The following is a 57,671-nucleotide window of genomic DNA, read 5'->3' as shown; positions in this document are numbered from 1 at the left end:
TCCGGGGGTGGGGGCGGTGTGCCGGACGGTCGACTGCACCTCCCAGTCCTGGCGCTGCGCGTTGGGCTTGCCCATGGACGGCGGTTCCCGGTCGTCCTGCGGCGCCCGCGCGGCGAAGTCCGCCGGGAGTTCCACCAGATGCCGCCCCATGATGTTCCCGACCCACTTCAGCTCGCCCTCGTCGACGGCGAGTTCGAGGTCGGGCAGCCGCATCAGCAGGGCGTCGACACCGACGTCGGCGATGGCGCGGCCGATGTCCTGTCCCGGGCATTCGTGCGGGCCGCCGCTGAACGCCAGGTGAGCGCGGTTGCCCGCCATGTCGGCGTTCAGGTCGGGCCGTACGATCGGGTCGGTGTTGGCCGGGGCGATGCCGACGATCAGGGCGTCGCCCGCCTTGATCTGCTTGCCGCCCAGTTCGGTGTCGCCGACCGCCCAGCGGCCGAAGACCGCGGTGAACGGCGGCTCGTCCCACAGCGTCTGCTCGACCGCCTCGGGCACCGTCATGTGACCGCCGCTGAGCCGGGCCCGGAAGCGCGGGTCGGTGAGGACCATCCGCAGGACGTTGGCGATCAGGTTGGCGGTCGCCTCGTAGGAGGCGATGAGGATCAGGCGGAGGTGTTCGCTGACCTCCTGGTCGTTCATCCTCGCGGGGTGCTCGATGAGCCAGGTGGCGAAGTCGTCCGCGGGTTCGCGGCGGCGGCGCTGGACGAGCCGGGTCAGCGCCTCCAGGACGTAGGCGTTGCTCGCGACGGCGGTCGCCGTGCCCCGGGTCATGTCGCGGGCGGCCTGGACCATCCGGTCGTTGTACTCCTCGGGCATGCCGATGATCGCGCACATCACCATCATCGGCAGCCGCTCGGCGAACTGGCTGACCAGGTCGACGCGGCCTTCCTGGCAGAAGTCGTTGACCAGCCGGTTGCTGTAGCGGTTGACGTGCCGGCGGACGCCGCGGGTGTCGATGCGGCCCATGCTGTCGGTGACCGCGCCGCGCTGGCGCTCGTGGGTGGCACCGTCGGCGAAGACGCAGATCGGCTGCCAGGTGAAGATCGGGGCGAGCGGGTGGTCCGGGGCCACGCTGCCGTCCTGCAGGGCCCGCCACCGCCGGGAGTCGCGGGAGAACTGCGAGGGGGTACGGGTCATGTGCAGGTTCTCGCTGTGGCCGAGGACCAGCCAGGCGGGCACGTCCCCGTGCAGCAGCACGGGGGCCACGGTGCCGTGTTCGGCGCGCAGTTTCTGGTAGAGCCCGTGGGGGTCCCGCTCGGCCTCCGGGCCGTAGAACCGGCGCAGTCCGCCGGGCCCGATGCCGAGGCCGTGGGCCGGGCACTCGGGGGGCGGAAACGACCCCTGGGCCGCTCCGGACTCGTAGGGAAATGGGGTTGTCACGATCGCTCCAGGGATCAGGATTCCAAGGACCAGACGGGTGGGGATGCGTGAGGGGGGGTGGGGACTGCGGTCAGGCGAGCGGGAGCGCCAGACTGTGCAGGTAGCGCATCAGGGTCATCAGCACGTCGCGGCTGGAGCCGCGCAGCCGGGCGTCGCAGTCGATCATCGGGACCTCCTCGGGGAGGTCCAGGGCGCTGCGCAGTGCCTCGACGGGGTGCTTCGGGGCGTCGGGGAAGGTGTTGATGGCGACGACGAACGGTACGCCGCGCTCCTCCAGCCGTCCGATGACGTCGAAGCTGACTTCGAGTCGGCGGGTGTCGATGAGGACCACCGCGCCGAGGGCTCCCTCGAACAGCCCGTTCCACAGGAACCAGAAACGTTCCTGGCCCGGCGTTCCGAACAGATAGAGGATCAGCTCCTCGCTGATGGAGATCCGGCCGAAGTCCATGGCGACGGTGGTGGCGGTCTTGCTCTCCACCCCGTAGTTGTCGTCCACGCCGACACCGGCCTGGGTCATGGTCTCCTCGGTGGTCAGCGGCCGGATCTCGCTGACCGATCCGACCATGGTCGTCTTGCCGACCCCGAACCCGCCGACGACCACGACCTTCACCGCGGCGGTCGCCGTGGTGGGGAGGACGTCCTCGCGCCGGGGGCCGGTGATCGTGTCAGAGTTTCTGAAGTCCATGCATCACCGCTTCGAGGAGGGACCTGTCCGGGAGTGTGGCGCGCACGATGGGTGCGCGCGATTCGATGAGTTCGGCGGCGAGGAGCTCGGTGAGGAGCGACGTGACGACGCTGAAGGGCAGTCCGAGGTACGCGGAGAGCTCCGCGACGGATAACGGTGCCTGACAGAGCCGCAGGATCACCGCCTGCTCGGGCTGGACCGTCGGCGTCGGCTGTGCCTTCGCGACGATCATCGTGACCAGGTCGAGAGCCGCTCGCTCGCTGCCGTCGGGATCGCCGGTGATCACGTACAGCCGTTCCGGATCGCTCAGGGCGGGATCGGCTTTTCGGCGCTCTCGTCGGGGAGAACTCATCCGGACAACCCGTCGTGGCGCGGCGGGCTCGTCAGATGGGCTCCGATCCTGACGACCATGTCGCGCATCCGTGATCCGACGAGGCCGGCGTCGACCGTCTCGCCGGCCAGGACCGCGAGGTACGCGCCGGTCCCGGCGGCCATCAGGTAGAAGAAGCCGCCGGTGACCTCGATGACGACCAGGCGCATGAGCCCGTCGCTGTACGGGATCTCGGAGGCGACGGCGGCGGCCAGGCTCTGCAGTCCGGCGCAGGCCGCCGCGAGACGGTCGGCGACATCGGGGTCGCCGCCGTGCTGGGCGATGCGCAGACCGTCCGCGGAGAGCACCACGATCTGGTGGATGTCCGGTACGTCGTCGGCCAGCTGCTTGAGCATCCAGTCCATGTTTCCCCGCTGCTGGATCACTTCAGGTCTCCCCTGTCCCACGCGTCATCGGAGTCTTCGTCGGTGTTCGGGTCCTGCGGCACGCCGTTGACGGCGTTGGTGAATGCCTCCAGCCAGAGTCCGGGCGGCTGCTCCTTGCCGTTGTCGCCACCCGGTCCGTGGCCGTTGGCATGGCCGTTGCGCCGGCCGGCGGTGGGGTCGACGGGCTGGGCGGGGAGGTTGTGCGAACCGAGGGGTGCGCGGCCGCGGCTGCGGCGTTGCGGAAGCCCTCCGGCGGTCCACTCGGTCACCACGGGGACGTCGTCCTCCATGGCGGCCGCGGGGACGACCGGCCTGGTGACGGGGGCCACCGGTCCGGTGGCGGGGCGCTGGGCCACGGGGGTGCGGGGCTTGCGGCGGGCCGGCACGACGTGCTTCATGGCCTCCTGGTCGATGTCGCTGGTGGGCCTCGACGTGGCACCGATGCCGTGGGCGATGCCGGGAGCGGGTCCGGTGGTGATCATGGCGCGGGGCACGATGAGCACGGCACGGACGCCGCCGTACGCGGACTGACGCAGGGATACCTGGAGGTCGTACATCCGGGCGAGGCGTCCGACGACGGCCATGCCGAGTCGCGGGGACTCGCCGAGGTCGTTCATGTTGGAGCCGGCCTGGGCCCTGGCGAGCATGTTCTCGGCCCGCGAGCGGGCCTCCTCGCTGAGCGAGACGCCGCCGTCCTCGATCTCGATGGCGATGCCGGTCTGCACCTCGACGGCGGTGACGTGCACCCGGGTCTGCGGGGGCGAGTAGCGGGTGGCGTTGTCGAGGAGCTCGGCACAGGCGTGGATGAGCGGTTCGACGGCCGTGCCGATGATGGCTACCTTGGCGATCGAGTGCAGATCGACGCGGGGGTACTCCAGGATCCGCGACATGGCGCCGCGCAGCACGCTGAACAGCGGTACGGGCTTGGGCCACTGTCGGCTGGGCCGGGCCCCGCCGAGTACCGCGATGGAGTCGGCGAGTCGGCCGATCAGCGCGGTGCCGTGGTCGATGCGGAGCAGGTCGTCGAAGACGTCGGGGTTGCGCCCGTGGTGCTCCTCCATCTCGCGCAGTTCGCTCGCCTGGCGGTGGACGATCGCCTGGACGCGCCGGGCGACGTTGACGAAGGCGCGCTGCGCGGAGTCGCGCATGGCTTCTTCGTTGTCGATGATGTTGAGCACCGTGTAGACGAGGGTGCGCTGGGCGTCGGGCAGGTCGCGGTACGACTCGTCCGCGTCCACGACGTCGCGGAGCACCTCCTCGGGCGAATTCCCCACGCGCAGACGGTGGATGGCGGCCGGCAGGAGCACCTTGCTGATCCGCACGGTCTCGTCGTCGTGGGTGGCGATGCGCCGTTCCAGGTCGGCGAAGCGGCGTTCGTACACCGCGCGCTGGGTGCGCAGGTCACGGGCCCTGCGGGCGAGTTGGACGGTGAGCGCGGCAATCACGACGGTGGCGAGCACGCCGCACCAGACGACTGGTATCCGCGCGGGCTCGGAGACCAGCGCCGCCGCGGCGGCGGTGGCGCCGCCGACCAGGAGCACGGGCAGCAACACGGCGCGAAAGACCGGGGTTTCCCGGCCGTTCGGCGGTGATTCAACACGGACCATCTAAAACCTCTGGCGGTTGATTCGGGAGGTACACGCGCTTGCAGGACAGTCGGGAACAAGCGCTCGAATTCATATCAACTCGACTTCACTGCGCGTGAGCTTAGTCAGATCGAATCAGGGCTTCGGCACATTCACCCAACCCCCTGCGCGAGCGCTCCGGCGGTAATACACTCACGAGTTTTTGCACGCACCGCCGTCACGCGTGCGCGGGGAGTGACGGTCGCCGACATCGGACGCTCCTCGGCACTGTTCGTACCGCAGGCAGGGACGGAGCCGAGTGGATCGGAGAGATGAACCAAGGCTATTCGGCATGGAGTTCATCCATGAAGAAGCAACAACTCCCGTTCCTTCCCTTCGCATCACCCCCATTTCGTCCCGCACAGAGGGGCAGTCGCACACATGGTCGAGAGAGGTCGAAAGGAACATGTTCGTGGCCCGGGGAAGGGTGACCTTCCGGGGCGCCGGGGTGACGGCCGGTGCGGGCGGCGTCGGAGCGGACGGTCGTCGCGCACCCCCGCACTCCCCGGAACGGCCCCCGGAACGGGACCGGTTGGGCCGCGCATCGGGCCCCGTACCGGACCGTCGTCCCGGATCATGTCCGGGTACGTCGCGTCACGAGACGCACCGGAACCGACGAGGAACGGACGCACCATGGGGCCGACGCGGAGCTACACCATCGAATCGCTCGACACCGGACTCCGGTTGATGCGGCTGTTCCTCACCCACGACACCCTGACCGTCTCCCGGGCGGCCGAACTGCTCTCCGTGGGCAGGTCCACCGCGCACCGGGTGCTCAGCACCCTGGAGGGGCGGGGCTTCGCGGTCCGGGACTCCTCCGGACGCGGTTACGCGCCGGGGCCCGAGCTGGTCCGGCTCGGGCTCCCGGCCGGATTCGGCACGGCGATCCGCGAACGGCTCGGCACCGTGCTGGAGGACGCGGTGCTGCGCACCGGCGAGACGGTGCAGAGCGCGGCGTTGATCGGTGACCGGATCGTCATCACCGACGGCCGCGAGTCCCCGCACCCGGTACGGGTGATGTCCGGGGTCGGCCGCACCTGCCCCGCCCACACCACGGCGGGCGGCAGGATGCTGCTCTCCCGGATGGCGCCGGAACAGGTCTGCGCCCTCTACCCGCGGGAGGAGCTGCCGGCGACCGCGTCGAACGCCCTCACCTCGCGTTCCGCCCTGCTCGCCGAGCTCGACGAGGTCCGCGGGCGGGGGTACGCGGTCAGCCGCGGGGAGTCGGTCCGGGGCGTGTACGCCGTGGCCGTCCTCCTGACCGGGGCGAGCTGGCGCGACCGGCTCGCCCTGACCGCGTCGGCCCCCGCCGACCGGGGCGACGACGCGACGCTCGCCCGCCGCGCCGGGGAACTCCGCCGCTCCGCCGCGCTGCTGGACGGACCCGGCCCGGAGCGCGAGGCGGACCCGCAGCGGTGACGCGCCGGTTCCCCGCACCGCGCGGGCACGTGGCACCGGGCGTACGCCGGAGCGGTGGGGCGGGGCGGGCGACCGGTCCCGCGTCGCGCGGGTGCGGGCCGTGCGGCGACGGCAGCCCGGGGCCCGGGGTCAGCGGCGGGTGCCGCCGATCCGTCCCTCCAGCTGGACGAGCAGCTCGCCGAGCTGGGCGCTGAGCTGGGCGTGGGTGCGCTCGTCGAGGCCCGACAGGACCGTGCGCTCGTACGCCAGTTGCCTCGGCAGCAGCGTGTCCACCAGCGCGCGTCCCTCCTCGGTGAGGCGGACGTGGTTGACGCGGCGGTCGCGGTCGTCGCCCCGGCGGTCGACGAGGCCGCGCTCCTGGAGGACCCGCAGCCGCTTGGTGACGGCGGCGCCGGAGGAGAACGTCTCCCTGGCCAGCTCGCCGGGGGTCAGTTCGCGGTCGGTGCGGCGCACGGCCCCGAGCAGGTCGAACTCGGCGCGGGTCAGTCCGGCGGCGCGCAGCGGGGCGTCCTCCGCCTGCTGGAGCAGGGCGGCGCAGCGGTTGATGCGGCCGATGAGTTCCATCGGTCCGGTGTCCAGCTCCGGGTTGACGGCCTGCCACTGCCGTACCACCGAGGCGACGATGTCGTCGGTCACACCGCTCCGTTCTCCGGGGCGGGGGCGAGCAGCCCCCGCCGTGTCGCTGTAGCGGCGAGCGTACGGTGTCCGGCCCGTTCGGCCGCGAGGACCTGCTCCTGGGGCAGGGCGCGCTGCCACCATTCGCCCGCGGCAGTGTCGTCGGCGTCGCGCAGTTCGACGAGCGAACCGGTCAGTCCGCGGCGGGCGGCGTCCAGGGCTGCGGGATCGGTCCGCGGCTCGGCCAGCGCGCTCACGGCCCGGGCGCGGGCGAGTTCGGTGGCGGCCAGGGCCTTCTCCAGGCGCCCGCCCGCCCGGCGGTTGGTCACCAGGACGGCGGCGAGCAGGCCCGTACCGGCGCCGATGACGGTGTCCAGGACCCGGTCGCCGATGAGTTCGCCGGCCGGATGGGTGCCGCCGAATTCCAGGACCAGCAGCGCCATCGGGGTGACGGCGACGGAGCCGAGCCAGTAGTTGCGGGTGATCAGGGCCTCGGCCGCGAAGCCGAAGAACAGGCAGAAGCCGATGAGGGCCAGAGGTCCGGTGCGGCTGACGGGGAGGACGGCGGCGAAGACGAGGACGCCGATCAGATTGCCCAGGGTGCGTTGCAGGGCCCGGTTCCAGGACAGCGTCACATTGGCCTGGTAGAGGGAGGCGGCGGTCACGATGGCCCAGTAGGGGCGGCCGACGCCGGCCGCCTGGGAGACATATCCGGCCAGGGCGCAGCCGATGAGCGCGCGGACGCCGATCGGCAGCAGAGGGGAGCCGGGGGCGAGGCTGCGCAGCAGCGCGCGGCGGGCGTCGCGCCGGCCCGCGGCGCGCCGGGCGGCCCGCTCGGAGTCGATGCCGAACAGTTCGTCCGAGGTGCCCGGGGCGGGCGGCGGGGTGGGGACGGGGCCGCGGGCACGGGTCTGCCGGGCCCAGGACCGGAGCCGGTCGGGGTCCGGTGCGAGGACGGGCGCGGCCGGAAGGTCGCCGGGGAAGGTGTCGGGGACGGCTCCGGCGGTCGCCGTCTCGGCGTGGACGACGAGGCGTTCGAGCGCCCGGCGCGTGGGGGTGGGGCGGCCGGCGGCGAGCAGGGACTGCCAGGCCGCGTGCACGGCGGCGGCCGCCGCGTGCCGGGTGCGGGGGCCGGGGTCGGCCAGATGGGCGGCGGCCGCGTCGAGGGCGCGGGCCGTCGCCCGGCGCTCCGGGCCCTCCCGGCGGATGAGCACGGGGCCGACCGCGACCAGCCAGGCGATCGCTCCGGCGGCCAGGGTCAGCGCGAGATGGCCCGGCACCTGGCCGAGTCGCTGCGGGGCGAAGAGCGCGGCCGAGGTGACGAACGTGAAGATCACCGGTCCGGGCGGGCCGATGCGGGTGGCGTCGCAGAGCGTCTTCTGCCCGGCCGCGAGGACGGCCCCCACCGCGATCAGCACGGCGGTCGAGGAGGTGAGGGAGGCCGTGACCAGCGATATCGCCATGCCGATGACCATGGAGACGACGACTCCGGCGACGGCTCGGGCGCGGCGCGCGTAGGGCAGGTTGTGGCCGTACAGGGCGCAGAGCGAACCGGCCATCGTGTACATCACGAGGTCGATCCGGTCGACGGCGAGCAGCACCAGGTCCGGTACGGCGGTGGCGACGACGACGCTGAGCGCCGGTTTGAACCACATGTCCGAGGGCCGGGCGAGACGCAGCGGGGCCGCCAGCGGGAGTCTGCGGACGGAGGGCTGCCGGGACCAGGTGGTTGTATCGCTCACTCAAATACTTTAGCAGGTATTACACCCGTAAAATATTTCCTTCCGGGTCGCCGGCCGACGGGCCCCGGGCCACACTGATCGCAAGCACCCACGCACCCGCTCCCCACCCCGGTCCGGCATCCGTTCGCGGCGCGCGCCGATGCGGGCCCTCTGGAGTCCAGCCGATGTACGAGAGCGATGCCGGACTGCTCGCCCCCGGGCGGGCCGGCTCCCCCGCCGAGACGGCCACCGGCGACAGCGCCTTCCTGCGGGCGATGCTCGACGCCGAGGCCGCGCTCACCCGCGCCCAGTCCGACTGCGGGCTGGCCCCGGCCGGCGCGGGGCAGGCGGTGACCGCGGCGGCGGCCGACATGAGCCGGTTCGACGTGCGGGACCTCGCGCTGCGCGCCCGCGCGGGCGGCGATCCCGTCGTCCCCCTGGCCCTGGACCTGGTGGCGAGGGTGGCCAAGGACTTCCGGCCGTACGTGCACCGGGGCGCGACCAGCCAGGACATCCTCGACACGGCCGCCATGCTGGTCGCCGCGCGCACCCTGGCACCGGTGCTCGACGACCTGGCGCGCACCGCGGACGCGGTGGCCCGGATCGCCACCGCGCACCGCAACACCCCGATGGCCGGCCGCGCGCTCACCCAGCACGCCGCGCCGATCACCTTCGGGCTGAAGGCGGCCGGGTGGCGTGCGCTGATCCTCGACGCGCGGGACCGGCTCTCGGCCGTACGGGAGTCGCTGCCCGCCCAGCTGGGCGGCGCGGCGGGAACCCTGGCCTCGTTCGGGGCCTACGCGCCCGACGCCGACACCGACGGGATCGATCCGGGGCTGCCGCTGCTCCAGATGTTCGCGAACGAACTCGGTCTGGCCGAACCGCTGCTGCCCTGGCACACCCTGCGCACCCCGATCGCCGACCTGGCGGGCGCGCTGGCCTTCACGGCGGGCGCGCTCGGCAAGACGGCGGCCGATGTGCTGACCCTGTCCCGTACCGAGATCGGCGAGGTCGCCGAGGCGCAGGGCGAGAACCCGTCCGTCCTGGCGCACCGGGCCGATCCGGTGCGCGCCACGCTGATCGCGGCGGCGGCCCGCCGCGCCCCCGGTCTGGCCGCGACCCTGTACGGCTCGCTCACGGCCGAGGACGAGCGGCCGGCCGGGGCCTGGCACGCCGAGTGGGAGCCGCTGCGCGAACTGCTGCGGCTGGTCGGCGGCGCCGCGCGGGACGCCGCCGAACTGACCGGGGGTCTGCGCGTCGTCCCCTACGCCATGCGGGAGAACCTCCAGCTCACCGACGGGCTGATCGTCTCTGAGCGGCTGGCCGCCGCGTTCGCGGAACGGATCGGCCGCAGACGGGCCGCCGAGGTGCTGGCGGGCGCCGCCGTCCGGGCCCGCGCGGAGACCACGGACCTGTCCGACGTCCTCACCGACGTCCTCGACGAGGAGCCCGAGCTGGCGGGGATCGACCTGGCGGAACTGACCGAGCCCGCCCGGTACACCGGCTGCGCGGGCGCGCTCACCGACCGTGCGCTGGACCGCGGCTGACCACTCCCCCGAACGCCCTCCACGCCCGGGTCAGACCAGTTCGCCCCCGCGGGCGACGACCCGCCCGGCACGCACCACCAGGGACGGGACCGGGCGGTCCACGACGGCCTCGGGCAGCGAACCGGCGGCGACGAGGACGAAGTCGGCCGGGTCGCCGGGCTCCAGCCGGGAGGCGGGCAGCCCGAGCAGCGCGGCACCGCCCTGGGCCACCGCCTCGTAGCAGGCGGCGAGTTCGGCGTCGGTGCGGGCGTCCGTGCGGTAGGCGAGCAGATGGGCGCGGGCGAGCATGTCGCCGTCGCCGAAAGGTGACCAGGCGTCGCGCACCCCGTCGGAGCCGACGGCGATCCGCACCCCGTGCGGGGCGAGCAGTGCGGGGTCCAGGACCGGGTCGTCGCCCAGGGCGCAGGTGACCAGGGCGACGCCCGCCTCGGCCAGCCGCGCGGCCATGGCGTCGCGTTCGTCGCCCCCGAGCCCGGCGACGGCGAACGCGTGGCCGATCGTGACGCGCCCCCGCATCCCGGCGGCGACGGTGCGCCGGGCGATCTCGGCGGTCTGGCGCAGCCCGGCGGGCCCGCCGTCGTGCAGGTGGATGTCAAGGGGGACGTCCTTGCGGCCGGCCAGTTCGAACACGAAGTCCAGCTGACCCTCCATGTCGCCGTCGATGCCGACGGGGTCGAGGCCGCCCACGACGTCGGCCCCCTCGGACAGGGCCTGCTCCATGAGCTCGGCGGTGCCGGGCTCGCTCAACAGGCCGAGCTGGGGGAAGGCGACGACCTGGACGTCGATGAGGTCCTTGCGGGCGTCGGCCGCGGCGCGCACCCCGTGCACCCCGAGCAGGCCGTGCGCGGGGGCGACGTCCACGTGGGCCCGCATGGCTCGGGTGCCCCGGGCGATGGCCCGGTCCATCAACGCCCCGGCCCGCTCCTCCACCGGGGAGGTGAATCCGGCCCTGGCCCGTACGTCGCCGTCGATCAGGTCACGGAGCGTCCCGGCGGGCTCCCGGCTGAGCCAGGGCCCGCCCCAGGTGGTCTTGTCGGGGTGGATGTGCGCGTCCACGGGCGAGGGCAGGACGAGGGCGCCCGCGGCGTCCACGGTCCCGCAGCCGTCGGGCACTTCCGCCGGGTCGTACCCGGCGATCCGGCCGTCGGAGACCAGCAGGTCGCGGACGCTTCCGTCGGCGGTGCGGACGGCGGTGAACAGGATGTGGGGAAGGACGGGGGCGGATGTCGCCATGGGGCCGGGGTCTCCTTCTGGTGCGGGATGGTGCGCGAGGGACGTGACGCGGTGCGCGCGGACGGAAAGCGCCGCGAGGAGGTGCGCGGGAGCACGACGGGCGCGGATGCCGCGGCCCTCGCGGATTCCGGGAAGCTCCCGCGGCCCCTTGCCCAATATTTGGTATACCAGATGGTCGGAGTGTCGGCCCGCACCGGCATCCACCCCTCTTTGAAATTTCACACACCACGTACGATGACGGAATGAACGAACCTGGCGGGCAGCGGCCCCGGGGAAGGCGGGGCATCGGCGCCCCCGTCGCCCTCGGCTGGCTCTTCATGCTGTTCGCCATGGTCACGTGCTGCTCGGTCCCGGCTCCGTCCTCGCACGGTTCCGGCGCCCACAGCACCTCCGCCGTCCGGGCCTTCACCCCGGCGCACGCCGCGCCCGCGCCGTCCGTGGTGGCCGACGCCTCCGCGGACCGGGGCATGGGCAGCTCCTGCCACGGCACGGTCGAGCACGCGACACCCGTCGTGCTGCCCGGCCAGAGCGCGCCCGCGGCCCTTCCCGGTGCCACCGTCGCGGCCCCCGCCGCCCCGCTCACCGGGGCCGCCGCGATCCGCGGCCCCTCCAACGACGCCGTGCGCGCGGTCGACCATCTTCGTCTGCAGGTTCAACGGGTCTAGAGGCAGGCCCCCGTTTTCCGGAGAACCGGAGAGCGGGCTCCCCCATGCCCCGATACCACCCGTCTCGTCGAACCGAAGGACCCCCATGGCTTCCGCCAAGAACCAGAACGCCTCCGCCGCGCGCCGCGCCAAGCTGGAGGAGGCCCGCCGCAAGGAACGGGCCCGCGAGCGGCGCAGCCGCATCATCACCATCACCGCGTCCGTCGCCGTGGTGGCCGCGCTCGTCGCGGGCGGCGGATATCTGATGTCCGCGGCCGACGACCAGGAGAAGGCCGAGGCCCAGGCCAAGTCCTCGCCCGTGAAGGGCGAGCGGACCTGGGACAAGCTCACCCAGAACCACGTGGAGAAGCAGGTCTCCTACCCGATGAACCCGCCGGTCGGCGGCGACCACAACCCGGTCTGGATGAACTGCAACGCCGACGTCTACACCAAGGCGATACCGAAGGAGAACGCCGTGCACTCCCTGGAGCACGGCGCGGTCTGGGTGACGTACACGGACAAGGCGAAGCCCGCCGACGTCGAGAAGCTCAGCACTCGGGTCAAGGCGACGCCCTACTCGCTGATGAGCCCGGTCGAGGACCAGGCCGCACCGATCATGCTCAGCGCCTGGGGCAAGCAGGTGACGGTGACGAGCGCCACCGACGCGCGCGTCGAGCAGTTCTTCACCAAGTACGTGCAGGGCCCGCAGACGCCCGAGCCCGGCGCCGCCTGCACCGGCGGGGTCGCCGGATGACGCCCGCCCTCCGCTCCTCGCGCCCGATGGTGCTGGCGGGCGGCACGGTGCTGCTGCTCGCGCTGGGCCTGATCGCGCTGATGCTCGTACGGCCGTCCCCGTCCGCGGGCTCCGACTCCGTCGCGGCCGCCCCCTCGGACTCCTCGGTCGACGTCGGCTTCGCCCGCGACATGTCGGTCCACCACCAGCAGGCGGTCGAGATGTCGTTCATCGTCCGGGACCGCACCTCCGACGAGGCGGTGCGCCTGCTGGCGTACGACATCATCAACACGCAGGCCAATCAGCGCGGCATGATGCTCGGCTGGCTGGACGGCTGGGGCCGGGCGAAGTCGTCCGCCGCCGAGCCGATGGCCTGGATGGGGCACGCCTTCACCCCCAGGGGCGACGGTTCGCTGATGCCCGGCATGGCGACCGACAGCGAGCTGGACGAACTGCGGGCGGCGAAGGGGAAGAAGGCCGAGGTGCTGTTCCTGAAGCTGATGACCGTGCACCACCGGGCGGGCGCGGAGATGGCCCAGGCCGCGGCCACCTCGGCGGACACCGAACTGATCAGGAACCTGGCGGCGGGCATGGTCAGGGGCCAGCAGTCGGAGATCGAGCTCATGGCGGACATGCTCGAGAAGCGCGGCGCGAAGGCCTGATCCGATACCGGTGCACGGGCCCGGGTCCACTGCCGGCGCACCGGACCGGATCCAGCACCGGGGCACGGGACCGTTCCGGCTTCCGTCGGCGGCCCGTCCGCGGGGGTTCCTCCCCTGCGGACGGGCCGTTCCCGTACGCGGCACGGCCCGTGGGAGGTGCCCGATGCCCCGCACGACGGCCGGGCACCGGACACCAGGGGTTCGCACAGGGGATCGCATAGGCTCGTCCCCGACATGAAGAGCAACCTCGCACCGCTGGGGCCCAAGGCCGACAAGGACACCGTGCGCCGCAGCAACCTCAGTCTGGTGCTGCGCGCCGTCCGCGAGGAGGGTGCGGGCGGGGCGACCAGGGCAGGGGTCGCCGCGCGGGTGGGGCTGACCCGGGCGGCGGTTTCCTCGCTCGTCGAGCAGTTGCTCGGCATCGGGTTCCTCACCGAGTCCGGCAAAACCTTCAGCGGGCAGGCGGGGCGGCCCGGCACCACGCTCGAAGTGGCGCGCTCCGGGCCCGCCGGCCTCGGCGTGGAGGTCAACATCGACTACGTGTCGGTGTGTGTCGTCGATCTGGCGGGCACCGACCGGGTACGGCGCACCGAACACCTCGACAACCGCGGCGCACCGCCCGCGCAGGTCCTGGCACGGGCCGCCGGCATCGCGGCGCGCACCCTGGAGTCGGCGCGCGAGCAGCGGCTCCGCCCGGTCGCGGCGGCGTTGGCACTGCCCGGTCTGGTGTCCGGCGGCACGGTGCGCCAGGCCCCCAATCTGGGCTGGAACCGGGTGCCGGCCGAGGAGTTGTTCGCCGCCGCGTTCGCCGCCGCACGCCCGGGGCACGAGGCGCTGACGGTGCGTTCGGAGAACGAGGCCAACCTGGCGGCGCTCGCCGAGCTGTGGTTCGGCGGGCTCGACCCGATCCGCAGCTTCCTCCATCTGACGGGCGAGATCGGTGTCGGTGGCGCGCTGGTCGTCGACGGCGAGCTGCTGCGCGGGGCGCACGGTTTCGCCGGGGAGATCGGGCACGTGGTGGTGGAGGCCGGGGGGCCACGGTGCCGGTGCGGTTCGCGCGGCTGTCTGGAGCAGTACGCCGGTCAGGCCGCGCTCCTGCGGGCGGCCGGGATCGACGGGTCCGACAGCGGCGCGGTGGCCGAACTGGAGCGGCGCGCCCGGTCCGGGGACGAGCGGGCGGTGGCCGCCCTCGCGCGGGCGGGCCGGATGCTGGGACGGGTGCTGTCCGGAGCGGTGAACCTGCTCGACCCGGACGCGGTGGTGCTCGGCGGGATCTACCGGAACCTGATGCCGTGGCTGTCGCCGGCCATCGACGAGGAGCTGACCGGCCGGGTGGTGTCGGGGCTCTGGTCCCCGGGCAACGGCCGGCTGCGCGCCTCGTCCGCCGCCGGCGACGCGGCCCGGGGCGCCGCGGCGCTGGTGATGACCGAGGTGCTGGCCGACCCGGTGGCGTACGCGGGCCGCACGACGGGCCGGCCCGCACGGACCGCCGGACCGGACCGCTGACGTACAGGCACCGGACCGCCGGACCGGACCGCTGACGCACGAGGACCGGACCGCCGGCCTGCCCGGAGCGCTCGGTCAGCGCACGCCGAGCAGGTGGTCCATGGCCAGCTGGTCCAGGACCTCGAACGCCATGCCCCGTTCCGCCGCCGCCGTGACGTCGAACTCCTCGTACGCCGACCGGTCGGCCAGCAGTGCGGCCACACCGTCCTCGGCGGTGGGGCGGGCCAGTTCGTCGAGCCGGGACGCGCGCAGCGCCTCCCGCACGGCGGGGTCGGCGCGGAAGGCAGCGGCGCGCTCCTTGAGGATCAGGTAGTTGCGCATGCAGCCGGCGGCCGAGGCCCGGACGCCGTCGTGGTCCTCGGTGCGCGGCGGCTTGAAGTCGAAGTGCCTCGGGCCCGTGTAACCGGCCGTCTCCAGCAGGTCCACGAGCCAGAACGCCTGGCGCAGGTCACCGGCGCCGAAGCGCAGGTCCTGGTCGTACTTGATGCCCGACTGGCCGTTCAGGTCGATGTGGAAGAGCTTGCCCGCCCACAGTGCCTGCGCGATGCCGTGCGGGAAGTTCAGCCCGGCCATCTGCTCGTGCCCGGTCTCCGGGTTGACGCCGACCAGCTCCGGGCGTTCCAGACGCTCGATGAAGGCGAGGGCGTGGCCGATGGTCGGCAGCAGGATGTCCCCGCGCGGCTCGTTCGGCTTGGGCTCGATGGCGAACCTCAGGTCGTAGCCCTGCTCGGTCACGTAGTCGCCGAGCAGGTCGAAGGCCTCCTTCATCCGGTCGAGGGCGACCCGGACGTCCTTGGCGGCCCCGGACTCGGAGCCCTCGCGTCCGCCCCAGGCCACATAGGTGGTGGCGCCCAGCTCGACGGCGAGGTCGATGTTGCGCAGGGTCTTGCGCAGTGCGTAGCGACGTACGTCGCGGTCGTTGGCGGTGAACGCGCCGTCCTTGAACACCGGGTGCGTGAAGAGGTTGGTCGTCGCCATGGGGACGACGAGCCCGGCCGCGTCCAGTGCCTGCCGGAACCGCTTCACGATCCCCTCGCGCTCGGTGTCCGTCGCGCCGAACGGGATCAGGTCGTCGTCGTGGAAGGTCACGCCGTACGCGCCCAGTTCGGCGAGCCACCGCACGGTGTCGACCGGGTCGGCCGCCGCGCGGGTCGCGTCGCCGAACGGGTCGCGTCCCTGCCAGCCCACCGTCCAGAGCCCGAAGGTGAACCTGTCCTCGGGGGTGGGCGTGAAGCGTTCCGTCATCGTCTGCCGCCTTCGGTACGGGCCGGGCCTTATTTGTTAAGCGTCATGACTAATCATGCACGACCACCTCGGGGCACGTAACCCCTCACCATCGGCCGCGAAGTCCGGTACCCTGCCCCACCGGCCCGGTACCGGCGTGATCGGGGAGCGGCGCCACCGCTGTGCGGAGCGGGGTCGGTCACGTAATTTGTTTTGCGCACGATCAAATATGCCGGACCCGCGACAGAGGAATGAGGGCGCCATGCCGCCGCGCACCGTCGTCATCGGTGTGGACAGCTCCACCCAGTCCACCAAGGCGGCCTTCGTCGACGCCGGGAGCGGTCGGCTGCTGGCCGTCGGCCGTGCCCCGCACCGCGTCGACGGGGAGGCGGGGGCCCGGGAGAGCGACCCGGAGGGGTGGTGGCGGGCGCTGTGCGACGCCGTCGCCGCCGGGCTGGCGGAGTCGGGGGCCGCGGGATCCGAGGTGACCGGCATCGCGGTCGCCGGGCAGCAGCACGGGCTGGTCGTCCTCGACCGCTCGGGCCGCCCGTCGCGTCCCGCGATGCTGTGGAACGACACCCGCTCCGCCCCGCAGGCCGCCGCGCTCACCGCGGCGCTGGGCGGCCCGGACGCCTGGACCGCCCGGACCGGATCGGTGCCGGTGGCCTCCGTCACCGCGTCGAAGTGGCAGTGGCTGCGGGAGAACGAGCCGGAGCACGCCGCTTCTGCCGCCGCCGTGCGCCTTCCCCACGACTTCCTGACCGAGCGTCTCGCGGGCGTCGCCGTCACCGACCCCGGCGACGCCTCGGGCTCCGGCTGGTACTCCACCGCGACCGGCGCCTACGATCCCGAGATCCTGGAACTCCTGGGCCTGGACGCAGGGTTGCTGCCGGAGTCGGCCGACTCCGGGGCGACGCGCGTCGGTTCGCTGACCGCGCGGGCGGCCGAGGCGCTGGGCCTGCCCGCCGGGATCGCCGTGGCCGCGGGGACCGGGGACAACATGAGCGCCGCGGTCGGGCTCGGGCTGGGCGGCGCCGGGCTGCTCGACCACCCGGTGCTCAGTCTCGGCACCTCGGGCACGGTCTTCGCCTCCTCCCGGACCCGGCCCGCCTCACCGGCCCTGTCCGGCTTCGCCGGGACGGACGGCACGTACCTCCCGCTGGCCTGCACCCTCAACTGCACGCTCGCCGTGGACAAGGTGGCCGCGCTGCTCGGCCTGGACCGCGACGACGCGGCGCCCGGCGGCGACGCGGTGCTCCTGCCCTACCTCGACGGCGAACGCACCCCCGACCTGCCCACCGCCGCCGGTCTGCTCACCGGGCTCCGGCACGACACCACGTCCCGGCAACTGCTCGGCGCCGCCTACGAGGGCGCCGTCTTCACCGTGCTGCGCGCCCTGGACGAACTGCTGCGGGCCTGCGGTCTCGACCCGGCCGCCCCCGAGGTGGCCGCCCGGCCGCTGCGTCTGATCGGCGGCGGGGCCCGGGGGCGTGTCTGGGTGGAGACGGTGCGGCGGCTGTCCGGGCGGCCGGTGATCGTGCCGGGCGGCGGCGAACTGGTGGCGACCGGGGCCGCGGCGCTGGCGGCGTCGGCGGCCGGTGGTGCGGATCCGGTCACGATCGCCACCGGCTGGGGCACCGGCGAGGACACCGAACTGCCCGCCGTCCCGCGGGACTCGGCCACCTGGGACCGGATCGGTTCGGTACTGGAACGGGCCGCGGGCCCCCTGCTGGGCGGCCGCTGACCCCACGTTCCCCGGATTCCCCGGGCGTCCCGTGCGTCCCGCCTCCGGGTGCCCGTGCGCCCCGGCGCGCGCCGCGTCGTACGCCCCGCGGGCAGTTCTGAGCTGCCGTCACGCCGGTCCGGCCGGTACCCGTCGGTGCTCCCCCGTCGCCCCCGGGACCGGTTTGGGGAAGCGAAGCGGTCTTCACTAGTATCCGGCGATGATCATAAGAAAAAGGCTGACGGCCGGGGTGGGCATCCTGCTCGCGACCCTGACCGCCGGGCTCGGTTCGGCGATCCCCGCCGCTGCCGACGAAGCCCCCGCCAAAGCCTCCCCCAAGGTCGAGCTGGTGCTCGACGTCAGCGGTTCCATGAGGACCCGCGACATCGACGGCCAGTCCCGGATGACCGCGGCGAAGCAGGCGTTCAACGAGGTCCTGGACGCGGTTCCCGAGCAGGTGCAGCTCGGCATCCGGACGCTCGGCGCCGACTACCCCGGCGACGACCGGAAGGTGGGCTGCAAGGACACCAGGCAGCTCTACCCGGTCGGCCCGCTCGACCGCACCGAGGCGAAGACGGCCGTCGCCACCCTCGCCCCCACCGGCTGGACCCCGATCGGTCCGGCCCTGCTGGGCGCAGCCGACGACCTGGAGGGCGGCGACTCCACCCGCCGGATCGTCCTGATCAGCGACGGCGAGGACACCTGCGGCCCGCTCGACCCGTGCGAGGTGGCCCGGGACATCGCGGCCCGCGGCATCCACCTCGTCATCGACACCCTGGGCCTGGTGCCGAACGCGAAGATCCGCGAGCAGCTGACCTGCATCGCCGAGGCCACCGGCGGCACCTACACCGCCGTCCAGCACACCGACGAGCTCTCCGGCCGCGTCAAGCAGTTGGTCGACCGGGCCGCCGAGCCCGTCGTCACGCCGGTGGCGACCGAGGGCACCGACCGGTGCTCGACCGCGCCGCAGCTCAAGCCCGGCCTGTACACCGACCGCCAGAAGTTCGGCCAGCACCGCTGGTACCGGGTGGACGTACTGCCCGGCCAGGAACTGCGCACCTCGGTCAGCGTGTTCGCCGACCGGGCCGTGAACAACGACTACGGCGTGCTGCTGCGGGCGCTGACCGTGCACGGCCGGGAGATCGTGCGGGGTTCGGAGTCGGGCACCGGCCGCACCGACGCGATCTCCTCCGGTCTGCGCTATCCGAGGGCCGGTTCGGCCGAGACGGACAGCGACGACAAGCCGGCTGCCGAGACCGTGTGCCTCCAGGTCAGCAACTCCTTCTCGGCACCGGCCTCGGTGAAGACCTCGCCGGGCATGCCGGTCGAGCTGACCGTGGACCTGGTGGACGACCCGGACGAAGCGGCCGACGTGGCCGCCTTCGGTCTCGGCCGCGGCTGGTGGCTGCTGGGCGTGCTGGTCCTCACCGGACTGGTCGTGGGCCTGGTGTTCGGCTGGATCTCGCGCTGGCGCATCGCCGTCTGGAGGACCAACTGATGAAGCGAACGACACGCGCGTTCACAGCCGCGCTGCTGACCGGGCTCGCCCTGCTGACCCCGGCGGGTGCCGCGGTGGCCGACGACCCGTCGGCGAGCCCGAGCCCGAGCGCCTCCGACGAATCGGCCGGCCCCACCGAGGCCGGCACCACCTTCCGTACGGCGACGGCGATCCAGCAGGGCCTGACCGCCACCGCCGATGCGTCCACGGGTGACTACCTGTACTGGGTCTTCCCCGCCGACGCGGGCCAGCGGGCCACCGTGAAGGCGAGGATCACCCTGCCCGAGAGCGCCACCCGGCACGGCGCCTCGACGTGGCAGGTCGACGTGTACGACGGGCTGCGGCGCCGTCAGGCGTGCATGTACGGCCGCCAGACCGGAAAGGCGGCGGCCGACGCGTCGACGGTCGAGCTGGCCTGCGTCCTGCGGACCGTCCGCGCCTGGGCCGAGCCGTGGGCCGACGACCCGCTGCCGGGCAGTTACTACGTACGCCTCACGGTCGTCGGGCTGCCCCCGTCCGACCTGGGGCTGCCGGTACGGACCGAGGTCGAGGTCAACTCGGTCGACAAGGGCGGTGCCGGTGACGTGGACGGCACACTCGCCGAGCCGCTGGTGCCCGGCGTCTCCTCCGTCGCGCAGGCGTCCGACGACTCGGCCGCCGGTGACGACGCGTCGGACGAGGCGTCGTCCGGCGACGGGCCCGAGGACGGCTGGTCCTCCGGCTGGTGGACCGACCGCTGGCTGTGGACGGTGGGCGGCGGCGTCCTCGGGGCGCTCGCGGCGGTCTTCGGGTACTCCCTCACCCGTGGCGGCGGCCGCCCGTCCAGGGTTCCGCCGGGCGCCTGACCCGCGCCCCCGTACGGCGTCCCGACCCGGTGGACGGGCCCGGCCCCGCAGGGCCCGTCCACCGGGAACGGCACGCCGGCCCGCCGCCCCTCCCGCTCTCCCCGTCTCCCCTCTCCCCGCCTCGTCTCCCCGTCCCCGTCGACCGTCCGCCCACGGGGCGCCCGACCCGGCTACTCTCGTCAACTCACGTACCGTGCAGGGCCGATGACATGTGCCACCGGTGCGGGAGCCCTGAAGTCAGGTCGCTGCGCACCCCCTCGGGTGCGCCACAAGGGAGCGGAGACCTTCATGTCCACGGAGACCGGCCCGGCCATCGACGCCGAGCCGCGGAGCCACACGATCGTGCCGGGCCCGAAGGGGCTGCCGTTCCTCGGGAGCATGCCGCAGTTCGCGAAGAATCCCCTCGCCTTCTTCGAGCGGCTGCGCGACCACGGGGACATGGTCGGCTGGCGCTTCGGCCCCAACCCGTGCGTGTACATAGCCGATCCGGACTGCATCGGCGAACTGCTCACCGAGACCGAACGCACCTTCGACCAGCCCGCACTGGGCATCGCCTTCCGTACCGTGATGGGCAACGGCGTGGTGGTCGCCCGCGGCACCGACTGGCGGCGGAAGCGCTCCCTGGTGCAGCCCTCCGTGCGCCCCAAGCAGGTGCGGTCGTACGCGGCGACGATGGCGGGCAGCACGGTGGAGCTGGCCGACACCTGGTCGGACGGCCAACGCGTCGACGTCAAGCGGGAGATGGCCGCCCTGACCCAGCGGATCGCCGTCCGCACGATCTTCGGCGTGGACACCCCGGCCGACACCGAGGCGATGGGCCGGGCGATGGACGTGGCACAGCAGGAGATCGGCAAGGAGTTCGCCGGGATCGGCGCGCTGCTGCCGGACTGGGTGCCGACGCCGGGCCGGGCCCGGATCAAGAAGGCCGCGGCGGTCATCGACGCCGAGGTGGCCCGGGTCGTCGCCCGCCACCGCGACGGCGGGGACGAGCGCCCCGACCTGCTGAGCCGACTGCTGACCGCGATCGACGAGACGGGCGCGCACCTCACGGACCGGGAGATCCGGGACGAGACGGTCACCCTGTACATCGGCGGGCACGAGACGACCAGCTCCACACTGGTGTGGGCCTGGTACCTGCTGTCCCGCAACCCGCGGGCGCGCGCCGCGCTCACCGAGGAACTGGACCGGGTCCTCGGCGACCGGGAGCCGGGGTTCGACGACTACTCCCGGCTGACGTACACCCAGTCCGTGGTCAAGGAGACGCTGCGGCTCTATCCGACGATCTGGCTGGTCACCGGCGTCGCCAAGGAGGGGGCGCGGATCGGCGGCGTCCCGGTGCCGCAGGGCACCCGGGTGTGGAGCAGCCAGTGGGTGACGCACCGCGACGCGCGGTGGTTCCCCGGGCCGGAGGAGTTCCGCCCCGAGCGCTGGGACCCCGAGGAGGGCGACGACATCGCGGAGTACGCCTGGTTCCCCTTCGGCGGCGGCCCCCGGGTCTGCCTGGGCACCCGGTTCGCGATGGTCGAGGCGGTGCTGATCCTGGCCGTGCTGGCACGCCGCTTCGAACTGGACGTGGACCCGGGCACCATCGACCCCGTACCGAGCCTGACCCTGCAGCCGGACCGGGAGGTGCTGGCGACGCTCCGGGCACGGTGACGGCACGGGGCGGCCCTCGGGACCCGGGACCGGGCCCCGCGAGGGCCGCCCCGACGCGAGGGCGCCGTCCGTCATCGGCGCCGGGCCGCATGGATCCCCCCGAAGTGGCCCCGGCCCGAAACGGGCCGGAAGGAATCGGCCGGCCGTCCCGCGCACCGCCCCGGACGCAGCCCGGGAACCATCCGCGCGTCATCCGCACACCGCCCGCGCACCATCCGCGCACCGGATATACCGAACCGATATGTCCGATCTGTCGCGGGGATCATGTCATTCGGTCCACACTGTCCATGTCGGCCGTACCGGCCCACATGGCCGTCAGGCCGTATCCGCAGGCTGTCGATCCAACGGGAGAAACACCATGCGCCTCCGCTCCGCCCTCACCCCCGTCCTCTCCGTCGCGGCAGCCCTGGCGCTGACCGGCACCGCGATGTCGGTGACGGCCGGCACCGCGTCCGCCGGAACGATGAGCCGTCTCGCGACATGCCAGGAGAAGGCCCTCGACGTGCACGCCGCACCCGGCGGACAGCGGAACGTCGCCCGTGTCGACGTCACCAACCACGGCAACCGGGCATGTGTGGTGGACCGGATCCCGACGATCACCTTCAGGGGGCTGGACGGCTCCGCCCAGACCGTGCCGCCCGCGGAGAGCGGTCCCTACACGCTCTCCGCGGGCGAGCGGGCCTACGCCGCCGTCCGCACCGCGGACCCGGCGACCTCCGAGGGCCGTGTCGTCGACAGTCTCTCCGTGGCGGCCGACCCCTCCCACCTGGGCGTCACCTTCAGCGGGGCCACCGTGGGCATGCCCGGGGGCGTCCATGTGTGGGAGCCGATCACCACCCTGTGGCAGGAGTCGAGCGCCGCCGCGGACCGCGCCCTCGCGGACGCGGTGGGCTGACGGACGGCCATGGGCACGGCGGGCCGACCTGCGGCTACAGGCCGTAGGTCGTGCCGCCGACGGTCCGCCGCGGGTCGGGGGTACTCGTCGCGCACAGCGGGCCGCCCTCGAAACCCACGTTGACCAGCGCCGTGGCACGGCCTGCGGAGTCCACCAGCTTCAGGGCGTGCCACCTCGGCAGCCAGAACACGCGGCCGCGGTGCCCGGCGAGCAGTTCCGTCAGGGTCACCGGGGCGTGCGTCCACACCTTCGGCAGTTCCCCGGAGTGGTCGAAGGCGGGGCGCAGCCCGATCCAGCCGTCGGCGGCGACGTCGCCCGAGGTGAGCAGGAGCTCCACGGCCTGGCCGGGCTCCTGGTGGCACTTCTTGGCGTGGATCCAGTGGACGTGGTGACCGGGACCGTGGCCGGAGCAGCCGTCGTCGGGGATGAGGTGGGGGAGCATGGGTTCTCGCCTTCCCGAGATCATGGACCTCAGGTGCTCTGCCCCGACGGTCCGCTGTTCCCCGCACGCCGCGCACGGGGCAGGTCCTCACCCGGAGCACCCGCAGCGGAGCGGGGTGCCGTCCAGTCAGCCGGGGCTGCGCACTGGAACTCATGACCCACCAGGACTGTATCCCACGGACGGTGCCGCCCGACGGGTGGTCAGGGCCCGTACCGGCGAGGGCACCGGCCTCCTCGCGCCACCCGCCGTCCACCCACCCGTCGGCCGTCGGCCGTCAGCCGTGCAGCAGGACCGGGAAGGCCGCCATGTCGTTCTGCGTCATCACCGGCAGTTTGCTGATCTCCTCGTCCGGGACGGCCGCCCGCAGTGCGGGAAAACGCTCGAACAGCGCGGGCAGGGCGATGCCGGCCTCGACGCGGGAGAGCGCCGCGCCGGGGCAGATGTGCGGCCCGTGGCCGAAGGTCATGTGCCGGATCGGCGTCGGCCGGGTGACGTCGAACGCGTCGGCGTCCGCCCCGTGCTGCTCGGTGTCGCGGCCGATGGCGCGGTAGGAGATCACCACGCCCTCGCCCTTCGGGATCACGTCGTCGCCCACCTGGATGTCCTCGGTGGCGAACCGCATCAGCAGATGGGTGGTGGGGGTGTCCCAGCGCAGGGTCTCCTCGATCACCGTCTCCCACGGGATCTCGCCGTCGAGCACCTTGCGCAGCTGGTCGGGGTGGGTGAGCAGGGCCCGCACGGCGTTCAGGATCAGTCCGATGGTGGTCTCGTGACCGGCCGCCACCATCGCCTTGAGGTTGCCCACCACCTCCTCCTCGGTGAGCGGTTCGCCGCCCTCCTCGGCCAGGATGAGCGCGCTGGTGAGGTCGTCGGTCGGCCGCACGGTCTTCTCGCGCACGAGGTCGGTGTAAAAAACGTCCAGTTCGGCCAGCAGCGCCAGGCGCTCCTCCTGCGGCGTGAGCATGGAGAAGAACGCCTTGTACCGCTTCATCAGCATGGGGTGTTCGGCCTCGTCCACGCCCATCAGCATGCCGACGACCCGCATGGGCAGCGGCTGTGCGAACACGGACTTGAGGTCGACCACCCCGTCCTCGCTGCGCTCGCCGTGCTCGGCGAGGGCGTCGAGCAGTTCCTCGGTGAACTTCTCTATCTCCGGGCGTATCTCCTCCAGCCGGCGCGGGGTGAGCGCCTGGGAGGTCTTGGTCCGCAGCCGCCGGTGTTCCGCGCCGTCCACGGTGAACATGGAGCGCCCGGCGTCGATCATGCCGATCAGCGGCCAGTCGTGCGTGACCTCCCCGCGCTGCCAGAGGCCCCAGACATCGATGTCCTTCACCAGCCGTGGGTCGACGAGCAGTTGGCGGGCCAGGGAGTGCCGGGTGACGGTCAGGGCCGGTACGCCGAGCAGTTCGATCCTGGCGAGCGGACCGGCGTCGCGCAGGCGTGCCGTCTCGCCGTCGAGGTCCTTCACCAGCGGGTCGACGACCAGGACCGGGCCGTTCGAAGCGTCTTCTCGGGCGGCGTGCGGACAGTTCAAAGGAAGTCTCCTGTCGATCGTACGGGGGAGAACCGGACGGGCAGCGCGGTCATCCCCCGCAGGAAGGCGGACTGTCGTCGGACCAATTCCCGTGCGGGAACGGACAGTTCCAGGTCGGGCAGCCGGTCGAGCAGCACCTCGATCCCGGTGCGGGCGATGATCTCGGCTATCTCCTGCGCGGGGAAGGGGCAGCGGTACTCGCCGTGGCTGAACGCCATGTGCGCGGCGTTGCCGCCGCGGCCCGACGGTCCTCCCGCGGTCGAGAGGTGCTGCCGGATGTGCGGGTCGGTGTTGGCGGCGCCCAGCCCGAGGAGCAGCATGTCCCCGGCGCGGATGCTCCGCTCCCCCAGCCTGGTGTCGCGCGCCGCCCAGCGGCCGGCGAGGATCTGCGTCGGGCACTCCTCCCAGAGCACCTCGTTCATGGCTTCGGCGACGCTGTGCCGCCCGCCGGAGAGCGCCACGGCGAACTCGTCGTCGGTGAGCATCAGGCGCAGCGAGTTGCCGATCCAGTCGGCGGTGGTGAGGTGTCCGGCGGCCGTGATGGCCATCAGGTCGAGCACGTACTCCTCGTCGGTGAACTCGCCGGGGTACGCGAGCATCCGGGAGGCCACGTCCTTGCCGGGCACGGCACGGCGGGCCGCGAGCAGGCGCCCCATGTGCTCCCCGAACCGCAGATGGGCCTCCTGCGCGCCCGGTCCGCCGTCGGCCAGGTCCCTGAGCACCTCGGCGATCTGCGCCCCGTCCTCGTCGGGGAAGCCGACCAGCCGGGCGAGGACGAGTACCGGGAGCGGTACGGCGAAGTCGGTGATCAGGTCCGCCGTGCCGCGTTCGCAGAAGCCGTCGACGAGACGGTCCGCCAGTTCCTCGCAGTCCTGGCGGAGTTCGAAGTGCTCGACCTCCTCCAGCGCGTGTCCCACCATCGCGGCGTGGCGCCGGTGTTCGGCCCCGGCGGTGAAGTAGATGGACGGCATCGGCCGGCCGACCATGGGTAACAGCGGCCAGTCGTCCGGGACGTTCCCCCACTGGTTCCACAGCCCGACGTCCCGGGGGAACAACTCGCCGTCGCTGGTGACCTGGTGGAGTTCGCGATAGCCGACGACGAGCCAGGCCGGGAACCCGCCGGGCAGTTCCACGGGCACGACGGGCCCGTGCTCGTTCCGCATGGCGCGGTAGACGACGTGGGGTTCCGTGTGGAATTCGGGTCCGCTGAGCGGGACGGCGGACCCGCCGGGGCGCACCGGGCAGCCACCGCCGGTGGTCTCGCCGGTCGCGGCCGGGTGTTCGGGCACGGCGGATGCGGGCGGCGTCATCGTACGGGTTCTCCTGTGACGAGGGCTTCGCTCGTTACGACGATCGGTTGATCAACGCGGCTTCACTATAGGGAAGTTTGGTAAGTCTTTAGGGGGTAATCGAGAGCATTGCCATCACATATTCGATCAGCAATGACCGTTTTTGACATCTTCCCGTTGTGCTCCGCAGCGCCGCACGCGCCCGCTCCTCGTACGCCCCCTCCCCGCCCTCGCACGTCCCTGCTCCTCCACCCCGTGCGCACCCGCTCCCGGTGCATGCGTGCCCGGCGGCCGCCACGACTCACGGGCGACCGCCACCGTTCACGGGCCTGCTGCTACGGCTTGCGGGCGACCGCGCCGTAGATGGGCACGGGCCGGGTCTCCACCGGGAGTTCGCCGACGTTGAGCTCCGGGTGCCAGTCGACGACCTGGACGACCCCGGGTTCCACCACGTCCAGCCCGTCGAAGAACCGGCTGACGCCCCGGTGCGACCTCGGTACGAGCGTCACACCGCCCGCCGCGTACGAGGCCACCCCCTTCTCCACGCTCTCGGGGTCGAAGTCACCGGTGAGCTGGGACAGGACGAGACAACTCCCGGCGGGGAGGCGCTCCATGAGCCGTTCCACCAGCTCGTACGCCCCGGCACCCGGCCCGTTCCCCTCGCTCCCGCCGTCCTCGACGAAGTGCAGCAGGGCGATCAGGGACAGCGCGACGGGCCGGTCGAGGTCGAGCACGTCGGCGGCGAGTTCCAGGATCCGGTCCGGCTCCCGCGCATCGGCGTCGAGATATGCCGTCACCCCTTCGCCCGTGCCGCTCAGCAGGGCTTCGGCGTGGGCCAGGACGATCGGGTCGTTGTCCACGTACACGACCCGGGCGGCGGGCGCCGCGCCCTGGACGATCTGGTGCAGGTTGGGCTCGGTCGGGATGCCGGAACCGATGTCCAGGAACTGCCGGATCCCTTCCTCCCCCGCGAGCCAGCGCATCGCACGGTGCATGAACCAGCGGTTGTGGCGTGCGATCCGCTTCGTGTCCGGCGACAGTGCGGCGATCTGCCTGCCGAGCTCCTCGTCGACGGGATAGTTGTCCTTCCCGCCGAGGAACCAGTCGTACACCCGTGCGGAATGCGGCCTGGTGGTGTCGATGCGGTGCGCACCGGTCGGTCGCGCACCGGACTCGTTCCCTGTCATACGGCGTTCCCCCTGTTGTCGTGGTCGGTCCCGGTCCTGTTGCTGCTCCTGCTGCTGGTGCTGGTGCTGGTGGTGATGCCGTCGGCGGCCGGTTCCCCTGCCGGCCACCTCGATGAGCGGTCACCCGGACGACCGCGCGGCACCGCCGGGGCAGGTGGCCCCCGGCGGTGCCGTACGGGTCACTCCTTGACGCCGATCCCACCGAAGGCGTCGACGTCCGCGGGGACGGTCGCGCTGTCGGCGTCGGGCCGCCACTCGCTGAGCCGGACGAATCCGGGGTCGAGGATCCGCAGCCCGTCGAAGAGCCTGACGATCTCGTCGGGTTCGCGGACGTAATACGGAACGGCGCCGCTCTCCATGTACGCCTTCTCGGCGGCGATCATGCCCTCGCTGGTCCGCGTCCCGTCGTACACCACGAGGTGGCTGCCGGACGGCAGTCCCGCCATCAGCCGGCCGACCACCTCGCGGGCCCGGTCGAAGTCGCCCGCGTGACCGAGGATGCCGAGCAGCATCAGGGCGACGGGCCGGTCGAAGTCGAGCGTCTTCTCGGCCTCGGCGAGGATGGTGTCCGGCTCGTAGAAGTCCGCGTCGATGTAGTCGGTGACGCCTTCGGGCGAGCTGGTCAGCAGCGCACGGGCGTGCGTCAGCACGAGCGGGTCGTTGTCCACGTACACGATGCGCGCCTCGGGCACGATGCCCTGGGCCACCTGGTGGGTGTTGTCCGCGGTGGGCAGCCCCGTACCGATGTCCAGGAACTGCCGGATGCCCCGCTCCTCCACCAGGTGGCTGACCGAACGCCGCAGGAACTGCCGCCCCGCCACCGCCACGTCGACGAGCCCCGGGAAGAACGCCTTGATCTGGTCGCCTATCTCGCGGTCGACCTCGTAGTTGTCCTTGCCGCCCACGAAGTAGTTCCAGAAGCGGGCCGAATGAGGCCGGGTGGTGTCGATCCGCTCCGACACCGGAGTGACGGGAGGGGTGACGGACGGCTGCTGCTCACTCATGGGGGACCTCCGGACGCGAAAGCGATCAAGCTATGCCCTCAACCTACCTGGGTGTCGCGGGAGTCATGCGTCGCAGGTCCCACCGGATGCGCACCCGGCCACCGCCGGCCGACAGGGTTCTCCCGCTTTTCACCGACCGGTTGGGGCGCGTCCCCCTCCGCTCCCCCTCCGCTCCGCATCCGCACGGCGACAGCAAGTGTGTTTACATCGCAAACGAGCTGTGCATGTCCTTCCCGATGCCATCCGTGTACCTTGGATTCATGAAGAGCGATGGTGTGTCGCCCACCGCGGATTCCCTCGTCACCGCCGCCGAGATCGGGCGCCTGGCGGGAGTCACCCGCGCCGCCGTGTCGAACTGGCGCAGACGGCACGACGACTTCCCCGCACCCGCGACGGACAGCACCAGCAGTCCGCTCTTCTCGCTCTCCGAGGTGCGCGCCTGGCTCGCCGCACAGCACAAGGGCCAGGAGATCTCCGACGAGGTGCGCCTGTGGCAACAGCTGCGCGGGACGCACGGCGAGGACATGGTGCACGGCCTCACCGCCGTCGCGGAGATCCTCCTGCGGTCGGCCGGAGAGCCGGGAAGCCGGGAGTCGGGGAGCCATGGGTCGGGAAGCGGGGAGGACTCCGCTCTCGGATCCCTGGTGGAGGAGCTGGCCGAGGAGCGTTCCCCGGCCGAGCTGCTGGCCGGGCTGACGGCGCGGTACGCCGAGTCCTCGGGCCGCGCAGGTTCCGACGGCATCACCTCGCCACGGCTCATCCGGGCCGTCCGGCACGTCGTCGGCGAGGAGCGCGGTGACGTCTTCGACCCCGCCTGCGGCATCGGTTCCCTGCTGCTGGCCTTCTCCCCCGGGGCCCGGTCCCTGACCGGTCAGGAGATCGACCCGGCCAACGCCCTCTTCGCGCGGCTCCGCGCGGAGGTGACCGGCGTCCGTGACATCACCATCAGCACCGGCGACTCCCTCCGCGCGGACCGGCAGCACGGACTCGAGGCGGATCTGGTGGTGTGCGAACCGCCGGTCGGGGTCGTCGACTGGGGCCGGGAGGACCTGCTCCTGGACCCGCGCTGGGAGTTCGGCGTGCCGTCGCGCGCTGAGAGCGAGCTCGCCTGGCTCCAGCACTGCTACCACCACACGGCCCCGGGCGGCAGGGTCGTCGTGGTGATGCCGCCGTCCGTCGCCTACCGCAGGGCGGGGCGGCGCATCCGGGCCGAGATCGTACGGCGCGGCCTGCTCACCGAGGTCGTGGCGCTGCCGCCGGGCATGGCCTCCGCGCATGCCCTCCCCGTTCATCTGTGGCTGCTCAAACGCCCCGACGGGCCGGGCGGGATCACCGATTCCGTACGCATGACGGACCTCACCGCCAACGCTCCCGACGGGCCGCTGGAACCGGCGGAGGGCCGGACCGCCGACGTGGCCCGCATCGATCTGCTCGACGACGTCGTCGATCTGACGCCCGCGGCCCATGTGTCCGTCGGGCGTGCCGATCTCACCGCCGAGTACGAGGCGGTGAGATCGGCGATCGAGGAGCAACTGGGAGCGCTGCTCAGCTCGTTGCCGCAGCTCTCCGAGGGCGGGGCGGGCAGTCTCCGGGACAGGGCGGTGGTCAGCGTCTCGGAGCTGGCACGCGCCGGGCTGGTGGAGACGACGGAGGACTCGGCGGTGTCGACCAGCACGCAGCTGGACACCGACTACCTGAACGGGTTCCTCCGCAGTGCCGCCAACAACCGCCGTTCGACCAGCGCCAGCGGCACGTTCCGCGTCGACCCCCGCGGTTCCCGGATCCCCCGGATGGCCATCGACGAGCAGCGACGGTACGGCGCCGCCTTCCGGGCCCTGTCGGAGTTCGAGGAGCGCATCGGACGCCTGGCGGAACTCGGCGAGCACGCGGCCTCGCTGGCACGGTCCGGTCTCACCAGCGGTGCCCTGCTGCCCCCGCCCCCCGGGACTACCGAACCACCCGCGGACAAGGACGAAGACAGGGACAAGGACAAGGACAGAGGCAAGGGCCGGACCGGCCGGGACCGATGAGCCCGACGGGAAAGGCTCGGGAGGGCCTGACGGGAGAGGTCAGGGCTGCTCGGCGGGCAGGAAGGGGCTGGGGTTCCCGCTCCAGGACACGTGGAGCGCTTCGCGGGCACGGGTGCACGCGACGAACAGCACGCACCGCTCCCGCAGCATGTCCGATTCGTGCTGGAGCCGGTCCACGTCCTCCGGGGTGATCTCGCGCATGAAGGGAACCGCGCCCTCCGCCACGCCGACGACCGCGACGCAGCGGAACTCCAGTCCCTTCATGGCGTGCATCGTCGCCAGCCGTACGCCCTCGTTCGCCGTTCCCGGATCGTTCTTGACCTTCACGACGGGAATGCCCGCCGACTCCAGCCGGGATCCGGCCTTGTCCAGAAGGATGTTGAACCGGGTGCACACGGCGATCTCGGACGGCCGGACGCCCTGCTCGATCCACTTCTCGACCTGCCGCACCAGCGCGGAGACCTCCTCCTGCTCGGAGAGGTGACCGCTGACGTGCGGCTTCCGGCCGTGCAGGAGGGACCGGTAACCGGCCAGGCTGTCGCCGCCGTCACCGCTCAGGTCGTCCACGGCGACGTCCTCGATGACACCGGCCGACCACAGCAGGATCTCCTCGGTGCTGCGGTAGTTGAGCCGGAGCCGGCCGGACCGGCCGGCCACCGTGATGCCCATGGAGGAGAGCGAGACCCGCGAGTCGTAGATCCGCTGGTGGGGATCCCCGGTGATGAACAGGTCGTCCGCACCGGGCTCGACGGCCGCCCGCAGCACCCGCCACTGCGCCGGGTGCAGGTCCTGCGCCTCGTCCACCACGACGTGGGCGTAGCCGTGCTCGGACCGGTCCGCCCCGGCCAGCAGCCGGGCCGCTTCGGCGCACACCTGCAGATGTGTGCTGTTGCCCTTCGCCGCGAGCAGGGCGTGGAAGGTCTCGACGGCACGCCACACCCCGGCGCGCTTGAGCGGCCCCAGGGCCGTGCCCCTGCCGCGCCGGGTGGCCGCGAGGTACTCGTCGGCCGTACGGAGGTCCTGCGCGAGGATCACGTGCCGGTACTCCTGCGCGAGGAACTGTTCGGTCCAGGGCAGGTCGAACTGCTTGGCGACCTTCTGCCAGATCCTCCGTTCCTCCTGGTCACCGATGGGTGCCGGGGGCCGGCCGCCCAGTTCCCGGACGATGCGGTGGGCGTAGGCGTCGACGGTGGTCACGTCGACCCGGGCCAGCTGTTCCTCGTCGTCGAGGAGCAACGAGAGGTTCTGCCGCAGCGCCGCCGCGAGCGCGTTGGTGTAGGTGGTAAGCAGGACGCGGGTACCGGACGAGCGCGAGAGCAGGTGCTTGACCCGGTGCAGGGCGACCACCGTCTTTCCGGTGCCCGGCCCGCCGGAGACCTGCACGGGGCCGCTGTACGAAGCCCGGTGGGCCAGCCGCCGCTGCGAGGGGTGCAGGAAGACCCGCCAGGCGGCGAAGGGCTTCTCCAGAATGGCGGTGAGCTCGTCGGGCTCGGTGATCAGGGTGATGCGGTTGCTGGTGTTGGCGATGGCCGTCGCCAGGTCCTCGGCCGGTTCCGGGGCGGCGTGCACCGGCCGGCGGATGGCGACCACGTCGCGGTAGACCTCCTCGGGGGTGAAGCCCTCGGCGAGGAAGGTCAGCACCTCGAACTGGTCCTCGGGCATCAGCGTCCCGAAGGCGTCGAGCTGGGTGCGGTCGATGACGGTGCGGACGGCCTTCAGGATCTGCTCGTCGATGCCGAGCTCCCGCAGCACCGTGTCCGAGTGACCGGCGAACAGCAGCGCGGGCGCCACGTCCGCCGCCTTCTCGAGAGCCGGCGTGAGCTGTTCGATGGCGACGACGTTGCGCACCTCCAGGGCACGGGTCGCGGTGTTGACGGTGTAGAGGCGCTTGGCGGCCCAGGTGTAGGCGTCGTCGTGCGGCACGACGTTGAGCAGCAGGAAGGTGTCGCTGCCGTCGTCGGGCGCGAGGACGACGCCCCGCCAGAAGTCGTTGATGCGGATGGTGCGCATCCGCGGATCGCGCGCCTTGTCCACCGACTCCAGGTGGAGCCCCTTGTCCGCGTGCAGTTCGGCGACGGTGAGCCGTTGGAACTTGGCCATCGCCTTGCGCACCCCCGCCTTGACCTGTTTCTCCAGGGCGTCGAAGCTCTCCCAGAAGGTGTTGGTGAAGGCGAGCTGGGGCACGGGCGCTCCTTGAGTACCGGCAGATCGGGTCCGTCGATCATACGAAAACCGACATGGGGCGCTCTTCGTCGGCCACTGCCCGCGCAAACATCGAAAACCTGAACCAGTGCGCATGTCATGTTCGTTGGGGCGTAGGTTGTGCGGTGAAAAGTTCCCACCTCGGTTGAAAGACGGACGGTACCCATGACCGACCCCACGGCGGTGTCCGGCCCGGCGCGGCAGAAGATCGACACCTCGGTGCCGCACTCGGCCCGGATCTGGAACCACTGGCTGGGCGGCAAGGACAACTATCCGGTCGACGAGCAGGCCGGGAACGCGTACAGCGCCGTCTTCCCCGGCATCACCACCGTGGCCCGCAGCAGCCGCGCCTTCCTGGGACGCACGATCACCCACCTGGTCACCGAGGCCGGGATCCGGCAGTTCCTGGACATCGGAACCGGTCTGCCGACCGTGGACAACACCCACGAGGTCGCCCAGCGGATCGCCCCGGAAGCCAAGATCGTCTACGCCGACCACGATCCTCTGGTCCTCGCGCACGCCCGCGCCCTGCTCACTTCGACCCCCGAGGGCACGACCGCCTACATCGACGCCGATCTCACCGACCCCGACCGCATCCTTTCGGTCGCCGCCAGGACGCTGGACCTGACCCGTCCCACCGCCCTGATCCTCAGCAACATCCTCGGCCACATCGCCGACCACGACCAGGCGCGCGCCATCGTCGCCCGCCTGATGGGCGGGCTGCCGTCCGGCAGCTACCTCTCCGTCAACGACGGTTCACGAGGGATCGACGCCGACTACGAGCAGGCCCAGGACGCCTACAACGAGACCGGCGCCATTCCTTACTTCCTGCGCCCCGTCGACCAGATCACGGCGTTCTTCGACGGTCTCGAACTCCTGGACCCCGGCGTCGTGTCGGTGCCCTTCTGGCGGCCGGACCCCGCCGGCCCCGCCCCGCAGCCCATCGGCGAACACGGCGGTCTCGCCCGCAAGTCGTGACGTTCCGGCCGACGGACGGGGCATGCCGGTGAACGTCCCGTACCGCACACGGCCCCGCGCACAGGGACCGGCGACCGGGCGTGCGGCAGCGCCCGCCCCGAAGTCGGGGCCCACCCGGAAGCGGTGACGCAGGGCCAGTTCAGCGGCGTCCCCGCACATCCCGCCCTTCTCCCGAAACCCCTCCGATGCCGTGCCGAGGACCCTCGGTGCGGCATGCCTCACGCATGCCTCGTGCACGCCGCCGGAACCGCCTCTCTCCGGGAAGCACCCCTCTCTGGAAATCGCCCCACGAAACCACGCCCCCATTCCCCCAAAAGGGGCAATCAACTCCCCGAGGCGTACACGGGAAGCAGAAAGAAGGGCTTTCGGCCATCGCGTTTACATCGTCAACGCACCCTGGGTATGGTGATGCCACAAAGGGGACGGAACCGCGCTCCGCGGCCGCCGTCTCCAGGTTGCGTCGCGCGAAAGTTGGGTGGCAGTGGAACTCAAGGCCTCGATCGCAACGCTGTACCGCAATCTCCAGCGGGCCGCGCGACAGGGCGTCGTGCCGCGCTCGGCCTTCGAGGCGGAGACGGCCGCGCTGGGCCTGGACGACACCGCACGCGCACGGCTCGCCTCGGCACTGCTCGAACTGGGACTGCGCCTGGAGGCGCCCACCATCACTGCCACACCCATTGACGACTCCGGAGAAGTGAAGAAGGTTGCAGGGTCGCGCACAGAAAAACCACAACCGGAAGACCGGATGCAGCCCCGGGTGGGTGCGGCACTGAGGTTGCTCGACCGGTACGTCACGGAGCGGGCCGTACCGGAGCGCGCCGTAGCCGGTGCGGCCCGGCTCGCGGGCCTCACCGCGTCGGAGACGGCGGACATGCGGACCCGGGCGGCCGCACGGTTCACACTGCTCCCCGCGGAACCGGGGGCTGCCCGGACGCCGGCCCCCGAGACCCCCGACATGGCGGGACCCGCACCGGAAGCCTCGGCTCCACCGGCCCCCGCAGCCGCCGTCGAAGAGTCCGCGCCGTTCACCGGAGGTCTCACGGCGGCCGTCGCCGCGGCACAGGCCGTCATCGAGGAGGACCGCCACACCAAGCGGCCCGAGAAACGGATCCTCACGGCCCTGGAGGAGGTCGGGCTCAGCGTGCTCCTGCGCGGCGGCCCCCGGAACATCTCCGTCGAGCCGACCGACGAGGAGCTGGGGAGCCTGCCGGCGGCGGACGTCCGCCGCCGCGCACGCGACTGCCTCGCCGCCCACAATCAGGGCCTCGCCTGGGCCCAGGCGCGGGCGCACATGGGTCAGGGCCTCGACGAGGACGACCTCTTCCAGCACGGGATGATCGGCGTGCTGCGCGCGGCCCGGAAGTTCGACCCCGGTCACGGCAACAAGTTCTCCACCTACGCGACCTGGTGGGTGCGGCAGTCGATCACCCGGGCGCTGGCGGACGAGGGCAGTGCCATCCGCATCCCGGTCCACATGCACGAACTCGTGCGCAAGGTGGGCCGGGTGGAACGTGAGCTGTTGTCGGCCGGAAGGTCCCGCAGCGCGGCCGCCGTCGCGGTGGCCTGCGACCTTCCCGTCGGGAAGGTGGAGGAGATCCGCCGGATCAGCAAGGTCACGGACTCCACCGACCGGATCATCGGGGACGGCACGCACCTGGGCGAGTTGCTGGAGGTCCGCACGGCCCTGCCGTCCGTCGAGGTCGCGGTGCTGGCCTCGCTGGCGGACGAGGGCGTGCACGATCTCGTGACCCTCCTGCCGGAGCGTTACGCCCGCATCGTGGCCCTTCGCGTCGGCCTCGACGGCACGGCCCCCGCGACTCTCGACGCCATCGGGGGCGAGCTCGGCGTCACCCGTGAGCGGGTACGGCAGTTGGAGTCCCAGGTCTTCTCCGTGCTGCGGATCGCCCTTCGTGACCCGGCCGGCAATCCGTACGCGGCGCTGTCGGAGATGCTGACCGAGGCCGGGGACGACGGGGCGGCGAACAACCCGGTGGGCGCGATCAGCAGGGATCTCAACAAGCCGGACTGGCGCGCCGGGATCAAGGCGCTCACCGCGTTCCGGGCGCGGGAGGGACGCGCCGTGCCCGACAGGAACCACGTCGAGGACGGGTTCCCGCTGGGGGAATGGGTGGCCCAGCAGCGTGTCGAGGGCCGGGTGGGAGGCCGCGGCCTCCCGGCACAGCGGCGGATGCTCCTGGAGACCCTGGGCATGGTGTGGACCGCGCCGAGGTCCGCGGAAGTCCAGGAGCGGATCCGGCGCGCCTACGCCCAGAGCCGGGCCCTCCGTGCGGCCGGGCGGCACCGCCCTGCCCGTACCCGTACTGCCACCCGTCCTGCGGCGAACCCGGTTCCTGCCCCCGCGTCGGCCACGCCCGCACCGGTCGCACCCGCACCGGTCGTGCCCGAGACCGTCTCGGCGGAAGCGGCGCAGGAGCAGCCGGCGGGGCCGGAGTCGCCCACGGTGGCGGAGACCGTACTGCTGCCGGAACCCCGGACAGCCGCGGACACCGCCGTGAACACCGTCGCGGATGTCATACCGCAGGCAGAACCCCCGGCGGTCCCGGAACAGCGGGGCGAGTCGGCCGACGCCGCTGCTCCGGCCGACGCGGCCGCTCGGGCCGGCATGCTCGAAGCCGAGCGGTACACGGGGCGTTGGGACGACGCCATGGGTCTTTCCCTCACCCTCAACCGGAGCGTCCGGTGGACGGCCCACTACGTCCATCTCACCCTGGGGAAGGTCCTGTTGGGCGAGATCCTGGGGTCCGGGGCGGCACGGGCCGTGGCCGAGGTCGCCGCGGGCAACAGGCTCCCGGACCGGCCGGTCGGCCAGGCCCTGGAAGCACTCGTGCGTGTGGTGGACGGCCTCAAGGACAGGAAGTCGCGTCCGGAGGACTTCTTCGAGTCCCCGTCCCCCGCCCTGCTCGGCCGGTCGCCCCGCGCGTACCTGGCCGCCCACCCGCTCACGAAACCGGAGTCCCGGCTGGCACTCGCGGACGCGCTCAAGGAGTTCTCCCCCGTCCGCGGGTCCTCTCCGGCAACGGCCGACGCGGACCCCGACACCGGCGTGTACGGGGACGAGGACGCGGCCGATGCCCTCACGACGACGGACACACTCACCGCTCCCGCCGCGACGGACCCGATCTGCGCTTCTGCGACAGCGGGCCCGGTCGGCACTCCCGAAGCGGTCGCCGAGGCCCCCGCGGCACTCGCGGACGCGTCGAACGCCGCTGTCGGCGCTGTCGGCGCTGTCGGCGCTGTCGGCAGCGTCGACGATGCCGCACTCCGCCGGGCGTCGGCCGCCGCCGAGGAGGCAGCCGGGCGGCTGAGGGAGTTGGAGGCCGACGTCGCCGACCGGGTCGCTCGGGCCCGGGCGGCCGAACGCAACCACGCCCGTGCCGAGGCGCGGGCGGAGGTGGACGAGGCCACCCGGCGGATCCGCGCGCTGGAGGCGGATCTGGTCGATCGGATCACGCACGCCAGGGCGGAGGAGCGGAACAAGGCACGGGCAGAGGCGCGGGCCGAAGCGGCGCAGCAGATCGCCGGCATCCGCGACGAGGCCGAACGGCTCGTCAGGGAGGCCGGACACGCCGCCGAGGAGCGTGTGCGGCAGGTCAGGGCCTCGATGGAGCACGTGGCCGCCGAGCGGGAGGAGCAGGTGCTGCGTCGTGTCGAGGAGGAGGTCGCCCGCCGGACCCTCGGCGTCGAGGAGGCCGCCCGCCAGGAGGTTCTCGCGCTGGAGGCCCGGCTGCGGCAGGCGGAGGCCGCCTTCGCCGAACGGGCCCACGCCGCGCAGGCACTGGAGCAGGACGCGGCCGAGCGGGTCCGGGCGGCCGAGCGCTGGGCGGAGCAGCGGGTCGCCGAGGCGGAACAGGCCGTGCGCTCGCACGCCGCCGAGGTGGAGCGGGCCGCGCGTTCCCGTACGGCCGAGGTGGAACAGGCGGCGCGCTCGCGCATGGCCGAACTGGAGGCGCGGCTCGCATCGATGCACGACACACCCGTACCTGCGCCCCCGTATCCGTACCCGGCCCCGCCCCAGACCCAGGTCCAGGCCCAGCCCCAGACCCCCGCCTCTGCCCCTGCCCCTGCCCCTGCCCCTGCCGACCCTCAGCAGCACGACTCCCGCCGCTGGTGGAGGCGTGGGTGACGGCCCCGGAGCAGACCGGCCCGTCCCCCGTCGCGACAACCATCTGGAGGAACCGAGCAGTGTCCCCGCGTGACGAACTCGTCGACTATCTCCGTCGTCAGCTGGTGGGGCCCGCCCGGGGCCCGGAGGAGGTGCTCGACGCACCGCCCGACCGGCAGTACCTCATGGGCACCCTTTATGCGCAGGACGCCGATCTGCAGCGGCGGTTGACGGAGACGGCCGAGGTGCTGGACGGCCCCGGCACGGAGAACGACGCCGAGGACACCGCCCCCGCGACCGATCCGATCCCCGAGTCGAACTCCTGGCTCCCGTCGTCGCTCGGGTTCAGCTTCTACACCGACGCCCCGACCGTGGAGGTCAGTTGCGGCGCGGCCCGTTACGAGACGGAGCAGGGCGAGCGCGGGCGCCGGTGGCGGCGCGTCGCGCTTCCCGACGAGACCGTCACCCCGGACGCCGAGCGGATGGCCGTTCTCGACGGCCGGGCGGAGATCCGGTTGCGGCGCCGCCGGTTCGGTGCCGGGCACCTGGTCACCGTGGCGCTGGTGAACACGGCGCGCACGGGGCCCGTCGCGGCCGGGCCCGGGCAGGGGCGGCCGACGCAGTGGGACCGGATGCTGTTCCAGGTCCGGCTGGAGGCCCGGCCGGTGGGCGGTGACGTCCTGCAGTACCCGAGTGTGCGTCTCGCCAGCCGTGACCCGGAGGAGCAGGAGCTCCGGCTCCAGTACCGCCATGTCCGTACCCATGCGGTGGGCCACGGCTGTTCGGTCACCGAGGTGTTCGAGGAGGACCGGGTCACCGGTCTGCGGGCCGCGGTGATGCCGGAGGCGGAGGTGCCCGCCACCAGGGCCGCCGGTCCCGTCGGGCTTCCCGTCCTGCGCGTGCTCCACCTCGCCGACCCCGACGTGCCGGTCGATCGGGTTCGCGAGGAGTTGCTGGCCTTCGTGGACGGGTACCGCCGGTGGTACCTGGAGCAGCGGAACACGGAGGTCCCCGCCTGGGGGCGCGAGGCCGCCGACCGGGTCCTGGACCGCGTCGAGGCGGTGGTCGGGCGCATCGCCTCGGGCGTGCGGACCCTGTGCGACCCCGACCGTCCCGAGCTGCTGGCCGCGTTCCGCACGGCCAACCGGGCCATGGCGCTGCAGATGCGGCATTCGGCGTCCGACCAGGCCGGTGGGCGCCGGGCTCGTCGGGAGGCGACCGCCCACGACCCGGCTCCGTCGCCCGACGCGGTGTGGCGTCCGTTCCAGCTGGCCTTCTTCCTGCTCTCCCTGGACGGGGCCGCCGATCCGTCGCACCCCGACCGGGACACGGCCGACCTGATCTGGTTCCCGACCGGTGGTGGCAAGACGGAGGCATACCTCCTGCTCGCGGCGTTCGTGATGGTCCTGCGTCGCGGCGATCCTCGCGGCGGGGGCACCGCCGTGCTGAGCCGCTACACGCTGAGCCTGCTGACCACCCAGCAGTTCCAGCGTGCCGCCACGACGGTCTGCGCCCTGGAGAAGCTCCGTCGCGAGGACCCCGCGGCCCTCGGCGACGAGCCGTTCTCCATCGGTCTGTGGGTGGGGGAGGCGACCTCTCCGAACTCGTACAAGGCGGCGGTCGACGCCTTCGACGACGTGCGCGCCGCGGCCCGGCCCGATGATGTGTTCATCCTGGACCGGTGTCCGTGGTGCGGGACCCGGATGGTGCCCGAGCGGAAGTCCCCGGACATCGGCGACTACGGGATACGGGCGAAGGCCGACTCGTTCACGTTCCACTGCCCCCGTGACTCGTGCGCCTTCCACGACGAGCTGCCGGTGGCCGTCGTGGACGAGCACCTGTACGACCGGCCGCCGACGTTCGTCCTCGGTACGGTCGACAAGTTCGCGCGCCTGGCCTGGGAGCCGAGGTCGGGGCGGCTGTTCGGGGCCGGGTCCGACCGACTGCCGCCCGCCCTGGTCATCCAGGACGAGCTGCACCTGCTGACCGGCCCGCTGGGCACGACCGTGGGACTGTACGAGTCGGCGGTGCTGGGGCTGTGCACCCGGGACGGCATCGGCCCGAAGGTGGTGGCCTCCACGGCGACGATCCGCCGCTCCGGCGAGCAGGTACGCGGGCTGTACGGGCGTGACGTGCAGCTCTTCCCGCCGTCGGGGCTCGACGCACGCCATTCCTACTTCGCCGAGCCGGACCTCTCGCGTCCGGGACGCCGCTACGTGGGTGTGATGGCGCAGGGCCACACCGCGGGCCGTGCCTCCGTCGCGACGGCCGCCGCCATGATCCAGGGCGCGTGGGAGCTTCCCGAGGAGAGCCGCGACGCCTACTGGACGCTCGTCGCGTACCACCACAGCCTCCGCGAGCTGGGCCGCACCGTCACGGCCGCGGCGGACGACATCCCCGCCCAGCTGGCCGGGCTGGACGGCGGGCGGGGCACGAGGGAGCTGATCGACCATCAGGTGCAGGAGCTGACGAGCAATCTGCCCCGCGCCGAGCAGCCCGTCCTGCTCGACCGGCTGGAGAAGCCGTACACCGACCCCGATTCCGTGTCGTTCCTTCCCTGCACGAACATGCTGTCGGTCGGTGTCGACGTGAAGCGGCTCTCCCTGATGCTGATGCTGGGGCAGCCCAAGACCACCGCCGAGTACATCCAGGCGACCAGCCGGGTGGGCCGTCACTCGGTGCCGGGCCTGGTCGTGACGTTCTTCAACGCGACCCGCCCCCGGGACCGTTCGCACTACGAGACGTTCGACGTCTATCACCGGGCGCTGTACCGGAACGTCGAGCCGACCAGTGTCACCCCGTGGTCCGCGCCGTCGCGGCGCCGCGCGCTGCACGCCGCGCTCGTGATCCTCGTGCGTCACGGTCTCGGTCTGTCCGCCGAGAACCGGGCGGGCGACGTCCTCGACCATCTGCCGGCCGCGGCCGCGCTCGCCGAGGAACTGGCCCTGCGGGCGGCGGCCGGTGACCCGAGGGCGGCGTCGGCCGTCCGCGAGGAGCTGGACGACCTGTTGTCCGCGTGGCAGCAACTGGCGCTCGACGCCCGCAAGGAGGGCAAGGAGCTGTACTACCGCGGTCAGGGCAAGGGGCAGATGAACCTGTTGAAGAACTTCGAGGAGTACGGGGGTCTCTGGGAGACCCCGCACTCGATGCGGAACGTCGACCGGGAGTGCCAGGTGACGGTGAAGGGGGCGGAGCTGTGAGCAGGCGTCTTCGGGTGCGGCAGGCCCAGACGGTGCTTCCGTTCGGGGTCGGGGCCGTCTTCGACATCCAGGGCGAGTCGTTCGTGGCGACGGGCATCGGCGACTGGCCCAGGCGGCGGCAGGAGGTCGAGTCGCCACGGCTGGCCTCCCGGCTCGGGGTGAGCGCGTTCTACGCCGCCCCGCCCGCCGCGGACGACCGGTTCGACCGGCCGGACGCGGCGGGTGCCCCGTACATCAGGTTCCCGTCGTGGCTGTTCTGCGGAGCGTGCCGCCGCATGATCCGCTGGCGCATCGCCGACGAGAAGGCGGGCGTCCCGCCGCGCTGCCCGAGCTGTTCGCCGGTGCGCAAGCTGGCGCCGATGCGGTTCGTGCAGATCTGCGCGAGCGGCCATCTCGGTGATGTCGACTGGTGGTTCTGGGCGCACTCCCGGCTGGATCCCGCCGCCCGGCAGTCCTGCGACACACGTGACCGGCTGCGGTTCAACGTGTCCGAACGCGCCACGGGTCTGGAGGCCCTGTCCGTCCGGTGCACCGCGCAGGGCTGCGGGGCCGCCCGTGACCTGCTCGACGTCCTCGGCACCCATGGGATGCGGTGCTCCGGACGGAATCCCTGGCAGCGGCGCAGCGAGGCGGCGGACTGCACCAAGCCCGTCCAGGTGGTGCAGCGCACCGCGGGCAATCTGTACTACCCGGTGGTCAGTTCCGCCCTCGACATCCCGGAGAGCGACGCCCCCGCCGCCCTCACCGACGAGGCCCTGGCCGAGCGGGTGCGTTCCAGTGACATGTGGGTGCCGCTGTGCCGGGCGCACGGCGGGCCCGCCGAGGACGCCTTCCGCGGTCTGCTCAAGGACGAGACCGGTGCCGACGACGCGCTGCTGGACGCGTTGCTGGCCGAGGAGACGGGCAGTGCTCCCCCGTCGCCGGCCCGGGCGGCCGGTGCCTCCGACGAGCCGGTTGCCCCGGATCTGAGCCGGGAGGAATGGGTGGCCTTCATGTCGCCCGCTCCCCCGGCGACCCGTGACTTCGCCGTCCGCGAGAGCGAACTCGGTCTCGGTCAGGAGGACTCCGAGCCCTGGGTCTCGCTGCGGGAGCGCTTCGGCCGTGTCGTGCTCGCCGACCGGCTCCGCGAGGTACGGGCCCTCCAGGGGTTCCGCCGGGTCTCCCCCACGTCGGCCTTCGTGCCCGCTGACACCGCCCGCCGTCTGCGCTGGCTCCCCGCCGTCGAGGTGTTCGGGGAAGGGCTCCTCCTCACGCTGGACAGGGACGAGCTCACGAAGTGGGAGGACGACGACCGGGTGCGCCGACGGGTGGCCGGTCTGCGCACCGACCTCGGACGCTCGTTCCAGCAGGACCGGTTGGGCACGGTGACGGGCGCCGAGCTCTCCCCGCGTTTCGTCCTGCTGCACACGCTGGGGCACCTCCTCATCCGGCAGCTGTCGTTCGAGTCGGGCTACTCGACGGCGAGCCTGCGCGAGCGCGTGTACGCACGGCCCGAGCACGACCAGTACGGCGTCCTCGTGTACACGGCGGCGGGGGACGCGGAGGGCACCCTGGGCGGTCTCGTCCAGCAGGGCGAACCACCCAGACTCGCGGAGACCCTGCTTCGGATGGCGGAGGCGGCGGCCTGGTGCTCGGCCGACCCGCTGTGCGCGGAACACAGCGGACAGGGCTTCGACAACCTCAACCGTGCGGCCTGTCACGCCTGTGCGCTGCTGCCGGAGACCAGTTGCGAGACGGGCAACACACTGCTCGACCGCGCGCTGGTCGTGGGCGGGGAGCAGGTGCCCGGCTACTTCGAGTCCGTGGTGGCCCAGGCCCGGTCGGCCGCCGCCGCGGCCGTGGAACGGCGGCCCCGATGACCCTCACGTATCTCGATCTCGCTCCCGATCAGCGGGAGTCGCTCGACGCGCTGCCGTTCGACGGCAACCATGTGGTCGACGGTCCGCCCGGCAGCGGCAAGAGCCTGCTGGCCGCCCAGCGGAGTGTGATGCTCGCCCTGACCGGCGGACCGACCGTGCTGCTGACCCGGTCCAACCTGCTGCGGCAGTCCCTCGCCCCGCTGGTCGCCGCGCTCGGCCCGCGGCAGGACGGCGTGGTGGTCGCCACCGCGCACTCCTGGCTGTCCCAGTGGTACCGCGGGAACGCGGGCACCGACCCGACCCGGACGGACACGGGCTGGTTCGAGTGGAGCGAGTTCTTCCACCGGGCGGCCGTGGCCCGGACGCCGCCCGGTTTCTCCGTCGTGGTCGACGAGGGACAGGACCTCCCGCCGGACTTCTACCGCTTCTGCCGGGTGCTGCGGGCGCGGACGACCGTCTACGCCGACGAGTGCCAGCGTCTGACCGAGACGCAGTCGACGCTGGCGGAGATCACGAAGGCGCTCGGGGCCGGTGCCCCGCACCGGCTGGACGGCAACCACCGCAACACCCGGCAGACAGCCGAACTGGCCGCCTGCTTCCGTCTCGGGCCGGACGTGCCCGGACTCCCGCGACGCGAGGGACCGCTGCCGCGTCTGCACCGGCTGCCCGGCCCCGGCACGCTCGTCGACCTGCTCGTCGGTACGGTCGAACGCCATCCGGGGCGGAGCGTCGGGGTGATCCTGAACTCCCTCCGGGACCAGCAGGACCTCCTCACCCGGCTGTCGCGGCGGTCCCCGGGGCTCAAGCCGCAGATGTACACGTCGCAGGCGACCGGCGGCCGGTACCGGAACCTCGATCTCGGACGTCCGGGCATCGTGATCGTGAACCGGGCGAGCGCCAAGGGTCTCGGATTCGACCACGTGGTGGTCCCCGACACGCATGTGGACGCGGCCACCGACCCGACGTCCGCCGCCCTGCGCATGGCCTACTACGTCCTGGTCACGCGCGCCCGCACCGAACTGCACCTCGGGTACGAGGGAACGGAGGAGCCACCGCTCCTGTCGTCGATCCCCCGTCAGCTGCTCTCCCGCGAATGACGCACCGGCCCGTCCCCGTGCCGCCGGACCCTCCGTCCCACCCCGTGGTGGCGGGCCCCGCAGCCGTGCTGATTGACTGTCACGGCCGGTCGGGAGGCCGACGGGGTTCCCCGGGACGGGCCGGGCGGACCAGGGACGAGGGGTGTACGGATGGAGCGCGGTCGGACCGGGTGGGTTCGGGTACCGGTGGGGGACGACGCGGCACGGTGGGCGACGCGGAAGAAGTGTCTGCGGGTCCTCGTCGTCGTGCACAACGTGACCTCCGCGACGCGGCTGCTCGACGTACTGCCCCTGTTCGACGACGACCTGCGCGTCCAGCTGCTGGCGACCTGCACGGGCTCCTCCGCGTTCGCCGCCGGAACGGCCGAGTTGCTGGCCGACGTCGGGGTGCCGGTGCTGCCGTGGGAGCAGGCGGTCGGGACGGACGTCGACCTGGTGATCTCGGCCAGCTTCGGTGGTCAACTGGACGTTTTTTCAGGGAAGTTGGCCATCCTTTCGCACGGTGTTGGATACACTAAAAGGCTGGCAACACCGGACACCGGACACCGGACACCGGACACCGGACACCGGACACCGGGTCGAGGGCGGGGGCGGTGCGGTGCGGTGCCCGCACCCGTCTTCGGGCTCGCGCCGGAGTGGTTGCTGTCCCGGGGCAGGCCCGTCGCGGACGCGCTCGTCCTCTCCCACCCCGAACAGCACGACCGTCTGCGTCTCGCCTGCCCGGCGGCGGCGCCGACCGCCGTCCTCGCCGGGGATCCCTGCTTCGACCGCGTGCTCGCCGCGCGGCCCCTTCGCGAACGCTTCCGCCGTGCGCTGGGGGTACGGCCCGGACAACGGCTCGTCCTGCTCAACTCGACCTGGAATTCCGACTCCCTCTTCGGTGACGGCGCGGAGGACGGGGGCGGAGGCGGCGGTGACGTGGTCGCCGCGCTGCTGGACCGGATCGCGGACGAGTTCCCCGTGGACGAGTTCAGGTTCGCGGCCGTGCTGCATCCCAACATCTGGCACGGACACGGCCCCGGCCAGATCCGCGCCTGGCTCGATCGCGCGCGTCGCGCCGGGCTGACACCGGTCGATCCGCTGAAGGGGTGGCGGCAGGCCCTGCTGGCCGCCGACGCCGTGATCGGCGACCACGGTTCCGTCACCTACTACGCGGCCGCCCTCGGCACTCCCGTGCTCCTGGCCTCCGCGCCGCTGGACGCACTCGACCCGGACGCGCCGATCTCCTCGTTCATGCGGGAGGCCCCGAAGCTCGACCCCGGCGCGCCGCTCGCCCCGCAGCTCGCGGAACTCGTCCGGCGGCACCGGCCGTTGCCCGGTCCCGCCGGGTTCACCACTTCCGTGCCGGGCGAGTCCGCGGTACGGCTGCGGAGGCTCTTCTACTCGATGATGCGCGAGCCGGAGCCCGACCGGCCGGCTTCGCTGACGCCGCTCCCGCTGCCCGACCACGAGACGGCACCGGTCACCGTCCCGTTGCTGGTCCGGTCGCGGGTCCTGGGGCCGGGAGAGGTGGCGATCAGCCGGTGGGCGGGCTCCCGGCCGGCGACCGGGCCAAAGGACGGCGGGGAACTGCATGTCGCGGTGCACGAGGACACCCGTGACGTGGACCGGCTGGACCTGGCCGATGTCGTCTTCCGCGACGGGGCACCCGACGACCCCCGTTTCGGGTCCCCTTCGGTCTGGACGTCCGAGGTGCTCCGCCGCCATCGGGACTGCGCCCTGGCGGCCTATGTCACCGGGCCGTCCGCATGCGTGGTGCGGATGCGCGGCGAGGAACCCCTGCGGTTGACCGCGGTGCCCGCCGCCGGTGCGGAGGACGTCCGCGCAACGGACCCCGCCGCGTACGCCTCCGCCCTGTACTCCTGGCTCGTCGCGGACGGCCCCGATGCGGCCACCGCCCGCGCGCGGCTGGCGCGGGTGGTGGCCGACGGGCTCGTCCTGCGGACGGGCGACCGGGTCCAGCGCGTGCGGGTCGCGGCCCTGGTGCCGCCGGATCCGGGGAGTTGAGGACCGGTCCCCGTCCTACGACGTCACGCAGCGGTCCCGCATGCGGCGCAGATGCAGGAGGTGGTACTCCGCCCGCTGGTCGTCGAGCGTCGTGATCGCCGCCTCGATCAGCGGGAGCGCCGCCCCGGTGTTCTCCTCGTCCAGCCAGGTCTCGGCGAGGTCCGTGAGCGTCCGGGCCGTGTTGTACGTGTCGCCGCCCGCCCCGTCGCCCGGCCGGAAGTACGACAGCGCGGTCTCCAGTCGCCGCCGGGCCTCCTCCCGCCGTCCCAGCCCGCGCAGCGCCCGGCCGCGATGGCGCTCCAGCAGGGCCTCGGCGCGCGGCACGTCGCCCGTCCCCTCGTCCTGGGCGCCCATGGTGTCCAGGATGCCGCCGGCCTCCTCGAAGCAGTCGTACGCCTCCTGGTGCCGCCACTGGCGCAGTCTCAGCAGCCCCAGGAACTCGACGGCCGAGGCGTGCCCCCGCTTGTGGCCCGCCGATTCCTCGGCGCGGGCGGCGGCCCGCGCCGCCTCCTCGGCCTCCTCCCAGCGTCCCGTTTCGGTGAGGGAGTGCGCGAGCTGCGCTTGGAGCGCCCCGGCGTCGGGGCCGTCGGCCAGGCGCGCCCCGGTCCTGAGCGCCGGCAGCAGCATCTCGTGGTGGCCCGCCTTGAGCTGGAGCGGCCACAGCGCACGGCACAGGCGTACGGCGGTGACCGGGTCGCCGGACTCCTCGGCGCACCGCACCGCCTCGACCAGGTTGACCGCTTCCACGAGCAGCGAGCCGAGGGCGGCACCCCGGTCCTCGTACCGCTGCCCGGCCCGGTCCCCGGGCGGTGCCGGGACGCGCCAGCTCTCCGGGAGCGCCTGGTGGGCGGCCGATGCCGCCAGGTCGGCGTACGCGATCAGCGTGCGGCCGAGGGCGGCCGAGCATCCGGCGATGCCGTCCTCGCGGATCGCGACCGCCTCGGCGTGGGCGCGGACCCCGGGACGGTAGTGGAAGCGGCCGGTCCCGCTCCCGTGGTGTTCCAGGAGCATCCGGTCCGCGAGGTCCTCCAGGCGTTCCGCCGTGGCCGCGGGGTCGTCGCCGGTGGTGCGTGCGGCGATCGCGGCGTCGAAGGCGGGCCAGCCGCGCAGCGCCATCAGCCGGTACAGCCGCGCGGACTCCGGTGCCAGGAGCCGGTAGTTGTCCTCGGCGGCCCCGCGCACCGGATCGCCGTCCGTCCCGGCGCCGCGCGGCGGGAGCGTGGGGGCGGAGAGCTGGTGGGCGGCGGCCCGCAGGGCGTACGGCGAACCGCCGCAGCGGGCGAGCAGCGAGGGGAGCGTGGCGCGGGCGGCGGCGACGGTGGACTTGTCGGTGATGTCGGTGAGCAGACGCTTCGCGTCCTTGTCCGTGAGCGGGCCGACGGGCACGCGCACGGCGTCGATGCCGGGGAAGGGGTTCCGGGCGACCACGACGGTGAACACGCCGGGCGCCGAGGTGAGGAACGGCCGCACCTGCGAGGCGGAGTAGGCGTGGTCGAGCACGACCAGGAGTTCGAGGTCGGCCACCCGTCGGTGGAAGGACTCGCCGAGTTGCTCGGTGGCGGGCGGCATCTCCTCGTCCGGCACTCCCAGTTGGCGGAGCAGCACCCGCAGCACGGTTCCGGAGTCGCGGGCGCCACCCGTCCGGCCGCCGCCCAGGTCGGCGTAGATCCGGCCGTCCGGGAAGAGCTCGGCGGACTGCGCGCCGAAGTGCACGGCGAGGGTACTGGACCCCATGCCGTCCGGACCGTGCACCAGTGCGGCCCGGGGCCGCCCGTCCGCGCGCCGGGTCGCCTCCCGCCGGAGTCGCTTCATCGCCTCCTTGCGGTCGGTGAAGAACCTTATGGAGGCGGGGAGGTTCGACCGCACCGGCCCGGCCGGACCCGTCCCGCCGTCGCCCACCCTCGACGCGAACGAGCGCCAGTGGGCGGCGAGTCGCGGGTCCTCGTGGATTCGCTCGTGCATCATGCGGGCCACGTCGTCCCGCTCGTCCTGCGCCGCGGGGGCCGGGACCTCCCGGCCGACGATCCTGCGCACGACGCCGCCGGTCGATTCCCAGGCCCACTTCCCGGCCTCGTTGGCCATCCCCGCGCCGACCGCACCGAGTACCGCCGAGATCGCCGCCACCGACGTGGGATCCAGCATGTCGCGCACTCCTCGTTCCCGGCGTTCCGCGCGGTGCGCCCTCCCCGACACCGTCGCTGTCGCCGTGCGGATCAACGTTAGCGTCCGGTGGGTCAATATCCCCTGGGCATCACGATGATGATCGTCAGGAGTCCGAATCCGGTCGCCTCTCCCGGACGTCCGGACACCGGCCTTTCGTGAAGGCTCCAGAAGGTTCAGGCGGAATCAACTCATCCGGCCCGCCTCGTTCCGGTCGCCGACGGGACCGGTCGGCGTTTTCCGCTCCGCGGCGGCCCCGGCCGGTGCGGGGAGCGGCTTCGGATGTGTTCGGCAGGGTGTGCGTCCCGTTGGATATCCTGACGGTTGTTCCAGGTCATCACGGCGTGCCCCGTCGGCCGTCCGCCGCGGGCCCACGGCCGTCGAGGGGAGAAGCCGTGCAGGGAGCAGCCGCACACCGGGGGTCGGCCAGGAAGGCCGAGCAGGCCTGGCAGCAGGCGATGGCCCTGTTCCACCAGGGCGACATGGCCGCCGCGGCCGAGCGGTTCTCCCTCGCCACGACGCACGATCCGTTCGCCGCCGACGCCTGGCTGGGGTTGCACGCGACCGGGCAGCGCCAGAAGGAGGCGCTGGACGGCATGCTCCGCAGTTCCGGTTCGTTCGGCGCGCTGCGCACGAAGTTCGGGATGCCGCTCCGTTCCCGGTTCCAGCTCGGCCACTACGTCACCTTCAGGCTGGAGAACGCCCGCGACCTCTGGGTGGCGGCCCAGGCGGCACTGCTGGACGCGGGCCGGCTCGACGAGGCGTGGGCCGGTCTCTCCTCGGCCCAGCTGGACTGCGACGAGACCCGTTTCATCTGCACCCGTTACGCCTTCCTCAAGGAGGACTGGTCGCTGGTGCTGCGGTTCGCGCCGGGAATCCAGGACGCGTTCCTGTACGACGAGGCCCAGCTGTACGTCGGCGCCTCGCTGTTCGCGCAGGGGGTCTGCCACGAATCCCTGAACGTGCTGGCGGAGCTGCCGAGGAAGCTGGAGGCCGGGAGCCGTTTCGACGCCGAGGTCAAGTACTTCATGGGACGTTCCCTGGAGTCGCTGGGCCGGGCGGACGAGGCGCTGAAGCGGTACCAGTACGCGTTCCGGTGCGCTCCGGGTCTCTTCGACGTGGACGTGCGCGCCCAGGCGCGTTCCAGTGCGCCGACGGCCTCGTCGGTGGCCGGGGTGTCCTCCCCCACCGCCCCTTCTTCCGGTCCTTCGTCCTCGCCCACGCCCTCCGCGAGGACGACCGCCCCGGCTGCCGCTCCGGGCATCGCAGAAGGTTCCGGGCAGGACGACGGGGACGGGTTGTCGCAGGAGGAGCGGGACCGGCTGCTCGCCGAGGCGCAGCAGGCTCTCGACGACATGATCGGGCTGGAGCCGGTGAAGCGGCAGGTCCTCACGATGATCGCGCAGCTGCGCATGGCGGCGTTCCGGGAGGAGCAGGGACTGCCGAGCGGCGCCCGGCCCCGGCACTTCGTCTTCGCGGGCCCTCCCGGCACCGGGAAGACCACCGTCGCCCGCATCATCGGCAAGGTGTTCGCCGGGCTGGGGCTGTTGCGGTCCGGTCATGTCGTGGAGGCCCAGCGCGTCGATCTCGTCGGGCGGCACCTCGGGTCCACCGCCATCAAGACCAGCGAGGTCATCGACTCCGCCCTGAACGGCGTGCTGTTCATCGACGAGGCGTACGCCCTGTCCAACAGCGGGTACAGCGGTGGCGACGCGTTCGGCGACGAGGCGCTCCAGGTGCTCCTGAAGCGGGCCGAGGACGACCGGGACCGGCTCGTCGTCGTGCTCGCCGGGTACCGCGAGGAGATGACCGAGCTGCTCGCCGCCAACCCGGGCCTGGTGTCCAGGTTCAACACCCGGGTCGACTTCCCCTCGTACTCCGCGCCGGAGCTGCTCCTGATCGCCCGATCCGTCCTGGCCCGTCAGGGCGACGAGCCCGACGAGGCGGCCATGGCCGCGCTCGGCGCCATCTTCACCTCGGCAGTGGACGGCGGCATGGCCGACACCCTGGGCAATGCCCGGTTCGTGCGCGAGCTCTGCCAGAAGGTCGCCGCGCAACGGGACCTGCGGCTGTACGCCGAGCACGCGACGGGCACGACGCCCACCCGGGAGGAGATCGTCACCGTGCTCGCCCCGGACGTGGCGGCGGCCCACCAGGAGCTCATGGAGTCCCACGGGGACCCTGCGGCATGAGTGCCGGTCCCGGACCCGGACCCGAGCCCGAGCTCTGAGCTCTGAGCTCTGAGCTCTGAGCTCTGAGCTCTGAGCCGGAACGCCGCCGTTCACGGGCCCGTTCCGGCTCCGGGCCTCATTCGTACCGTTGCGGAAAGACTCCCGGCATCCGATGTCTACCCACGGGTAACTCCCCCTGCTTTGATGGGCGGCACCACTTCCCCCTTCCGCATCAGGAGTACCTGTGCCGCATTCAGCGATCCGCCGTGTCTCCGGCGCGGCCCTGGCCGCCGTGCTCGCCGCGGCGGCACTGGCCGCCAACGCTCCGCAGGCATCGGCGGCGGACGCCCCGTCGCTGCGCGTCCTGACGTACAACACGTTCCTCTTCAGCAAGACCCTCTACCCGAACTGGGGTCAGGACCACCGCGCGGCCGAGATACCGAAGACGTCGTTCTTCCGGGGCAATGACGTCGTCGTCCTCCAGGAGGCGTTCGACAACTCCTCGTCCGACGCGCTGCTGAACAACGCAGCCGCCCAGTACCCCTACCGGACGCCGGTGGTGGGCCGGAGCAAGAGCGGCTGGGACGCGACCGGTGGGGCGTACTCGGCCCTCACCCCGGAGGACGGGGGCGTCACCGTGCTCAGCAAGTGGCCCGTCGTCCGCAAGGAGCAGTACGTCTACAAGGACGCCTGCGGCAGCGACCGCTGGTCCAACAAGGGCTTCGCCTACGCCGAGCTCGACGTCAACGGTGCACGGGTGCACGTGGTGGGCACCCACACGCAGTCGACCGACCCCGGCTGCGGCGCGGGCGAGGCCGCCGCCAAGCGCAGCCTGCAGTTCAAGGAGCTCGACGCCTTCCTCGACGCCAAGAACATTCCGGCGTCCGAACAGGTCGTCGTGGCCGGGGACTTCAACGTGGACTTCCACTCCCCCGAGTACTCCTCGATGCTCGCCGACGCCGGGCTGGCCCCTGCCTCGGCGCGCACCGGACACCCGTACTCCTTCGACACCCGGGACAACTCGATCGCCGCCGACCGCTACCCCGACGACCCCCGGGAGGACCTCGACCACGTCCTGTACCGCGCCGGGCACGCGCAGCCGTCCGGGTGGACGAACGAGGTGGTGAAGGAGCGGAGCGCGCCCTGGACCGTCAGCAGCTGGGGCAGGAGCTACACGTACACCAACCTCTCCGACCACTACCCGGTGATCGCGTCGGCACGGTAGCCCCGACGGCGGGGAAGCGTGGGGCGGGGCGTCGTGCCGACGGCGTACCTCCCCGCCCCACGACCGGTACACCGCACCGGGCGACCGGAAAGGCCCCCTGACGAGCTCATCTACGATCGTTTCGTGTGCGCACATGTCATAGTCGCCGAAGACGACGAGAAGCAGGCCGAGCTCGTACGCCGCTATCTGGAGCACGAGGGCCACACGGTCGGGGTCGTCGGTGACGGCCTCGCGGCCCTCGCCGAGGTCCGGCACCGGGAGCCCGACCTGCTGGTGCTCGACGTGATGATGCCGCGGGCCGACGGTCTGGACGTGGTGCGGGTGCTGCGCGCCGAGCACCGGGAGGTGCCGGTACTGATGCTGACCGCCCGCAGCACCGAGGACGATCTGCTGCTGGGGCTGGATCTCGGCGCGGACGACTACATGACGAAGCCGTACAGTCCGCGCGAACTGATGGCCCGGGTGCGGACCCTGCTGCGCCGCAGCCGGCGGGGTCCGGCGGCGGCCGGGCCCGTCACGGACCGGGTGCTGCGGGTCGGAACGCTGGCGGTCGACCCCGACCGGCACGAGGTGTCGGTCGGGGACCTGGCCGTGGAGTGCACGCCCGGTGAGTTCCGGATCCTCGCCGCCATGGCGGCCGAGCCCGACCGGGTCTTCACCCGGCAGCGGCTCCTGGAGGAACTGCACGGCTTCGACCGGTACGTCAGCTTCCGCACCGTCGACGTGCACATCATGAACCTGCGCAAGAAGCTCGAACCCGCTCCCCGCCGGCCGGTCAGACTGCTCACCGTCTTCGGGGTCGGGTACAAGCTGACGGACCCGGAGCGGAAGGCCCCGCGTGCGTCGTCGTGACCGGGAGCGGCGCGACGGCGCCGTCCGCCGTGGTGACCAGGGGTCCGACGCCGCCGTCCGCCGTGACCGGCAGCGGGCACGACTGCCGCTGCGCAAGAGCCTGTTCGGCCGGTTGCTGACGGTGTCCGCGCTGGTGGCAGCCTGTTCGGTGGCTGCCACCGCCTGGATCGCCGTGCAGACCACCTCCGGCGCCATCAAGCAGGAGCAGGGCCAGAACCTCACCGCCGACGCCCGGATCTACAACACCCTGCTCGGGTACGCGGCGAGCCACCCCACCTGGGAGGGCGTCGGGGACACCGTCCACGACCTGGCCCGCCGGTCGGGCCGCAGGATCGCGCTCACCACCGAACAACGACGCCCCCTCGCCGACTCCGTGGACTCCGCCGACCGGCCGTCGCCGCCCGCGCTGCCGCACCGGGCGTCGGCGATCGTGGACCCGCTGGCCGTGGACACCGCCCTGTCCCGGACCGTCGACCGGCCGGGCGCCGTGGCCGACCGGGTGGATCCGCGCGCGGTGGGCCCGTTCCTGCTGCCCGCGGCCGAACGCACGGCGCTGCGGCGGGCCGCCGACCGGAGCGTGGCGTGCCTGAACGAGGTCGGGGTCGCGGCGGACGTGGTCCGGAGCCCGAGCGGGCGCCCGAGCATCCAGGTCGTGGGCAACGGCCCGGACCGCATGCAGGACGCCCGGTGCGCGTCCGAGGACCTGAACGGGCCGACGGCCACCGAACGGAAGGCCCTGGACGCGCTCAACCGGCTCGCCAACGCCTGTCTCAAACGTCAGGGCCGTACGGGCGTCCAGCTCGATCTGGACCTGTCCTGGGGCGGCGGCCCCGCACCCGCGGCCGCCGGGACCTCCCCCGTCCCGTCGCCCGCGCCGAGCGTCCGGACCGGCGAGGACGACCGGGCCACCGCCTCCTGCGTGGGCACGGCCCGCCGCGAGCAGCTCAGCTCCTACGTCGCCTCGCCCGCGCTGCTGTTCATCGGTGACGAGGGCGACGCGACCGTTCCCGGCTTCGACCTCTCCCCGGCGAACACGGCGAAGATCGCGGGCGCGGCGGCCCTCGTCCTGGCACTCACCGTCGGCGCCACGGTCCTCGCAGGCTCCCGCCTCGTACGGCCGCTGCACGCGCTCACCGGTGCCGCGCAGCGCATGCGGGACGGCGAGGACTCCGTACCGGTGCTGGTCTCCGACGACAACGAGATCGGCCGTCTCGCCGCCGCGTTCAACGACATGGCGGACCACCGCACGCGGCTGGAGGCACAGCGCAAGGACATGGTCAGCGACGTCGCCCACGAGCTGCGCACGCCGCTGAGCAACATCCGGGGCTGGCTGGAGGCCGCGCAGGACGGGCTGGCGGAGCCCGATCCGGCGTTCATCTCCTCGCTCCACACCGAGGCCGTGCAGTTGCAGCACATCATCGACGACCTCCAGGACCTGGCCGCGGCCGACGCGGGCGCGCTGCGGCTGCACCCCGAACCGGTGCGTGTCGAGGACGTCCTGGCGCAGGTGGTCGCGGCGCATCAGGCGCGGGCCGAGACGGCGGGGGTCGCGCTCTCGGCACCGTCGACGGCCGACGCCCCCGCCCACGTGTTGTGGGCCGACCCCGTACGGCTGCGTCAGGCCATCGGCAACCTGGTCTCCAACGCCGTGCGCCACACCCCGGCGGGCGGGTGCGTGACGGTACGCGCGTACGGCTCCGGGGCTTCGGCGGACGGAAAGGGCCCGGGCGAGGAGGACCCGGCCGGGGAAGTCGTGGTCGTCGAGGTCGCCGACACGGGCAGTGGCATCTCGGCCGAGAACCTGCCGCATGTCTTCGACCGCTTCTGGCGCGCCGAGAAGTCGCGCAGTCGCCGTACCGGTGGCAGCGGGCTGGGGCTGGCGATCGTACGGAAGCTGGCGGAGGCGCACGGGGGTTCGGTGGGCGCGGTGAGCGTCGAGGGCGAGGGCTCGGTGTTCACGCTCCGACTGCCGGCGGGGCCGACCGGGCCAATGGGGCCGACGGGGCCAACAGGGGCGACGGACAGGGTGTCGGACGAGGCATCGGGCAGGGCGTCGGAGGGCACGGGCCGGGGCTGATGCGATGACCACACCGTTCTGACAGCTTCTTCATAACTTCACGCCAGCCTGTCGGCATGCCTCGCGCCCGGTGCGAACCGGACCCCGGGCGCCATCGAGGCCGACCTGGAATGGAGTCCTGCCCCATGCCCAACCGCCTGTCCCTGCGTACCGTCGTCCTCGCCGCCGTCGCGGCGGGTGCGGTGCTCGTACCGTCCGCCTCGGCCTTCGCCGACGCCACCCCCTCCCCGTCGGCCCCGTCCGGCGAGCGGTCCGCCGCGGCCCGCTCCGGCGAGCCCTCCAGCGCTCCCGCCGCGGACGCCCAGCCGTCCGTGCTGCCCCGCGGTGGCGTGGCCGCCGGTGACAGCCCCGCCCCCGCCCCCGCTGTGGCCGAGGACGGTTCGGGGAAGACGGCCCCCGCCCCGCGCGGAGGCGTAGACGCGGGCGAGCGCATCGCCGGAACCCAGGGCGACAACACCACCGCGATCGCCGGTTCGGCCGCCGCCGCGCTCCTGCTCGCCGGAGCGGGCACGGTCGTGCTGCGCCGCCGCTCGGCCGCGCAGCGCAACGGCTGACCCATCACCCCTCACGGCCCGGGAGGCCGGCCGGTCGTCGAGGCGGCCGGGGCCCCGCCGCCGTCCGTACTCCGTGGCGCCGTCCGTTCCCGGACGGCGCCACTGCCGATCCCCGCCCAGACCTGGAGCCCCCATGCCTTGTACGCCGCTCCCGCTCCGCCGCGCCGCGCTTCCCGCGCTCGTCTGCCTCGCCCTCGTCCTCACCGGCTGCTCCTCGGACACCGTGGACGACAGCGGCGCGAGCACCCGCTCCGACGCCCCGGAACGGACCGGGTCGAAGTCGGAGAAGGCCGGGTCGAAAAACACTGTGGGGGCCGGAAGGTCCGGAGGTTCCCGGTCCGCGACGGCCGTCCCCGTCCGCATCGGCATCCCCTCGCTCGGGATCGACAGCGAGCTGATGCGCCTCGGTCTCAACCCGGACGGCACCGTCGAGGTCCCGCCCGCCGAGAAGGGCATGACCGCCGGCTGGTACACGGGCGGCGCCGTTCCCGGCGAACCGGGTGCCGCGGTCGTCATCGGACACAACGACACCCGGTTCGGGAAGGCCGTCTTCCACGACCTGAAGAAGATCGGCAAGGGCGCCGACATCGCGATCCACAACGACCGGGGCGCCGAACTCCACTTCAGGGTCACCGGCACCGAGACCGTCAGCAAGAAGGCGTTCCCGACCGAGAAGGTCTACGGTCCCACCGACGCCCGCACCCTGCGCCTCATCACCTGCGACGGCGCCTTCGACGACCAGGGACACCCGGTGGACAACCTGATCGTGTACGCGAACCGGAGCTGAGGAAACCCCCGCTGTCCTGCCCCAGAGCCCCAGGACCCCAGGACCCCAGGACCCGGGCAACGGGTCCTGGGGCCTGCGCGTCACGGGATCAGGCGCAGTTGTGTGCGGCGCTGGTGCTGGAGCCGATCACCACGCCGATCCCGCCGAGGCCGGTCACGTGGAGTGCGTTGACCGTGAGCCCGTCGGCGGTCTCCGTCTGCTCGTTGACGACGACCTTCACCCCGACCCCGAGGTCGATCGTGTGGTTCGGGGTGTTCGGCACCGTGACCGGAGTGCCCGCGATGCTCAAGGTGAGCGTCGTGGACCCCTTCTTCGACGTGCAGGTGCTGGTCGAGGAGGTGGTGAGCCCCGACACCTGGACGACCGGCAGGCCGGGCAGACCCACTGTGGCCTTGGAGACGGTCGACGTGGCGGTCACCGAGTTCGGCCCGACGTCCATGACGACCTCGGCGCAGAGGGCGTCGGCGGACAGGACGAGTGCGTTGATGCCCTGCGCACAGGCCGGGGCCACCTTCCCGGCACCCGCCGTACGCACCTCACCCGTGTCCGGAGTCGGCGCGATCACGAGCGGCAGCACCAGCACCGGAACCTTCGCCGACAGACCGTACGCCCGCCCACTCACATACTGGAGCTTCAACACCGTCATACGCGAGCGCCGTGTCCTTCTGAACCGGCGGCTTCGAACCGCCGCCCACGTCCAGCTGGTTCTGGTCGATCGTGAACTCCACACCGCCGTATCCCTCGGTGACGATGCCGCCGTACTGCTTTATGCGCTGGTGGTCGGCCCACAGGTGATCCGGGATCGCCGGGTCGTCGGTGGTGTCCTTCCCGTCCCAGTTCGCGAAGTCGATGACATCGGGCATGGGGTGGTTCGATCCGTCCGCCTTCACCAGGTCGGCGATGAGAGAGGACAGGCTCCCGTAGACACCGGAGACGTGTCCCAGTTCGTGCAGGGTCGTGGTCCACGACTTCAGGAAGGGCATGACCAGGGCCGTGGTGTCCGGTCCCGGGTCGTAGTTCTCCATGTTGAAGTAGAGAACCGACCCCTTCCCGAAGCCGACGCCCTCCGCCTGGGCGACCGCGTCCCGGGCCTCTTCCGCGCCCTGCCGTTCCGGATCGGTGATCACTTCGCGTTCCCGGCCGCCGTCGTCACCGCAACTACCGGCGTTCGCGTCCGCCTGGCGGCCGACGTGGATGGGGAAGAAGCGCCAGTCATCGGCGTACTGGGTCTGCAACCACTGCGAGTCGATGGTGATGTCGCATCCCGCGTTGACGCCGCCGATGTACACACCGATGGCGCTGTACGGGGATTCCTCCTGCCAGACGTTCATGTCGCCCGTGGAAGGGGCTCCGCACTTGTCGAAGCCCTTGCCCTGGAAGGAGGTCGCGTCCGCCGGAACGGCCGCGACCGAGGGCGGCCCCGCCGTCGCCGTGGTGGAGCCGGCGTCGTCGACGGGCAACGAGGCGCTGCGCAGGACGGCCTGGATCCGTTGCCGGTCGTCACCGTAGGCCGCGGTGACCGAGATCCCGTCCACGGTCGCCTCGTACGTGCGCGAGGTGCGGTTCTCGGTGACCCTCGCCTCGTCGGCGGCGGCCTCCGCGGGCTCCAGCAGGAGCGCTTCGGTACGGCCGAACACCGTGGCCGGGCAGTCCTGTCGGGCACCGGGCGTGCCGAGGTACACGGCGTGCCGGTCGAAGCGCACGCAGGTCTCCGGATCGTCCCGGAGGTCGATGACCTCCCACGATTCCGGAACGGTGAACGCGCGCCCCTGGTAGGTCACCGCCGCTTCGGTGGCGCGGCCGACTCGGCCGCATGGGCCGGACCGGGCGAGCCCGCGGTGAGCGCGGCGGTGACGGACAGCGCGGACAACGCGGACAGCGCTCCACGCCTGGGGCGGCGCATGGGTCGGCTCATGAGTCCGGACACGGATGCGGGTACGGATCGGTGCGTGGATCCGGGCCTGGATCGGCGCATGCTGAAGAGAGGTCTGTGCTGCGTGATGGTTCCCCCCGAAACCGGGCGCCGGGTTCTGTTCCGGCGCATCTCGAGCGTTGACCTCGGCGAGACTGAAGCAGTGGCGTGTCTCCGTCAATCAATGGCTCGTGGATCCGGTCACCACTACCGACGGGTCACCCGGAATCGCGGAACGGGATGTTTGCAGCGGGAGCGAAACGGACTATGGAGAGCCGGTGAAGCACCGGGTCGCTCAGTCGGCCTCACCCGCGCTCCGGGGGGACGTCCACAGAAAACCCACCGTGCCTTCACGGTGCCTGTTTGGCCGGATGGCGACCGCGGTACGGCGCGTTCCGCGTACCGCTCTCCATGCGAAGGCAGCGATGTGACGCCGGGCCGGGTCCGCAAAGGTGCGGGTGGGTGGCCGAGGGGCTGTTCTCCGGCGTGGCCGGGGCGCGCCCCCGCCCCCCCCGCCCCAAACCCGCCCCCCGAAAGGGCCACCGGCACCCCCGGCGGGAATAACACAAACCCCACAGATCCGGGCCGGGCCGGCTCAGCCCCGGTCGCGC

Annotated in this window: 43 protein-coding genes and 1 riboswitch (1 of these 44 running past the window's edge); of the genes, 24 read left to right on the top strand and 19 right to left on the bottom strand. The window is 72.6% G+C overall.

What is annotated here, in order from left to right; translation table 11 throughout:
* The 5 genes from ABZZ04_RS27485 to ABZZ04_RS27465 all read right to left on the bottom strand — a co-directional run.
* On the bottom strand, positions 1-1,383 hold the 5' portion of the coding sequence (locus ABZZ04_RS27485; protein ID WP_356934902.1) for a cytochrome P450. It extends 189 nt beyond the left edge of the window; the window shows 1,383 of its 1,572 coding nt (coding positions 1-1,383); the start codon lies at positions 1,381-1,383; the stop codon falls past the left edge of the window.
* 70 nt (positions 1,384-1,453) lie between these two features.
* Entirely contained in the window at positions 1,454-2,068 is a 615-nt protein-coding gene (locus tag ABZZ04_RS27480) for an ATP/GTP-binding protein (protein ID WP_148832526.1), read from the bottom strand.
* On the bottom strand, positions 2,049-2,420 hold the full coding sequence (locus ABZZ04_RS27475; RefSeq protein ID WP_148832528.1) for a DUF742 domain-containing protein: 372 nt from the start codon (positions 2,418-2,420) through the stop codon (positions 2,049-2,051). Before ABZZ04_RS27475 ends, ABZZ04_RS27480 begins: the two co-directional genes overlap by 20 nt.
* Positions 2,417-2,824, bottom strand: coding sequence for a roadblock/LC7 domain-containing protein (locus ABZZ04_RS27470; protein ID WP_148832530.1), 408 nt, complete (start codon positions 2,822-2,824; stop codon positions 2,417-2,419). The genes ABZZ04_RS27475 and ABZZ04_RS27470 overlap by 4 nt, the downstream gene beginning before the upstream one ends.
* Positions 2,821-4,431 carry an ATP-binding protein gene (locus ABZZ04_RS27465; protein ID WP_356934901.1) on the bottom strand — a complete coding sequence of 537 codons (1,611 nt, stop codon included), beginning with the start codon at positions 4,429-4,431 and terminating at the stop codon, positions 2,821-2,823. The genes ABZZ04_RS27470 and ABZZ04_RS27465 overlap by 4 nt, the downstream gene beginning before the upstream one ends.
* Before the next feature lie 651 nt (positions 4,432-5,082).
* Here ABZZ04_RS27465 and ABZZ04_RS27460 point away from each other — a divergent pair.
* Positions 5,083-5,868, top strand: coding sequence for an IclR family transcriptional regulator (locus tag ABZZ04_RS27460; RefSeq protein ID WP_356934900.1), 786 nt, complete (start codon positions 5,083-5,085; stop codon positions 5,866-5,868).
* A gap of 129 nt (positions 5,869-5,997) precedes the next feature.
* Here the strand turns inward: ABZZ04_RS27460 and ABZZ04_RS27455 are convergent, their stop codons facing one another.
* Together ABZZ04_RS27455 and ABZZ04_RS27450 are read right to left on the bottom strand one after the other, a co-directional pair.
* On the bottom strand, positions 5,998-6,504 hold the full coding sequence (locus tag ABZZ04_RS27455) for a MarR family transcriptional regulator (protein WP_356934899.1): 507 nt from the start codon (positions 6,502-6,504) through the stop codon (positions 5,998-6,000).
* Positions 6,501-8,225, bottom strand: coding sequence for an FUSC family protein (locus ABZZ04_RS27450; RefSeq protein ID WP_356934898.1), 1,725 nt, complete (start codon positions 8,223-8,225; stop codon positions 6,501-6,503). Before ABZZ04_RS27450 ends, ABZZ04_RS27455 begins: the two co-directional genes overlap by 4 nt.
* A 164-nt stretch (positions 8,226-8,389) precedes the next feature.
* On the opposite strand from ABZZ04_RS27450, the gene pcaB reads away from it, so the two are divergent.
* Positions 8,390-9,751 (top strand): 3-carboxy-cis,cis-muconate cycloisomerase, encoded by a 1,362-nt coding sequence (pcaB, locus tag ABZZ04_RS27445; protein WP_356934897.1) that lies wholly within the window; start codon positions 8,390-8,392, stop codon positions 9,749-9,751.
* Between the two features lie 30 nt (positions 9,752-9,781).
* Here pcaB and ABZZ04_RS27440 read toward each other — a convergent pair whose 3' ends face one another.
* Positions 9,782-10,984 (bottom strand): amidohydrolase, encoded by a 1,203-nt coding sequence (locus tag ABZZ04_RS27440; protein WP_356934896.1) that lies wholly within the window; start codon positions 10,982-10,984, stop codon positions 9,782-9,784.
* Between the two features lie 242 nt (positions 10,985-11,226).
* Between ABZZ04_RS27440 and ABZZ04_RS27435 the strand changes: the two genes are divergently transcribed.
* The 4 genes from ABZZ04_RS27435 to ABZZ04_RS27420 all read left to right on the top strand — a co-directional run bounded on the left by ABZZ04_RS27435 (position 11,227) and on the right by ABZZ04_RS27420 (position 14,529).
* Positions 11,227-11,649 carry a hypothetical protein gene (locus tag ABZZ04_RS27435; protein WP_356934895.1) on the top strand — a complete coding sequence of 141 codons (423 nt, stop codon included), beginning with the start codon at positions 11,227-11,229 and terminating at the stop codon, positions 11,647-11,649.
* An 85-nt stretch (positions 11,650-11,734) separates the two neighbouring features.
* Positions 11,735-12,382, top strand: a complete 648-nt coding sequence (locus ABZZ04_RS27430; protein ID WP_356934894.1) for a DUF3105 domain-containing protein — start codon at positions 11,735-11,737, stop codon at positions 12,380-12,382.
* Positions 12,379-13,023, top strand: a complete 645-nt coding sequence (locus ABZZ04_RS27425) for a DUF305 domain-containing protein (protein ID WP_356934893.1) — start codon at positions 12,379-12,381, stop codon at positions 13,021-13,023. The genes ABZZ04_RS27430 and ABZZ04_RS27425 overlap by 4 nt, the downstream gene beginning before the upstream one ends.
* Before the next feature lie 234 nt (positions 13,024-13,257).
* Positions 13,258-14,529: an ROK family protein gene (locus tag ABZZ04_RS27420; RefSeq protein ID WP_356934892.1), complete on the top strand. Its 1,272-nt coding sequence runs from the start codon at positions 13,258-13,260 to the stop codon at positions 14,527-14,529.
* Positions 14,530-14,604: 75 nt separating this feature from the next.
* Here the strand turns inward: ABZZ04_RS27420 and xylA are convergent, their stop codons facing one another.
* Positions 14,605-15,774, bottom strand: coding sequence for a xylose isomerase (gene xylA / locus ABZZ04_RS27415; RefSeq protein WP_356934891.1), 1,170 nt, complete (start codon positions 15,772-15,774; stop codon positions 14,605-14,607).
* 241 nt (positions 15,775-16,015) lie between these two features.
* Here xylA and xylB point away from each other — a divergent pair, with 241 nt between their 5' ends.
* From xylB to ABZZ04_RS27390, 5 genes are all read left to right on the top strand, one after another.
* Positions 16,016-17,497 carry a xylulokinase gene (gene xylB, locus ABZZ04_RS27410; protein ID WP_356934890.1) on the top strand — a complete coding sequence of 494 codons (1,482 nt, stop codon included), beginning with the start codon at positions 16,016-16,018 and terminating at the stop codon, positions 17,495-17,497.
* A 199-nt stretch (positions 17,498-17,696) separates the two neighbouring features.
* A complete protein-coding gene (locus ABZZ04_RS27405) occupies positions 17,697-18,974 on the top strand; it encodes a VWA domain-containing protein (RefSeq protein WP_356934889.1) in 1,278 nt (425 codons plus the stop codon).
* Positions 18,974-19,819 (top strand): hypothetical protein, encoded by an 846-nt coding sequence (locus tag ABZZ04_RS27400; RefSeq protein WP_356934888.1) that lies wholly within the window; start codon positions 18,974-18,976, stop codon positions 19,817-19,819. Before ABZZ04_RS27405 ends, ABZZ04_RS27400 begins: the two co-directional genes overlap by 1 nt.
* A gap of 288 nt (positions 19,820-20,107) precedes the next feature.
* Positions 20,108-21,475 (top strand): cytochrome P450, encoded by a 1,368-nt coding sequence (locus ABZZ04_RS27395; protein ID WP_356934887.1) that lies wholly within the window; start codon positions 20,108-20,110, stop codon positions 21,473-21,475.
* A 358-nt stretch (positions 21,476-21,833) separates the two neighbouring features.
* Positions 21,834-22,370: a DUF4232 domain-containing protein gene (locus tag ABZZ04_RS27390; RefSeq protein ID WP_356934886.1), complete on the top strand. Its 537-nt coding sequence runs from the start codon at positions 21,834-21,836 to the stop codon at positions 22,368-22,370.
* A 34-nt stretch (positions 22,371-22,404) separates the two neighbouring features.
* Here ABZZ04_RS27390 and ABZZ04_RS27385 read toward each other — a convergent pair whose 3' ends face one another.
* From ABZZ04_RS27385 to ABZZ04_RS27365, 5 genes are all read right to left on the bottom strand, one after another.
* Positions 22,405-22,812, bottom strand: a complete 408-nt coding sequence (locus ABZZ04_RS27385; RefSeq protein ID WP_356934885.1) for a hypothetical protein — start codon at positions 22,810-22,812, stop codon at positions 22,405-22,407.
* Positions 22,813-22,860: 48 nt separating this feature from the next.
* Positions 22,861-22,970, bottom strand: a riboswitch (SAM riboswitch).
* Between the two features lie 116 nt (positions 22,971-23,086).
* On the bottom strand, positions 23,087-24,346 hold the full coding sequence (locus ABZZ04_RS27380; RefSeq protein ID WP_356934884.1) for a cytochrome P450: 1,260 nt from the start codon (positions 24,344-24,346) through the stop codon (positions 23,087-23,089).
* A complete protein-coding gene (locus ABZZ04_RS27375; protein ID WP_356934883.1) occupies positions 24,343-25,656 on the bottom strand; it encodes a cytochrome P450 in 1,314 nt (437 codons plus the stop codon). The genes ABZZ04_RS27380 and ABZZ04_RS27375 overlap by 4 nt, the downstream gene beginning before the upstream one ends.
* A 314-nt stretch (positions 25,657-25,970) precedes the next feature.
* Positions 25,971-26,822 (bottom strand): SAM-dependent methyltransferase, encoded by an 852-nt coding sequence (locus ABZZ04_RS27370; RefSeq protein WP_356934882.1) that lies wholly within the window; start codon positions 26,820-26,822, stop codon positions 25,971-25,973.
* Between the two features lie 179 nt (positions 26,823-27,001).
* Positions 27,002-27,826: an SAM-dependent methyltransferase gene (locus ABZZ04_RS27365; protein WP_356934881.1), complete on the bottom strand. Its 825-nt coding sequence runs from the start codon at positions 27,824-27,826 to the stop codon at positions 27,002-27,004.
* 260 nt (positions 27,827-28,086) lie between these two features.
* On the opposite strand from ABZZ04_RS27365, the gene ABZZ04_RS27360 reads away from it, so the two are divergent.
* Positions 28,087-29,856 carry an N-6 DNA methylase gene (locus tag ABZZ04_RS27360; protein WP_356934880.1) on the top strand — a complete coding sequence of 590 codons (1,770 nt, stop codon included), beginning with the start codon at positions 28,087-28,089 and terminating at the stop codon, positions 29,854-29,856.
* Between the two features lie 39 nt (positions 29,857-29,895).
* On the opposite strand, the gene ABZZ04_RS27355 is transcribed toward ABZZ04_RS27360, so the two are convergent.
* Positions 29,896-32,040 (bottom strand): UvrD-helicase domain-containing protein, encoded by a 2,145-nt coding sequence (locus tag ABZZ04_RS27355; RefSeq protein ID WP_356934879.1) that lies wholly within the window; start codon positions 32,038-32,040, stop codon positions 29,896-29,898.
* A gap of 183 nt (positions 32,041-32,223) precedes the next feature.
* On the opposite strand from ABZZ04_RS27355, the gene ABZZ04_RS27350 reads away from it, so the two are divergent.
* The 6 genes from ABZZ04_RS27350 (at position 32,224) to ABZZ04_RS27325 (ending at position 45,322) form a co-directional block, all read left to right on the top strand.
* Positions 32,224-33,036 (top strand): SAM-dependent methyltransferase, encoded by an 813-nt coding sequence (locus ABZZ04_RS27350; RefSeq protein WP_356934878.1) that lies wholly within the window; start codon positions 32,224-32,226, stop codon positions 33,034-33,036.
* A 475-nt stretch (positions 33,037-33,511) separates the two neighbouring features.
* Positions 33,512-37,180, top strand: coding sequence for a sigma-70 family RNA polymerase sigma factor (locus ABZZ04_RS27345; protein ID WP_356934877.1), 3,669 nt, complete (start codon positions 33,512-33,514; stop codon positions 37,178-37,180).
* Between the two features lie 59 nt (positions 37,181-37,239).
* Positions 37,240-40,359, top strand: coding sequence for a helicase-related protein (locus ABZZ04_RS27340; protein WP_356934876.1), 3,120 nt, complete (start codon positions 37,240-37,242; stop codon positions 40,357-40,359).
* A complete protein-coding gene (gene drmB / locus ABZZ04_RS27335) occupies positions 40,356-42,218 on the top strand; it encodes a DrmB family protein (protein ID WP_356934875.1) in 1,863 nt (620 codons plus the stop codon). Before ABZZ04_RS27340 ends, drmB begins: the two co-directional genes overlap by 4 nt.
* Positions 42,215-43,315, top strand: a complete 1,101-nt coding sequence (locus ABZZ04_RS27330; protein WP_356934874.1) for a DNA helicase — start codon at positions 42,215-42,217, stop codon at positions 43,313-43,315. Before drmB ends, ABZZ04_RS27330 begins: the two co-directional genes overlap by 4 nt.
* 150 nt (positions 43,316-43,465) lie before the next feature.
* Positions 43,466-45,322 carry a hypothetical protein gene (locus ABZZ04_RS27325; RefSeq protein WP_356934873.1) on the top strand — a complete coding sequence of 619 codons (1,857 nt, stop codon included), beginning with the start codon at positions 43,466-43,468 and terminating at the stop codon, positions 45,320-45,322.
* A gap of 15 nt (positions 45,323-45,337) precedes the next feature.
* Here ABZZ04_RS27325 and ABZZ04_RS27320 read toward each other — a convergent pair whose 3' ends face one another.
* Complete coding sequence (locus tag ABZZ04_RS27320; protein WP_356934872.1) at positions 45,338-47,464, bottom strand: tetratricopeptide repeat protein; 2,127 nt, start codon at positions 47,462-47,464, stop codon at positions 45,338-45,340.
* Between the two features lie 413 nt (positions 47,465-47,877).
* Between ABZZ04_RS27320 and ABZZ04_RS27315 the strand changes: the two genes are divergently transcribed.
* The 6 genes from ABZZ04_RS27315 (at position 47,878) to ABZZ04_RS27290 (ending at position 55,148) form a co-directional block, all read left to right on the top strand.
* Positions 47,878-49,674, top strand: coding sequence for an AAA family ATPase (locus ABZZ04_RS27315; protein WP_356934871.1), 1,797 nt, complete (start codon positions 47,878-47,880; stop codon positions 49,672-49,674).
* 223 nt (positions 49,675-49,897) lie between these two features.
* Entirely contained in the window at positions 49,898-50,878 is a 981-nt protein-coding gene (gene sph, locus ABZZ04_RS27310; RefSeq protein ID WP_356934870.1) for a sphingomyelin phosphodiesterase, read from the top strand.
* 123 nt (positions 50,879-51,001) lie between these two features.
* The gene (locus tag ABZZ04_RS27305) at positions 51,002-51,730 is read left to right on the top strand and encodes a response regulator transcription factor (RefSeq protein ID WP_356934869.1); all 729 of its coding nucleotides are present in this window, start codon (positions 51,002-51,004) and stop codon (positions 51,728-51,730) included.
* 121 nt (positions 51,731-51,851) lie between these two features.
* Positions 51,852-53,807: a HAMP domain-containing sensor histidine kinase gene (locus tag ABZZ04_RS27300; RefSeq protein WP_356934943.1), complete on the top strand. Its 1,956-nt coding sequence runs from the start codon at positions 51,852-51,854 to the stop codon at positions 53,805-53,807.
* 125 nt (positions 53,808-53,932) lie between these two features.
* Positions 53,933-54,361 (top strand): hypothetical protein, encoded by a 429-nt coding sequence (locus ABZZ04_RS27295; RefSeq protein ID WP_356934868.1) that lies wholly within the window; start codon positions 53,933-53,935, stop codon positions 54,359-54,361.
* Positions 54,362-54,494: 133 nt separating this feature from the next.
* Positions 54,495-55,148, top strand: a complete 654-nt coding sequence (locus tag ABZZ04_RS27290) for a class F sortase (RefSeq protein WP_356934867.1) — start codon at positions 54,495-54,497, stop codon at positions 55,146-55,148.
* 88 nt (positions 55,149-55,236) lie between these two features.
* Here the strand turns inward: ABZZ04_RS27290 and ABZZ04_RS27285 are convergent, their stop codons facing one another.
* Genes ABZZ04_RS27285 through ABZZ04_RS27275 form a run of 3 tightly spaced genes read right to left on the bottom strand, consistent with a single transcriptional unit; the run spans position 55,237 to position 57,051 of the window.
* Entirely contained in the window at positions 55,237-55,725 is a 489-nt protein-coding gene (locus ABZZ04_RS27285) for a choice-of-anchor P family protein (RefSeq protein WP_356934866.1), read from the bottom strand.
* The gene (locus ABZZ04_RS27280; protein WP_356934865.1) at positions 55,685-56,929 is read right to left on the bottom strand and encodes a glycoside hydrolase domain-containing protein; all 1,245 of its coding nucleotides are present in this window, start codon (positions 56,927-56,929) and stop codon (positions 55,685-55,687) included. The genes ABZZ04_RS27285 and ABZZ04_RS27280 overlap by 41 nt, the downstream gene beginning before the upstream one ends.
* Complete coding sequence (locus tag ABZZ04_RS27275) at positions 56,926-57,051, bottom strand: hypothetical protein (RefSeq protein ID WP_356934864.1); 126 nt, start codon at positions 57,049-57,051, stop codon at positions 56,926-56,928. The genes ABZZ04_RS27280 and ABZZ04_RS27275 overlap by 4 nt, the downstream gene beginning before the upstream one ends.
* Between the last annotated feature and the right edge of the window lie 620 nt (positions 57,052-57,671).

Origin of the sequence: Streptomyces sp. NPDC006435, from assembly GCF_040612315.1 — a bacterium.
Classification (GTDB): Bacteria; Actinomycetota; Actinomycetes; order Streptomycetales; family Streptomycetaceae; genus Streptomyces.
Note: the sequence above shows the minus strand (reverse complement) of the source record. Positions and strands in the feature narration are given on the sequence as shown.

Excerpts from the sequence above, each read along its gene's own strand:
- ABZZ04_RS27480 (WP_148832526.1), bottom strand. The coding sequence starts at position 2,068 with ATGGACTTCAGAAACTCTGACACGATCACCGGCCCCCGGCGCGAGGAC.
- ABZZ04_RS27475 (WP_148832528.1), bottom strand. The coding sequence starts at position 2,420 with ATGAGTTCTCCCCGACGAGAGCGCCGAAAAGCCGATCCCGCCCTGAGC.
- ABZZ04_RS27465 (WP_356934901.1), bottom strand. The coding sequence starts at position 4,431 with ATGGTCCGTGTTGAATCACCGCCGAACGGCCGGGAAACCCCGGTCTTT.
- ABZZ04_RS27460 (WP_356934900.1), top strand. The coding sequence starts at position 5,083 with ATGGGGCCGACGCGGAGCTACACCATCGAATCGCTCGACACCGGACTC.
- pcaB (WP_356934897.1), top strand. The coding sequence starts at position 8,390 with ATGTACGAGAGCGATGCCGGACTGCTCGCCCCCGGGCGGGCCGGCTCC.
- ABZZ04_RS27440 (WP_356934896.1), bottom strand. The coding sequence starts at position 10,984 with ATGGCGACATCCGCCCCCGTCCTTCCCCACATCCTGTTCACCGCCGTC.
- ABZZ04_RS27435 (WP_356934895.1), top strand. The coding sequence starts at position 11,227 with ATGAACGAACCTGGCGGGCAGCGGCCCCGGGGAAGGCGGGGCATCGGC.
- ABZZ04_RS27430 (WP_356934894.1), top strand. The coding sequence starts at position 11,735 with ATGGCTTCCGCCAAGAACCAGAACGCCTCCGCCGCGCGCCGCGCCAAG.
- ABZZ04_RS27425 (WP_356934893.1), top strand. The coding sequence starts at position 12,379 with ATGACGCCCGCCCTCCGCTCCTCGCGCCCGATGGTGCTGGCGGGCGGC.
- ABZZ04_RS27420 (WP_356934892.1), top strand. The coding sequence starts at position 13,258 with ATGAAGAGCAACCTCGCACCGCTGGGGCCCAAGGCCGACAAGGACACC.
- xylA (WP_356934891.1), bottom strand. The coding sequence starts at position 15,774 with ATGACGGAACGCTTCACGCCCACCCCCGAGGACAGGTTCACCTTCGGG.
- xylB (WP_356934890.1), top strand. The coding sequence starts at position 16,016 with ATGCCGCCGCGCACCGTCGTCATCGGTGTGGACAGCTCCACCCAGTCC.
- ABZZ04_RS27405 (WP_356934889.1), top strand. The coding sequence starts at position 17,697 with ATGATCATAAGAAAAAGGCTGACGGCCGGGGTGGGCATCCTGCTCGCG.
- ABZZ04_RS27400 (WP_356934888.1), top strand. The coding sequence starts at position 18,974 with ATGAAGCGAACGACACGCGCGTTCACAGCCGCGCTGCTGACCGGGCTC.
- ABZZ04_RS27395 (WP_356934887.1), top strand. The coding sequence starts at position 20,108 with ATGTCCACGGAGACCGGCCCGGCCATCGACGCCGAGCCGCGGAGCCAC.
- ABZZ04_RS27390 (WP_356934886.1), top strand. The coding sequence starts at position 21,834 with ATGCGCCTCCGCTCCGCCCTCACCCCCGTCCTCTCCGTCGCGGCAGCC.
- ABZZ04_RS27385 (WP_356934885.1), bottom strand. The coding sequence starts at position 22,812 with ATGCTCCCCCACCTCATCCCCGACGACGGCTGCTCCGGCCACGGTCCC.
- ABZZ04_RS27375 (WP_356934883.1), bottom strand. The coding sequence starts at position 25,656 with ATGACGCCGCCCGCATCCGCCGTGCCCGAACACCCGGCCGCGACCGGC.
- ABZZ04_RS27370 (WP_356934882.1), bottom strand. The coding sequence starts at position 26,822 with ATGACAGGGAACGAGTCCGGTGCGCGACCGACCGGTGCGCACCGCATC.
- ABZZ04_RS27365 (WP_356934881.1), bottom strand. The coding sequence starts at position 27,826 with ATGAGTGAGCAGCAGCCGTCCGTCACCCCTCCCGTCACTCCGGTGTCG.
- ABZZ04_RS27360 (WP_356934880.1), top strand. The coding sequence starts at position 28,087 with ATGAAGAGCGATGGTGTGTCGCCCACCGCGGATTCCCTCGTCACCGCC.
- ABZZ04_RS27350 (WP_356934878.1), top strand. The coding sequence starts at position 32,224 with ATGACCGACCCCACGGCGGTGTCCGGCCCGGCGCGGCAGAAGATCGAC.
- ABZZ04_RS27330 (WP_356934874.1), top strand. The coding sequence starts at position 42,215 with ATGACCCTCACGTATCTCGATCTCGCTCCCGATCAGCGGGAGTCGCTC.
- ABZZ04_RS27325 (WP_356934873.1), top strand. The coding sequence starts at position 43,466 with ATGGAGCGCGGTCGGACCGGGTGGGTTCGGGTACCGGTGGGGGACGAC.
- ABZZ04_RS27320 (WP_356934872.1), bottom strand. The coding sequence starts at position 47,464 with ATGCTGGATCCCACGTCGGTGGCGGCGATCTCGGCGGTACTCGGTGCG.
- ABZZ04_RS27295 (WP_356934868.1), top strand. The coding sequence starts at position 53,933 with ATGCCCAACCGCCTGTCCCTGCGTACCGTCGTCCTCGCCGCCGTCGCG.
- ABZZ04_RS27290 (WP_356934867.1), top strand. The coding sequence starts at position 54,495 with ATGCCTTGTACGCCGCTCCCGCTCCGCCGCGCCGCGCTTCCCGCGCTC.
- ABZZ04_RS27275 (WP_356934864.1), bottom strand. The coding sequence starts at position 57,051 with ATGCGCCGCCCCAGGCGTGGAGCGCTGTCCGCGTTGTCCGCGCTGTCC.